48 protein-coding genes and 1 pseudogene (1 of these 49 running past the window's edge) are annotated in these 57,671 nt (G+C 61.2%); 21 read left to right on the top strand and 28 right to left on the bottom strand.

All coding sequences use genetic code 11. From position 1 onward, the window contains the following. A protein-coding gene (locus tag K4G67_RS07460; protein WP_239805759.1) for an electron transfer flavoprotein-ubiquinone oxidoreductase crosses the window boundary here: on the bottom strand, positions 1–262 show its 5' end (the start). The gene continues 1,385 nt to the left of window position 1, outside the view; only the first 262 of its 1,647 coding nucleotides appear in the window; it begins with the start codon at positions 260–262; its stop codon lies off the left edge, out of view. A gap of 199 nt (positions 263–461) precedes the next feature. On the opposite strand from K4G67_RS07460, the gene K4G67_RS07455 reads away from it, so the two are divergent. From K4G67_RS07455 to K4G67_RS07445, 3 genes are all read left to right on the top strand, one after another. Continuing rightward, a complete protein-coding gene (locus tag K4G67_RS07455; RefSeq protein WP_239805758.1) occupies positions 462–1,283 on the top strand; it encodes a uracil-DNA glycosylase family protein in 822 nt (273 codons plus the stop codon). Between the two features lie 114 nt (positions 1,284–1,397). Beyond that, a complete protein-coding gene (locus K4G67_RS07450; RefSeq protein WP_239805757.1) occupies positions 1,398–3,155 on the top strand; it encodes a lytic transglycosylase domain-containing protein in 1,758 nt (585 codons plus the stop codon). 28 nt (positions 3,156–3,183) lie between these two features. Continuing rightward, complete coding sequence (locus K4G67_RS07445) at positions 3,184–3,672, top strand: molybdenum cofactor synthesis domain-containing protein (RefSeq protein ID WP_420830014.1); 489 nt, start codon at positions 3,184–3,186, stop codon at positions 3,670–3,672. Between the two features lie 13 nt (positions 3,673–3,685). On the opposite strand, the gene K4G67_RS07440 is transcribed toward K4G67_RS07445, so the two are convergent. Further along, positions 3,686–4,033, bottom strand: coding sequence for a winged helix-turn-helix domain-containing protein (locus K4G67_RS07440; RefSeq protein WP_239805755.1), 348 nt, complete (start codon positions 4,031–4,033; stop codon positions 3,686–3,688). Positions 4,034–4,103: 70 nt separating this feature from the next. Between K4G67_RS07440 and modA the strand changes: the two genes are divergently transcribed. The 3 genes from modA to K4G67_RS07425 are packed head-to-tail and all read left to right on the top strand — an operon-like array spanning position 4,104 to position 6,197. Then, positions 4,104–4,868 (top strand): molybdate ABC transporter substrate-binding protein, encoded by a 765-nt coding sequence (gene modA, locus K4G67_RS07435; RefSeq protein ID WP_239805754.1) that lies wholly within the window; start codon positions 4,104–4,106, stop codon positions 4,866–4,868. Beyond that, complete coding sequence (modB, locus tag K4G67_RS07430) at positions 4,865–5,566, top strand: molybdate ABC transporter permease subunit (RefSeq protein WP_239805753.1); 702 nt, start codon at positions 4,865–4,867, stop codon at positions 5,564–5,566. Before modA ends, modB begins: the two co-directional genes overlap by 4 nt. After that, a complete protein-coding gene (locus K4G67_RS07425) occupies positions 5,556–6,197 on the top strand; it encodes an ATP-binding cassette domain-containing protein (RefSeq protein ID WP_239805752.1) in 642 nt (213 codons plus the stop codon). The genes modB and K4G67_RS07425 overlap by 11 nt, the downstream gene beginning before the upstream one ends. 78 nt (positions 6,198–6,275) lie before the next feature. On the opposite strand, the gene K4G67_RS07420 is transcribed toward K4G67_RS07425, so the two are convergent. Further along, positions 6,276–7,862: an amino acid permease gene (locus K4G67_RS07420; RefSeq protein WP_239805751.1), complete on the bottom strand. Its 1,587-nt coding sequence runs from the start codon at positions 7,860–7,862 to the stop codon at positions 6,276–6,278. Between the two features lie 636 nt (positions 7,863–8,498). Here K4G67_RS07420 and K4G67_RS07415 point away from each other — a divergent pair. Then, the gene (locus tag K4G67_RS07415) at positions 8,499–8,906 is read left to right on the top strand and encodes a helix-turn-helix domain-containing protein (RefSeq protein ID WP_239805750.1); all 408 of its coding nucleotides are present in this window, start codon (positions 8,499–8,501) and stop codon (positions 8,904–8,906) included. Beyond that, positions 8,903–9,370: an AraC family transcriptional regulator gene (locus K4G67_RS07410; protein WP_239805749.1), complete on the top strand. Its 468-nt coding sequence runs from the start codon at positions 8,903–8,905 to the stop codon at positions 9,368–9,370. The genes K4G67_RS07415 and K4G67_RS07410 overlap by 4 nt, the downstream gene beginning before the upstream one ends. A gap of 85 nt (positions 9,371–9,455) precedes the next feature. Here the strand turns inward: K4G67_RS07410 and K4G67_RS07405 are convergent, their stop codons facing one another. From K4G67_RS07405 to K4G67_RS07390, 3 genes are all read right to left on the bottom strand, one after another. Continuing rightward, positions 9,456–11,075, bottom strand: a complete 1,620-nt coding sequence (locus tag K4G67_RS07405) for a putative bifunctional diguanylate cyclase/phosphodiesterase (protein WP_420830013.1) — start codon at positions 11,073–11,075, stop codon at positions 9,456–9,458. A gap of 260 nt (positions 11,076–11,335) precedes the next feature. Next, the gene (locus K4G67_RS07395) at positions 11,336–12,469 is read right to left on the bottom strand and encodes an FIST signal transduction protein (RefSeq protein ID WP_239805747.1); all 1,134 of its coding nucleotides are present in this window, start codon (positions 12,467–12,469) and stop codon (positions 11,336–11,338) included. 268 nt (positions 12,470–12,737) lie between these two features. Next, positions 12,738–13,394, bottom strand: coding sequence for an OmpW/AlkL family protein (locus K4G67_RS07390; RefSeq protein ID WP_239805746.1), 657 nt, complete (start codon positions 13,392–13,394; stop codon positions 12,738–12,740). 121 nt (positions 13,395–13,515) lie between these two features. Between K4G67_RS07390 and K4G67_RS07385 the strand changes: the two genes are divergently transcribed. Together K4G67_RS07385 and K4G67_RS07380 are read left to right on the top strand one after the other, a co-directional pair. After that, positions 13,516–14,388, top strand: coding sequence for a metal-dependent hydrolase (locus K4G67_RS07385; protein ID WP_239805745.1), 873 nt, complete (start codon positions 13,516–13,518; stop codon positions 14,386–14,388). A 2-nt stretch (positions 14,389–14,390) separates the two neighbouring features. Then, complete coding sequence (locus K4G67_RS07380; protein WP_239805744.1) at positions 14,391–16,277, top strand: putative bifunctional diguanylate cyclase/phosphodiesterase; 1,887 nt, start codon at positions 14,391–14,393, stop codon at positions 16,275–16,277. 404 nt (positions 16,278–16,681) lie between these two features. Here the strand turns inward: K4G67_RS07380 and K4G67_RS07375 are convergent, their stop codons facing one another. The 5 genes from K4G67_RS07375 to K4G67_RS07355 all read right to left on the bottom strand — a co-directional run bounded on the left by K4G67_RS07375 (position 16,682) and on the right by K4G67_RS07355 (position 26,231). Next, positions 16,682–18,358, bottom strand: a complete 1,677-nt coding sequence (locus K4G67_RS07375; protein WP_239805743.1) for an alkaline phosphatase D family protein — start codon at positions 18,356–18,358, stop codon at positions 16,682–16,684. A gap of 11 nt (positions 18,359–18,369) precedes the next feature. Then, entirely contained in the window at positions 18,370–20,718 is a 2,349-nt protein-coding gene (locus tag K4G67_RS07370; RefSeq protein ID WP_420830007.1) for a TonB-dependent receptor, read from the bottom strand. A gap of 286 nt (positions 20,719–21,004) precedes the next feature. After that, positions 21,005–21,745 (bottom strand): ZIP family metal transporter, encoded by a 741-nt coding sequence (locus tag K4G67_RS07365; protein ID WP_239805742.1) that lies wholly within the window; start codon positions 21,743–21,745, stop codon positions 21,005–21,007. A gap of 4 nt (positions 21,746–21,749) precedes the next feature. Then, a complete protein-coding gene (locus tag K4G67_RS07360) occupies positions 21,750–24,230 on the bottom strand; it encodes an NAD-dependent epimerase/dehydratase family protein (protein WP_239805741.1) in 2,481 nt (826 codons plus the stop codon). A 21-nt stretch (positions 24,231–24,251) separates the two neighbouring features. Beyond that, the gene (locus tag K4G67_RS07355) at positions 24,252–26,231 is read right to left on the bottom strand and encodes a protein-L-isoaspartate(D-aspartate) O-methyltransferase (protein WP_239805740.1); all 1,980 of its coding nucleotides are present in this window, start codon (positions 26,229–26,231) and stop codon (positions 24,252–24,254) included. A gap of 753 nt (positions 26,232–26,984) precedes the next feature. Here K4G67_RS07355 and K4G67_RS07350 point away from each other — a divergent pair. Then, positions 26,985–27,731 carry an alpha/beta fold hydrolase gene (locus K4G67_RS07350; RefSeq protein ID WP_239805739.1) on the top strand — a complete coding sequence of 249 codons (747 nt, stop codon included), beginning with the start codon at positions 26,985–26,987 and terminating at the stop codon, positions 27,729–27,731. 111 nt (positions 27,732–27,842) lie between these two features. Here K4G67_RS07350 and K4G67_RS07345 read toward each other — a convergent pair whose 3' ends face one another. The 3 genes from K4G67_RS07345 to K4G67_RS07335 are packed head-to-tail and all read right to left on the bottom strand — an operon-like array spanning position 27,843 to position 28,805. Then, positions 27,843–28,268, bottom strand: coding sequence for an aldo/keto reductase (locus tag K4G67_RS07345; RefSeq protein ID WP_239805738.1), 426 nt, complete (start codon positions 28,266–28,268; stop codon positions 27,843–27,845). Next, a complete protein-coding gene (locus K4G67_RS07340; protein ID WP_239805737.1) occupies positions 28,268–28,417 on the bottom strand; it encodes a hypothetical protein in 150 nt (49 codons plus the stop codon). Before K4G67_RS07340 ends, K4G67_RS07345 begins: the two co-directional genes overlap by 1 nt. A gap of 34 nt (positions 28,418–28,451) precedes the next feature. Next, a complete protein-coding gene (locus K4G67_RS07335) occupies positions 28,452–28,805 on the bottom strand; it encodes an aldo/keto reductase (RefSeq protein WP_338026410.1) in 354 nt (117 codons plus the stop codon). 173 nt (positions 28,806–28,978) lie between these two features. On the opposite strand from K4G67_RS07335, the gene K4G67_RS07330 reads away from it, so the two are divergent. After that, positions 28,979–29,641, top strand: a complete 663-nt coding sequence (locus tag K4G67_RS07330) for a TetR/AcrR family transcriptional regulator (protein ID WP_239805735.1) — start codon at positions 28,979–28,981, stop codon at positions 29,639–29,641. 761 nt (positions 29,642–30,402) lie between these two features. On the opposite strand, the gene K4G67_RS07325 is transcribed toward K4G67_RS07330, so the two are convergent. From K4G67_RS07325 to K4G67_RS07270, 12 genes are all read right to left on the bottom strand, one after another. Beyond that, positions 30,403–32,820, bottom strand: coding sequence for a M10 family metallopeptidase C-terminal domain-containing protein (locus tag K4G67_RS07325; protein WP_239805734.1), 2,418 nt, complete (start codon positions 32,818–32,820; stop codon positions 30,403–30,405). After that, positions 32,817–33,305: a hypothetical protein gene (locus tag K4G67_RS07320; RefSeq protein WP_239805733.1), complete on the bottom strand. Its 489-nt coding sequence runs from the start codon at positions 33,303–33,305 to the stop codon at positions 32,817–32,819. The genes K4G67_RS07325 and K4G67_RS07320 overlap by 4 nt, the downstream gene beginning before the upstream one ends. Positions 33,306–33,787: 482 nt before the next feature. After that, positions 33,788–34,804, bottom strand: a complete 1,017-nt coding sequence (locus K4G67_RS07315) for a family 43 glycosylhydrolase (RefSeq protein ID WP_239805732.1) — start codon at positions 34,802–34,804, stop codon at positions 33,788–33,790. Positions 34,805–34,838: 34 nt separating this feature from the next. Next, positions 34,839–36,026, bottom strand: a complete 1,188-nt coding sequence (locus K4G67_RS07310; RefSeq protein WP_239805731.1) for a DUF2264 domain-containing protein — start codon at positions 36,024–36,026, stop codon at positions 34,839–34,841. A gap of 104 nt (positions 36,027–36,130) precedes the next feature. After that, positions 36,131–37,102: a DUF4861 family protein gene (locus K4G67_RS07305; protein ID WP_239805730.1), complete on the bottom strand. Its 972-nt coding sequence runs from the start codon at positions 37,100–37,102 to the stop codon at positions 36,131–36,133. Between the two features lie 113 nt (positions 37,103–37,215). Then, positions 37,216–38,511 carry an MFS transporter gene (locus K4G67_RS07300; protein WP_239805729.1) on the bottom strand — a complete coding sequence of 432 codons (1,296 nt, stop codon included), beginning with the start codon at positions 38,509–38,511 and terminating at the stop codon, positions 37,216–37,218. 35 nt (positions 38,512–38,546) lie between these two features. Further along, positions 38,547–39,383, bottom strand: a complete 837-nt coding sequence (gene kduI / locus K4G67_RS07295) for a 5-dehydro-4-deoxy-D-glucuronate isomerase (RefSeq protein WP_239805728.1) — start codon at positions 39,381–39,383, stop codon at positions 38,547–38,549. A gap of 17 nt (positions 39,384–39,400) precedes the next feature. Next, positions 39,401–40,507: a glycoside hydrolase family 88/105 protein gene (locus K4G67_RS07290; RefSeq protein WP_239805727.1), complete on the bottom strand. Its 1,107-nt coding sequence runs from the start codon at positions 40,505–40,507 to the stop codon at positions 39,401–39,403. Between the two features lie 164 nt (positions 40,508–40,671). Beyond that, entirely contained in the window at positions 40,672–42,621 is a 1,950-nt protein-coding gene (locus tag K4G67_RS07285; protein ID WP_239805726.1) for a TonB-dependent receptor domain-containing protein, read from the bottom strand. Between the two features lie 60 nt (positions 42,622–42,681). Further along, positions 42,682–43,632, bottom strand: coding sequence for a TonB-dependent receptor plug domain-containing protein (locus K4G67_RS07280; RefSeq protein WP_239805725.1), 951 nt, complete (start codon positions 43,630–43,632; stop codon positions 42,682–42,684). A gap of 92 nt (positions 43,633–43,724) precedes the next feature. Next, positions 43,725–44,435, bottom strand: coding sequence for a FadR/GntR family transcriptional regulator (locus tag K4G67_RS07275; protein WP_275588784.1), 711 nt, complete (start codon positions 44,433–44,435; stop codon positions 43,725–43,727). Between the two features lie 218 nt (positions 44,436–44,653). Next, positions 44,654–44,866, bottom strand: coding sequence for a hypothetical protein (locus K4G67_RS07270; protein ID WP_239805723.1), 213 nt, complete (start codon positions 44,864–44,866; stop codon positions 44,654–44,656). A 512-nt stretch (positions 44,867–45,378) separates the two neighbouring features. Between K4G67_RS07270 and K4G67_RS17750 the strand changes: the two are divergent. The 5 genes and pseudogenes from K4G67_RS17750 to K4G67_RS07245 all read left to right on the top strand — a co-directional run. Next, a pseudogene (locus K4G67_RS17750) lies at positions 45,379–45,537 on the top strand (transposase); the annotation flags it as partial. Between the two features lie 1,298 nt (positions 45,538–46,835). Further along, a complete protein-coding gene (locus K4G67_RS07260) occupies positions 46,836–47,138 on the top strand; it encodes a PadR family transcriptional regulator (protein ID WP_338026403.1) in 303 nt (100 codons plus the stop codon). A gap of 249 nt (positions 47,139–47,387) precedes the next feature. Then, entirely contained in the window at positions 47,388–47,792 is a 405-nt protein-coding gene (locus K4G67_RS07255; protein WP_239805722.1) for a hypothetical protein, read from the top strand. A 55-nt stretch (positions 47,793–47,847) separates the two neighbouring features. Further along, complete coding sequence (locus K4G67_RS07250) at positions 47,848–48,189, top strand: DUF418 domain-containing protein (RefSeq protein ID WP_239805721.1); 342 nt, start codon at positions 47,848–47,850, stop codon at positions 48,187–48,189. Positions 48,190–48,423: 234 nt separating this feature from the next. After that, positions 48,424–49,137: a DUF418 domain-containing protein gene (locus K4G67_RS07245; RefSeq protein ID WP_239805720.1), complete on the top strand. Its 714-nt coding sequence runs from the start codon at positions 48,424–48,426 to the stop codon at positions 49,135–49,137. Positions 49,138–49,557: 420 nt separating this feature from the next. Here K4G67_RS07245 and K4G67_RS07240 read toward each other — a convergent pair whose 3' ends face one another. Further along, the gene (locus tag K4G67_RS07240) at positions 49,558–52,296 is read right to left on the bottom strand and encodes a TonB-dependent receptor domain-containing protein (protein ID WP_239805719.1); all 2,739 of its coding nucleotides are present in this window, start codon (positions 52,294–52,296) and stop codon (positions 49,558–49,560) included. Between the two features lie 382 nt (positions 52,297–52,678). Further along, positions 52,679–53,338 (bottom strand): TetR/AcrR family transcriptional regulator, encoded by a 660-nt coding sequence (locus K4G67_RS07235; RefSeq protein WP_239805718.1) that lies wholly within the window; start codon positions 53,336–53,338, stop codon positions 52,679–52,681. Positions 53,339–53,416: 78 nt separating this feature from the next. Here K4G67_RS07235 and K4G67_RS07230 point away from each other — a divergent pair, with 78 nt between their 5' ends. The 4 genes from K4G67_RS07230 (at position 53,417) to K4G67_RS07215 (ending at position 57,590) form a co-directional block, all read left to right on the top strand. Next, positions 53,417–54,772, top strand: coding sequence for a hypothetical protein (locus K4G67_RS07230; protein ID WP_239805717.1), 1,356 nt, complete (start codon positions 53,417–53,419; stop codon positions 54,770–54,772). After that, positions 54,769–56,190 (top strand): acyl-CoA reductase, encoded by a 1,422-nt coding sequence (locus K4G67_RS07225; RefSeq protein ID WP_239805716.1) that lies wholly within the window; start codon positions 54,769–54,771, stop codon positions 56,188–56,190. Before K4G67_RS07230 ends, K4G67_RS07225 begins: the two co-directional genes overlap by 4 nt. 207 nt (positions 56,191–56,397) lie before the next feature. Continuing rightward, on the top strand, positions 56,398–56,745 hold the full coding sequence (locus K4G67_RS07220) for a hypothetical protein (protein WP_239805715.1): 348 nt from the start codon (positions 56,398–56,400) through the stop codon (positions 56,743–56,745). Next, positions 56,742–57,590, top strand: a complete 849-nt coding sequence (locus K4G67_RS07215) for an SDR family NAD(P)-dependent oxidoreductase (protein WP_239805714.1) — start codon at positions 56,742–56,744, stop codon at positions 57,588–57,590. The genes K4G67_RS07220 and K4G67_RS07215 overlap by 4 nt, the downstream gene beginning before the upstream one ends. Positions 57,591–57,671 lie beyond the last annotated feature (81 nt).

The following is a 57,671-nucleotide window of genomic DNA, read 5'->3' as shown; positions in this document are numbered from 1 at the left end:
AAAGCACCCAGTGCCAGTTATCCGTCACCGGCACCTCGGCCATGGGGCAGCCATCCTCGCGCCAGTCGGGCAGCAATTCATCGAGCGCGCGCGGATCGACAACCGCGCCCGACAGGATATGCGCGCCAATCTCCGATCCTTTCTCAAGGACGCAGACCTCAAGCGCGTCATTCACCTGTTTCAGCCGGATCGCCGCGGACAGGCCGGCAACGCCGCCGCCGACGATGACGACGTCATAGGGCATGGATTCGCGTTCGCTCATGGGGTCTCGTCCCTTTCAGATCTTTGTTTTCGCAACTGTTCTGCCCATGGCCTTGATTGCCATTGACGGTAAGGTCAAGAGCGGCAACGGGCTGCGTCTTGTAAATTCGTGTAAGGAAAGGCCGTTCCGGTCAAGGCGCTTGTCCCGCAGAGCGCCGCGGCGTTATGGGTTCGCGCACAACGATCGAAAGGCAGGCATCATGACCGACGGCACGGGGCGCCCGCACGCAACGGACGGCGACGGGGACTGGTCCGCCCTCGCCGCGAGCATCGATGCATGGTGGGCCGATGCGGGCGTCGACCACGCTTTTGTCGACGATGCGCGCGACTGGCTCGCCGAGGGTGCGGCGAGTGAAAAGCCCGGCGCCCCCGCGAAAGATGCGCGCCGCCCGGCCCGCCGGCCCGCCCATGCCGACGCGCCGCCGCCCCCGCGCGGCCCCGCGGCCAATGCCGCGCTTCCCGACCGGATCGGCGGCCCGCGCGCGGATTGGCCCGAAACCCTCGAAACTTTCGGCTCATGGTGGCTTACCGAACGCAGCCTCGATACAGGGCCGGTCGCGCGCCGGGTGCCGCCCGCCGGGCCGAAACGTGCCGCGGTCATGGTTCTTGTGTGCGAGCCGGAAGCCGCCGATCACGAAGTGCTGCTTTCGGGCAGTGACGGCGCGTTCCTCGACGCGATGCTGCGCGCAATGGGGACGACCCGCGCCGCGACCTACCGCGCGAGCGTGCTGCCCCGCCATACGCCTGCCGCCGATTGGGATGCGATGAAGGCCGCGGGGTTGGGCAATCTGCTGCGCCACCATGTCGCACTTGCAGCGCCGAAACGGATGCTGGTGTTCGGTCGCGAAGCGCTCGACCTGTTGCAGCCCAGCGCGTTTGCGGAAACCGGCGTGGGCACGGTGTCCATCGATGGGGCGGACATTCCGGTGATGGCGGGCTACCCTTTGTCCACGCTGGCGCAGCGGGCGCATTTCAAGCGCAATTGGTGGCACCGCTGGCTCGCCTTCTCGCACGAGGCTTGACGGGCGATGCGCGGCGATTCAAACCGGTGCCGTGGGCCGGGCCGCCAGGGATCGGCACCCGGCAGCGAGAGGGAAACGATGATCGAACGCAATTCAAGATGGCACAGGCGGGCGATGTCGGCGCTTTTACCGGCGATGGCCGCGCTCGCCCTGCCCGCCCCGGCGGCGGCGAACAGCGCGGCGATTACCATGCCGAGCGCAGAGGTGCCGACACAGCTCAACGCCAGCGACCGGCAATATTACGCCAGCGTGTTCCGCGCGATCGACGCGCAGGATTGGACGCAGGTGCAAAGCCTGCTCGCCCGCGGCGATACGAGTGCGCTGCACCAACTCGCGCTCGCCGAATATTACCTGCATCCCAACAGCCCGACAATCGACCTCGATTCCCTCAACAACTGGCTCGCGATGGGGCGCACGCTTCCACAGGCGGAGCAGATCGGGCGGCTTGCGGTGAAACGCGGGCTCGGCGCGGAACCGGCGCTTCCGGGGGCGCAGCGGCTGGTGTCGATCCGCGCGCCGGAAAAACGCACCCGCCCGCGCGGCATTTCCGATGGCTCCATGCCCGAAAGCGTGAGCAGTGCGATCCTCGACCGCATCGTCAATGACGATCCGGGCGGTGCGCGGCAATTGCTGTCGGGCGTGGAGGCGACGCTGACCCCCGCCGCCCGCGCCGAATGGCGGCAGCGCGTCGCGTGGAGCTATTATATCGAGAATGACGACCGCACCGCGCTTGCCATGGCGCGGCAGGTGGCCGATGGCGGAAGCGGGCCGTGGGTCGCCGAAGGCTGGTGGGTCGCGGGGCTTTCGGCCTGGCGGCTGGGCGATTGCGCATTGGCCGCGGACGGTTTCGCCCGCGCGGCGCAGGCATCGCAGAATGACGAGCTGACGTCGGCCTCGCATTACTGGGCCGCGCGCGCCTATACCCGCTGTCGCCAACCCGAAAACGCCGCGCCCGCGCTGCAGAACGCCGCCAACCTGCACGAAACGCTCTACGGGATGCTGGCCTCCGAACAGCTTAATCGCGCACTTCCCGCGCAGGCCGCCGGCGAACCGTTTTCGCAGGACGACTGGCGCCGCCTGTCGGACGAGACCAACGTGCGCGCCGCCGTCGCCCTCGTCGAGATCGGTCGCGAGGGGCTGGCGGATGAGGTGCTGCGCCATCAGGCCCGCATCGGCGCGCCGGCCGATTATCCGGCGCTGTCCCGGCTGGCCCGCGCGCTGGGCCTGCCCGCGACGCAGCTTTACATGGCCTATAACGCGCCGAGCGGTACGCGCGCCGACCCCGCGACCCGGTACCCCGCCGCGAAGTGGCAGCCGGTCGAAGGGTGGCGCGTCGATCCCGCGCTCGCCTACGCACACACCTTGCAGGAATCGAATTTTCGCGCCGACGCGGTTAGCCCTGCACAGGCGGTCGGCCTGATGCAGATCACCCCGATCACGGTTCGGCAGCACGCCCCGTCGCTCGGCATGGATGCGGGTCGCGCCGATCTGACCGACCCGTCCACGAACATGAGTTTCGGGCAGCGCAATCTCGAAATGCTGCGCGATTCCAGCGGGACGCAAGGGCTGCTCCCGAAGATCATGGCGGCGTATAATGCGGGCCTGTCGCCGATCACGCGCTGGAACACCGAGATCAACGATTACGGCGATCCGCTGCTCTGGATGGAATCGATCCCCTATTGGGAAACGCGCGCCTATGTCGCCATCGTGACGCGCAATTACTGGATGTATCAGCGTCAGCAGAACCGCGATTCCGACGCGCGAGAGGCGCTTGCCCAAAACCTGTGGCCGCGTTTTCCGGGCGTGTCGGGTGCCGATGCGGTATCGATGCAGGGCAAGCCCGTCCTGTCGGGAGCGGTCCGTGGCAATTGACGAAACGCGCGCGTTCAAACCTGTCCGCATTGCGCTGCTGACCGTATCGGATACACGCGGGCCGGACGAGGATAGCTCCGGCGACATACTGGCACAGCGGATCGAGGCGGCCGGCCATATTCTTGCCGACCGAACGATCATGAAGGACGATGCCGCGCTCATCACCGCAGGCTTGCAGATCTGGATCGGGCGGGCGGATGTGGACGCGGTTATCATTACGGGCGGCACCGGCCTCACCGGCCGGGACGTCACGCCAGAAGCGCTCGACCGGGTAAAGACGAAGGACATCCCCGGTTTCGGCGAACTGTTCCGCTGGCTCAGCTTCAAGACCATCGGGACCAGCACGGTGCAATCGCGCGCCTGCGCGGTGGTGGCGCAATCGACCTATATCTTCGCGCTGCCCGGATCGAACGGCGCGGTGAAGGACGGGTGGGACGGCATCCTCGCCGAACAGCTCGACGCGCGCAACCGCCCCTGCAATTTCGTGCAGCTCATGCCGCGGCTGATGGAACGGTGAACCCTCGGCACGGTTATCCGGCCGGTGCGAGTGGCGCGTCGCGCAACCGCCGCGCGATGGGGCCAGGCGGCGCCGCCGCGCCTTCCACCTGCGCAACCATAGCGCGATAGGCGCCGAGCACCGCCGCCCCGTCCGCCGTCAGATCCGCGCCCCCGCCGGGCCGCGTCGCGACAAGCGGCTGCGCGAAACAGCGGTTCATCGTATCGACCAGCATCCACGCGCGCCGGTAACTCATCCCCATGGCGCGGGCGGCGGCCGAAATGGACCCATCACGCCCGATCGCGTCGAGGAGCGCGGCCTTGCCCGGCCCCATGGCGATGGCATCGCCGCAATAGATCTGAACCTTGACCTTGACGCGCATGACCTCTCCTGCCGCAAGAGTGCAAATGCACGCTCGACGATCTGTATATGCGCGGATATAGCTTTGCGCCATGCTTCGCGCCGTTTTCGCCCTTTTCGCCTGCGCGCTCATCGCGGCCTGCAACGCCGCCCCCGCCACGGGGCCAGTCGTCCTTGCCGCATCGAGCATGACCGAGGCGATGTCCGCGGCGGCGGATGGCTGGGCCGCGCGCGGACATGCGCGGCCCGTCCTGTCATTTGCGGCAAGTTCCGCGCTCGCCCGGCAGGTGCAGCAGGGCGCGCCCGCCGATCTGTTCGTGTCGGCGGATGGGGAATGGATGGATGTGCTGCAACAAGGCGGCCATATCCGGGTAGAGAGCAGGCGCATCATCGCCGGGAATACGCTGGTGCTGATTGCGCGTGCTGATGATGCAGAGGCCGTCGATCTGCGTGATCCGGGCGCGCTTTCGGATGCGCTGGGCACGACCGGCCGGATCGCGATGGCCGATCCGGTTACGGTTCCGGCGGGCCGGTATGGGCGTGCCGCGGTCGCGGCGATGGGCCTTTGGGATGGCATGGCGCATCGGATCGCACCTTCGCAAAACGTGCGCGCCGCGCTGGCGCTCGTCGAACGCGGGGCCGCGCCTCTTGGCATCACATACACCACCGATGCGGCGGCATCGGACAGAGTGCGGATCGTGGCCCGGTTTCCGACATCGAGCCACCCGCCGATCCGCTATCCTGCCGCGCTTACCACGCAATCGCGCAATGGCGACGCGGCGGCGTTCCTCGATTTCCTGACCGGCGCGGAGGGGCAGGCAATCCTTCGCGCGCATGGCTTCTCGCCGCCGCGATGACGGCCTGGCTTTCCCCCGCCGAATGGGAGGTGATCGCGCTTTCGCTAAGGGTCAGTGCGGTGGCGATGATCGCCACGCTGCCCGTTGCCTATGCGCTGGCGTGGCTGCTGGCGCGGGGGCGGTTTGCGGGCCGGGTCGTGCTCGATGCCGCGGTGCATTTGCCGCTGGTGGTTCCGCCGGTGGTGACGGGGTGGATCCTGCTAATCGTGCTCGGCCCGACGGGGCCGGTCGGGGCGTGGCTGCAAGCGCAGTTCGGTATCGGTTTCGTCTTTCGCTGGACCGGGGCGGCTTTGGCGGCGGCGGTGATGGCGCTTCCGTTGATGGTGCGCGCGATGCGCCTTTCGATCGAGGCGGTCGACCGGCGTGTCGTCGATGCGGCGCGCACGCTCGGTGCGACGCGGTGGCGCGCGTTCGCAACGGTCACGCTTCCGCTTTCGATGCCGGGCATTCTGGCGGGGACGGTGCTCGGCTTTGCACGGTCCTTGGGCGAATTCGGGGCGACGATCACCTTCGCCTCCAATATTCCGGGCGAGACGCAAACGCTCCCGCTCGCGATCTATAGCGGGTTGCAGGTGCCGGGGGCAGAGGCGGCGGTGACGCGGCTTGCAATCGCGTCGGTGGTGCTTTCGGTTGGCGCCTTGATGCTGTCCGAATGGCTGATCCGCCGGACGGGGGCGGGCAACACGCATGTCCTTTGACGTCGATATCGCCTTTGCCAACGGCGGCGCGGCACCCACCACCCTACGCATCGCCAGCGGCGCGGCGCTGATTGCGCTCACCGGCTTCTCTGGCGTGGGCAAGACCAGCGCGCTCAATTGTATCGCGGGATTGCGCCGACCGATACAGGGGCGCATCGCGGTGGGCGAGACCGTATTGTTCGACGCCGCCGCCGGCATCGACCTCCCGCCGGAGCGACGCCGGGCCGGCTACGTCTTTCAGGAAAATCGACTCTTCCCTCATTATCGCGTGTCCGCCAATCTCACCTATGGCGAAGCGCTGCGAAATGAAGGCGAGCGATGGATGACGCGCGGCGAGGTGACCGATTTTCTTGGGATCGGCCATTTGCTCGACCGCTGGCCCGCGACGCTTTCAGGTGGGGAGGCAAAGCGCGTGGCCATCGGGCGGGCGCTGCTTTCGGCGCCGCGGTTCCTGCTGCTGGACGAACCGCTGGCCGCGATCGATCCGGCCCGGCGCGACGACATCCTCACCGTGATCGAACGCATTCGCGATACGCTTCCCGTGCCCATCCTCTACGTAAGCCACCACCCGGACGAGATTGCACGGCTGACCGGGGTGACTGTCACGATGGGGCGAACGGCGCGGGAATAGGCGGCGTTGCGCGGGCGGGAAATGGACGGCAGCGGCTGCGCTTCGTCCATTTAGGCCGTGCGCCCGACGCCGCGCCGCCTATGGTTCGCGGCCCTCGTCCACGCCGGGAAGATGCGGGGACATATCGGCATATCCGGTTTCATGCGCCTCCATCACGCCGCGGCCGACCGCACTGCGCCGGCGGCTGTAGCCGAAATACAGGACCAGCCCGATAACCGACCACACCGGCAGGACCAGCATCGCCTCTGCCGGGAGGTTGAGAAACAGAAACGCACACCCCAGGATCGTCGCCGGACCGATGAGCCAGAGCGCCGGCACGCGGAAATGCCGTTGCCGTTCGGGATCGCGCCGGCGCAGCATCATGACCGCCACCGCCACCATCAAAAAGGCGTAAAGCGTGCCCGCATTGGCAATATCGGCAAGCGCGCCCACCGGAAAAAATGCGGAGCCAACCGCGACGATGATGCCGGTGATCGCCGTGACCACATGGGGCGTGTTCCACCGGGGATGCACCCTCGACAAAATCTCGGGCAGCAATCCGTCACGGCTCATCACGAAAAAGATGCGGGTCTGCGCAAACAGCAGCACGAGGATCACCGACGGCAGCGCGAGGAACGCCGCGATACCCAGCATGTTGCCCACACCCGAAAACCCGATCTGGCGTAGGACATGGGCGAGTGCCTCGTCCGAACAGACGAGCGCGGCGGCGTGTTGCGGCAGCGCGCATTGGCGGGCAAGCTCCTCGGACCCCGCGGGGAACGGAATGCCGCCCGGCCCCATGATCGGCTGCCCGCCGATGGTGCCGATCGCGCCTGCGGCCACAAGGACGTAGAATATGGTGCAGAACAGGAGCGAACCGACCAGACCGATCGGAACGTTACGCTGCGGATTGCGGGTTTCCTCGGCCGCGGTGGATACCGCGTCGAAGCCCACATAGGCGAAGAAGATCGTCGCCGCCGCGCCCACCGCGCCGACGCCGGAACCGCCCGGCCCCATCAACCCCGCGGGCAGGAACGGGTTGAAGCGACCGACATCGAATTCGGGGCTCGTGAAGGTAAGCGCGATGAAGATCGTGAGCGCGGCCACCTTGATCGCGACGAGCACGGCATTGACCCGCGCGCTCTCGCTCGTGCCGAGCATGAGCAGACCGGTGATCAGAAGCGCGATGAACATGGCGGGCAGGTTGACGAACCCCCCCGGCTCCCCGCCCAGTGCCAATGGCCCCGCCGCCAGCCATCGGGGCAATTGTATCCCGAAAAACTCGTTCAGTATCGTCCCGCTGAAATAGCCGGACCAACCCACCGACACCGCCGATGCGGCAATCGCATATTCGAGGATCAGCGCCCATCCCACTGTCCAGGCCAGCAATTCGCCCACCGTCGCATAGGAATAGGTATAGGCCGACCCCGCGACCGGGATCATCGCCGCGATTTCGGCATAGCAGAGCGCGGCGACCACGCACACGAGCCCGGCGATCACGAAGGCCAGCATCAGCCCCGGCCCTGCCTTCTGTGCGCCGGCAGCGGTGAGCACGAAGATACCCGTGCCAATGATACAGCCGATCCCGAACAGCATGAGCTGTATCGGGCCAAGCGTGCGTTTTAACGATTTCTTCTCAGCCGTGACGAGAATCGCGTCGAGCGGCTTTACCCTGTCGAATAGCATCGGGCCTTGAACTCCCAGGCTCCAGCGGCACATCTCCGCCCGGCCAGCCTGCATCGCGCCTGTTTAGCCGGTTTTCAAACCGCGACAATCGCAAAAAACGCGCGGCGCATGGCCTCGTTCGAAATGACGATATGCGGGCGGCGCAAGCATCCTTTCGGCGCCGCCGCCCGCCCTGCACGAAATCTGCACGATATGGGCACGGGCTGCACATCGCTATCGCACCCCGGCCCACATCCGATGCGGGCAGGAAAGGGGCGAACAGATGGAGACAGACCATGCCCATTTCCCGCGCCGTGCCGAAATCCGCGCGATTTCGCTTTGTTACGAAACTGGCGATGGCGGCCATTCTGCTCGCATTGTCGGATGCCGTGTTTTTCGGGTATCGCGGCGGATCCGTCATCGGCAAGCCGCCGAAATGGCGCCCTGCCTTCCAATCGCCCCGATCGACGGCATTCGCGATGAGCCTCTCGCGTGGGGAGGTTTCTGAGGCGACCATCCTCGCAAAGGCGGATTTTCGCCAATGGGTGACTTGCGAGGAAAGCGGGGGCTGTTCTGCGGTTCAGGAGCGACATCAGCAAGATCGGGAACGACGGGCCATAATCACTACCGTAGAAAGGCATCGAAGGGAGTGACGACATGCAGGTAAGTAGCACTGTGGGTTATGCGGAACGGATCGAGCGCGCCATCGCGTTGCTGGAACAGAAGACAGCGGCCGGTCTGCCGCCCTCTTTGTCCGAACTGGCCTCGGCCGCCGCTCTTTCGCCTTTTCATTTCCATCGCATCTTTCGCGTGATGACCGGCGAATCCGTGGGAAGCGCGGTTGCGCGCGTCCGTCTTGGCGGTGCCCTGCCCCTTCTCGACCGGTCGATCCTCGATGCGGTGAGCCAAAGCGGCTACGCCACGAGCCAGGCCTTCGCCCGCGCGCGATCAAAGGCCGAACCGATGCGACGCCATCGCAGCTTCGTGATGATCCCATCCGTCGCAAACAGGCCGAAGAGAGGCTCTCTGTTCCCGAACAAACGGACAGCGTTTCGCCGCCCTTGACGATCCGGATTACCTCTGTCGCTCCGCTACGCCTGATGGCGGTCCGCAATGTGGGCGATTATGCGGAGTTGAATGCCGGCTTTGAACGGTTGGTAACCCATGTCATCGAACGCGCGGGTCCGGAAGCCATAACCGGGCTTTACGGAATACCCCACGACGATCCGCGAGAAATTGCGCCGCCGCATTGCCGGTTCGATTGCGCTGTTTCCACGAGCGTTTCCATCGATCCCGATGAACAGATCTCGGTTATCAGCCATGAGGGCGGTCCGGCCCTGCAGATGATCCACTATGGCGACTACGACAGGATCCATGTCTCGGCCGATGCGCTCTACAGGACCGCGGTCGAGGAAAACCTGCAAGTTTCCGAGCAACCGCTTCTCATCCACTATCTGCAAGACCCCGAAGAGGTTGCGGCGGACTTACTCGTAGCGCATGTGTATCTCGGCCTCTACGAACCCGAATGAGGGGCGCCAAGGCCGCCCCCGCCCGCACGCAGTCCTTAGGCAGGCAGCGTTGCGCATCCGGCCGGCAACTTCGCCGGTCGGCCATTCACGCGGCACGAACCTGCACGCCGATGCCGGAGGAAATGAGCGTCATAACCTCATCGGCAGGCACCGCGGGGCTGAAGAGAAAACCTTGAACGCTGTTGAAACTTTCCGAGTTCAGGATCCTCAGTTGCTCCTCATTTTCGACCCCCTCGGCGGTACACTGAATGCCCAAACCACCGCACATGCCTGCAACGGCCCGCACGATCGCCAGGCATTCCTTCTGCGATTCGAGGTCTTTGATGAACGAACGATCGATCTTGACGCGATCGAAGGGGAGGTTGCGCACGTAGCTTAGCGAGGAATATCCATTCCCGAAATCATCCAGCGAGATCTTGACGCCGAGTTTCTTGATCGCACGAAGTTGCCGAAGCACATTGCGCGGCTTTTCGACGACAACGCCTTCGGTGATTTCAAGCTCGAGCCGAGAACCAGCCAAATTCGCGGAGGAAAGCGCAGCGGAGATGATCTGTGGCAGATTGCCAAATCTGAATTGGACCGCAGAAACATTGACGGCCAATGTAATATCGTCCGGCCAACTCGCCGCATCGGTACAGGCTTTACGCAACAGAACTTCGCCAAGCCTATTGATCAAACCGGTTTCTTCACAGACAGGGATAAATTCGTCGGGAGCGACCAGCCCGCGATGCGGATGGTTCCATCGGACCAGCGCCTCGAACCCGTAGATACGCTGCGTACGAGTGTCGATCTGCGGTTGATAGTGCATGACGAACTGATCACGATCGATCGCCGTACGAAGATCCTGCTCGAGCTCGCGACGCCGGCTGAGGTCGCGCCCCATCTGCGCGTTAAACGCTTTCCAGGTTCCCCGCCCGGCAGCCTTCGCCGCGTAAAGCGCCGCATCGGCCTCGTTCAGCGTCACGTCGGGATCGAGATCCCTCGCGCTGACGAAACGAACGCCGATACTCGACCCGATCCGGATGACCTGATCGTCGATGTGGAAAGGTTCGGACAAGGCTGCGATCAATCGATCGCACAGAATGCCGACGTCGCGCTTCGATCCGGCAGAATGCTGAATAACCGCGAACTCGTCGCCACCAAGGCGGACGACCAGATCACTTTCGCGTACGTTCTTGGCAAGCCGTCCGGCAACGTCGATGAGGAGCTTATCGCCCACACCGTGACCGAGCACGTCATTGACGTCCTTGAACCTATCGAGATCGAGACACAGAACCGCGCAACGGGTGTCACCTCTTCGGTCGCGCGCCAGATCCTCCATCCGTTCTCGCATGAAAATACGATTGGGAAGGTCCGTCAGCGGATCGTGACGGGCGAGGTGAAGGATGTAACGTTCGGCCTTGTAGCTGTCCGTACGATCGACGACGGTTTCCAGAAACCCGCCGCCCTGAATGGGGTTTCGCGACACGCGAATGCGCCGCCCCTCGTTCCATTCCTGTTCGAAAACCGTGGCAGTGGACCAGGGGCCGCGCAGATGTTCCCGCCTCAGATCGTCGCGCGATCGTTTCGGTCGACGTCGGAGTTCGGCGCTGAGATCGAGCAGGTCGGCAATGGGCGTCCCCGTCCGACAGTCCTCGATCGCGATTTCATAGATTTCGGCGAAGCGGCGGTTGGCGACCACAAGCCGCCCGTCGCCATCATACATCGCGAGGCCGTCCTGCATATTGTCCAGGGCCAGCTTGAACCGAAGCGATTGCAGGGCGCTCTCGGCCATGGCGGCTTCCAGTTCGCTCGCCATGAGTCGATTCGCCCGCTCGCTGCGCCGACGCTCGAGGTCCAGCTCGCCATAGGCCTGATCGACCATCTCGAGGAGCCTGCCCACGTCGAGCCCGTCACCTTTGGAGGACTTGCGAAGCTGGCGAGCCAGCAAACCGCTTTTAACCGGCGTCGATACGTCCGATGGCGTCAAGCCGCTTCGCCCAGAAGCGTGAGCGTCATCGTCTGGTTATGCAGACATGGCTGATTGGTCGTTTTATGCGGGGCGATCTCGCCATAGGAGAAAAACCCGCTCAGGACCGTTCCCTTGGGAAGCTGTGCGAAAACTTCCTCTACCTCATCCTCGGCGCGCTGCCCCATCATCAGACGGCGTCCGACACAACTCACCATGAGGCACAGGACATCCCCCGTAACGGCACCGAAATGAGCTACGGCCTTGGTGGCGGCGCGATTGGCACCGGAAACCAGCCCTTCGACTGAACCATGCATGAGGCGGGCCTGCCATCCTTCTGGCATGTCGCCGGCAAAAATCATGGCCCCCGTTTCGCGATCGATGCCGGTCAACGTACGCACCAGTTTGGTGCCCGGATTGTCTGCGTCCCATATTTCGAGCGGAAACAACAGACCCGATGCCGGCAGGTTAGCGGCTTCTTCACCCAGATAACGCTCATACAATGCGAGTGCCGCCGCCCCGTCCACTTCGAAGAGCGACGTTCCTGACGACCGGCTGATCGTCCGGGTCGGGCCGAAAGTGTCCCAACCACCTTCCGAGCCATGCGAAAGGCGCAGCGAACTGCCGTAGAAGCCGATGGCAACGACGGTATCGGACAGCGCCTCACCACCAACCAGAACGACGGTATCCCGAAAGCGATCGCCGTCCCCGGCCAATCCGCCGCTGATCGCAACCCCTTCGCCAACCGTGTCGCGTAGCCCGTTGACGAGCGCGCTGGCATTGCCCGACAAACCGTCCAACAAGAGGAATACCGCCACCAGATCGGGCGCGCTGAGCGATTGACCGAGCATGGCACCGCTATCCCTGTCATCCCCGCCGGGCCGTATCGACTGCGTGACGACTTTCAGGCGCGTATCTCGAAAACCGATGGCCACGCCCACCGGATCCACGTCATCGATGACGTCCCCGGCCACCATCGTGCCCGAGCTGCAACCGACGACATGCGTATCGGGAAATTCATAGCGGATACGGCCCGTCCATGCGGAATTGCGTAGATCCGCGGTGGTGGCGAAAATTAGAACAAGGTCCGGATTCGATGGGAAACCGCGTTTTACGTCATCGTCACCTGGATCGAATTGACGAACCCACATATAACGTCCTCCTCGCAATTTTATATGCGAGGGGGTCTGAAAATTGCGTTAAAGTTGTAGATTCTTGGCGGCTGACAGATCGCTTTGACGCGTTGCAGACTTCGGCGATGACGCGGCCCGGTCAAGGCTGACCCGTTGCCGGCGAATGTCCGGTGCGCCCATCTGACCGAGATTGTTCCACCAATGCCTGACCATTATGCGGCTGAGGTCGGTGCCGCGGAAGGGTGACTGGCGAAACGGTTTGCAGCTTTCGCTACAGAATGCGTCATTACATCCGAAGCTTAAGCCCGCGTTGAAGAACCAAAGGATCAAGGCTCAGACGCCCTTCAACCGGCACAGGTCCGAGTGATCCTTTCAATTCCGTATTCAGAAAGGCTTTTTTGGCATCCACGAACATGGCAGCAGATGGTCCGATATTCACTGCCATACCGATTTGAAAAGCAGGGCCGATATCATCGCTCGCATTCAGGTTCGTCAGCGTTCCGTCCTGCGCGTCGCACACATGCGAATACGCGGCCCCTGCCCCGACATACGGGTCGAGACGTCCAAACCGAAACGGATGCCATTGAACCATCGCCGCGGCCGGGCCGTAGGTCACGGAGGTCAGCTTTCCATAGGGCGCCAACGTTTCCGCACCGTTTATCGCCTGCTTGACAGGCACACCCACCGCCAGCGTGAGCGCAATCGCAGGCTTGATGCGACAGCCTAGCTCCGCCACGGCGGTATAGCACGCATTCATATCGATACCGGCATTTGGCAATTCGGTGCCTGCTATGGTCACCTCCGCCTCTTCCGCGAGTTCGACGCGCGCCGCGCCGATTTGAATGAACCACTCATCCTCGTTTGCGGCGTTCTGTGCCTGCGCACTGACGGTCGATCCTGCCACAGCGACAGGAACAAGAAGAAAAGCCCGGCTCAGTCTCATAATCGGTATGCCCCCTGATCGGTCCCGAATATCGCCTAAGCTCTTAATTTTCGGTGAAATATTCCATGTGTGAGCCGGTCATTTACGTCTGTTTAAGACGCCGCGCTTACGAGTCGGCGTCATGAGCGGCATGGCATCAGACCTGAAAGAACCGATCGGTCTCGTGCCGCGGGATCATCGCTTTCGTCACGATGGAAACGCGGCACGCTGGTACATAGGAGGGGATCCGGTCCCGAGCGTTCTGTTCAGCGCATTGTCCGGCACATTTCCGCTCGGCGAAAAATTCTTCATCGATAGTGTGCGCCGTTACCGCCATTGCGTCGACAGCAGCATGGCCGAAAATATCGACCGCTTCATCGTTCAGGAAGCGCTGCACACGCGCGAGCATCTCAAGCTTAACCGGCTTATCAGGCAAAGCGGGTATACGATTGCGAACATGACCGAACGCACGCGTCGCACGCTGGCACCTTTTCGGAAACGAACGCCGTTACGCCAAGTCGGCCTGACTATGGCCTTGGAACATTTCACCGCCTTGCTCGCGCATGAGGTGCTTACGAATGAAGACCGTTTCATGCGCGCGCCTGCATCCGTTCGCGCGTTGTGGCGATGGCATGCTCTGGAAGAAATCGAGCATAAGGCGGTTGCGTTCGACACGTTCCAAGCAGCGACGAAATCCTGGTCCCGCCCCCGCCGCTATCTCTTTCGTATCGCCGCCATGATGGAGGGCAGCGTCGTCCTTTTTCCGGTCGTCGGACGCAACATGAACGACCTTTTCAGGCAGGATAAGCTTCCGCCGTGGATGATCTGGCGGCGTGTTGCGAAATGTCTTCTGGGGCGGCGGGGCCTTCTCTGGAGCATTTTGCCCGGATATTGGCGATGGTTCAAACCGGGGTTTCATCCCTGGCAGATCGACGATCGCATGTTGATGCACAAAGCCGCGGACGAACTGACGCAAGGTGACCCGCTGCGCAGCGCAAGAACAGCAAGACCATAGCGATGGGGCGCATTCTGGTCGCGGCCGATATAACGGCAATTGCACGTCTTCAGCATATTGCCGGTCGGTTTCGTATTCCGGTTGCGATCATACTGGCCATGCTCAGCGTGTCTGCGATCGGCTTTGCCCATGCGATGCTATGGCTTGTCGCACTTCTGCTTTGCGAAGCATGGACCTGGATCAGTACCCGTCCAGCCATGCATCGCGAGCTTACCCGCGGCGAGATGATAGGTTACATTTTTTCGGGTGCGGCCACCATGCCGGCATGGGCGGCGTTGGGTGTATTCTTCTGGTATACGCCGGACACGAATTCGAATTCGGAACATCCGCTCGTCGCGATGGCGCTATGGGTTGGACAGCTTCTTTATACGCAGCGTTTCATATTTCAGTCCTATCTCGCGGTGGTGATGGGCAACATCGTCATGGTCGGGACAATGGTGGTCGTGCCGCTTGTTCATCCGGTTCTGACGGGCAGCGAACTCATATTGTTCGAAATCGGTCTTTTGTTCTGTGTCGGCTTTACCATCAGCACATCGCTTGCATCCTATTCCCGCGTTCGATCGATGGCGGAACAAAACGCGGTGATCGAGCGTGCCGCCGTAACCGACAGCCTGACGGGCTTGCCAAATCGCAGAGGCGCGACCAAGGCGCTGCACGCGCTGGCGATCGCGCAAACGCCCGTATGTATCCTTTATATGGATCTGGACCGGTTCAAGCAGGTTAACGACACGCTTGGGCATCAGGCGGGAGATGCTTTGCTGCGGCAATTCGCCGCACGCCTGCTGAAGGTAAGTCAGCCCGGCACGCTCGTGGCCAGGCTTGGCGGCGACGAATTCGCGGTCATGCTCGAGGGAGAGTCTGCCTCGATCGAGAATGCGGACGCGCTTTGCACCCGTATCCTCGAAACCGTGCAGGAACCTTTTCGAATAGCGAACGGTGTGGCGCATGTCGGCGTCAGTATCGGTGTGGCGAACGCGGAGGAAGGCCAGGGCGATGGCGAAGATCTCGTGCGCCGGGCCGACATTGCCCTTTATACGGTGAAAGCGGCGGGGCGTAATGGCTTCAAGGTCTTTAACTACGATTTCGAGATGCAGGTGCGCGATCGCGCCAACATCGAACAGGCGCTTCGCGACACGCTGGATGCAGGGACCGGCTTCGAGCTAATCTATCAACCCAAGGTCGATCATCTTGGGGCCCTTACCGGTGTCGAAGCATTGCTCCGCTGGAAGATGGAAAACCGCCCCATTTCGCCGGACATCTTCGTTCCGATTGCGGAGGAAACCGGTCTTATGAGGCCGATCGGGACCTGGGTTTTGCGCGAGGCTTTTGCCTTCGCGCGCCGCTGGCCGGAACTTTCAGTTGCGGTGAACCTGTCGCCCGCTCAATTGCACGACGCCAGCTTCGTCGAGAGGGTTATCGCCATGACCGAAGAGTTTGCGGTGCTTCCAGCGCGGATCGAGCTCGAGGTCACAGAGACGACCCTGTTCGACATCGAGGGGCAAGGTACAAGCCGCCTGAAGGAATTGCGTGCTGCGGGATTGCAGGTTTCCTTAGACGATTTTGGTACAGGTTATTCATCATTGCGGCACCTTCACCGCGTTTCGGTTGACCGCGTCAAGATCGACCGCGCGTTCGTGGCGGGATTGGAAACCGATACAGAGTCCGGGGCCATTATCGAAGCGGTCATACAGCTCGCGCATTCGATGGGCATTCAGGTGACCGCGGAGGGTGTCGAAACCGCGTTTCAGCGCGACTATCTGATCCGGGTTGGAGCCGATGAATTACAGGGCTTCTATTTTTCGCACCCCATGTCCGAACAGGCGTTGATGAATTTTCAGGGTGGATCATCCCGGTACCCTATGCTTTCCAGTGGCGCGGGCGGTCTGTAACGCCATGCTCGAACGCAGCGCCATTTTTCAGCGCATCCGTCGTCGAACGTAGCGCCGCGGTCTCGATCCTCTTTTTATCGACGTAGCGTTCGCGCCCCTCACCTTCGTGATCGACGGCCGGTGTTCGGTGCGAACACCGGACCAAACCTGTTCCGTCACGACCGCAATGTCATGTGGCTCGGATCGATCCCGCGTTCGCTCCGAAGACTTTCAAAGTTCTGTAAGACAACGAAAAATAAACATTTATCCTGGTCAGAAGGCGGACGACCTCGCGCGACGAACGAAAATGGCGGAACGGGTCTGCTGATGCCTCGGTTCGGGCCATGTGCCGCCCCTGTCCCGCTCCACCATTTTCCTCTCGTCCGTCTATCTGCGGAAATCGACGGACATATGGTCGTTCAGCCTTAAACGCTTCGCCACGGTCCGAAGGATGCGCCCGGCGCGGCTGTGAAGGAGCGGTCGATGCGGGCATCGGCCCGCCGTTCGAAAATCGTATCGACAGTGACGAAATCGGTGCGCGCCTGATCCGGTTTGAGCGTCATCAGCGTATAGCCCTTGGCGTCCTGATTGCAGTAGGCGACATGCTCGTTTGCCTGTTCGATGAAACGTCCGAAACCGGGCAATAGCGAACCGTAAGACGGGCTGCTGATCGCCGTGCAACCGTTTTCCAGCGCCACCAGCCGGCCTGAATCGTCGCGAAGGTTGTTCGCCCATCCGGCATGGCTGTCACCCGCCAGGACGAGAGGGGTCGAGCCGCTCTTGCGGAAGGTTTCGTAAAGGCGCCGACGGGCGGCGGGGTAACCGTCCCACCCGTCCAGATTGAACGGCACACCGGCGCGATATGCGACCTGCGCATCTGCGACCGGCTTGCTCCATTGCGGGGGCAGCTTGCCAAGGAACGTCTGATATCCCGTCGGGCCCATCGCACGTTCGAGGTCCGGCCCCTTGACCGGAGCCATGACGACCTGATTGCCGATAAGCTGCCAGGGTTTGCCGCTTGTGACCGATGCGGAAAGCACGCCTTGCAACCAGGCCAGCTGGTCCTTGCCCAGCAATTCGCGATCCTCGCGGCGGATCTCGTTCAGCAATGCGGCATATGCCTCCGCATCGCCCGGTTCCCCTTCGTACTCCACCTGTTTTGTACGTGCGATCAGCCGCGTTTCCAGCATTGCCAGCGATGCAAGATCGCCGAACTCGAAGCTGCGGAAGATTGCCTCGCGCGTATGCCCCTTTGCGGGATCGCGGATGGGCATCCACTCGAAATAGGCCTGCATCGCCGCAGCCTTGCGCGCGGTCCAGTCACCCTCGTTTTCGGGTTGATGATTTTCCGCGCCCCCGATCCAGCTGTCATTGGCGACCTCGTGATCGTCCCACACGCAAATGAAGGCCGCGCGCGCATGGGCCGCCTGCATATCGGGGTCCGCCTTGACCTGCGCATGGCGGCGGCGATAATCATCGAGCGACACGATCTCGTGCCTGGGATCGGGCACGCGGCCGATCCGCTGGCCGATCTCCCCGCCATAACCGTCCTCGCCATATTCGTAGATATAATCGCCCAGCATCAGCACGGCATCGAGCCGATCGAGCCCCGCCATATGGGCATAGGCGTTATAGAAACCGCCGGGATAAAGCTGACACGAGGCAAGCGCGAGCACGACCTCGTCGACGGCGCCGACGGGAAGCGTGCGAAAGCGCCCCTCCGGCGAAAGCGTGCCATCCGGCCCCTCGAACCGGTACCAATATTCGCGCCCCGGCTCCAGGCCGGTCAGTTCGACTTTTACCGTACGATCCGCCGATACCGCCGCAGTTGCCGATCCGCTTTGCACCTCCGGACCGCCCGCTTGCAACGCGACCTGCCAGCGCAGGGGAACATCGCCCCGTGCATCGGCGCCGGTCGTTGCGCGGGTCCAGATCACGGCGCCGTCGGTTGCCGGATCGCCGCTCGCCACGCCATGGGCGAATTGCACGGGGCCGGTGTGCGCGCCCTTTTGTGCGATCGTGGTGCAGCCGGGCAAGGCAACCGCGCCCGAAGCGCCGAACAGCCCAAGCGCGCCGCGCCGGTTCAGCTTGATCTTGTCCATCGTTACGCCTTTCAATTGCCGATCCGTGCGGTCAGTTGCACGCCGTAGAAGCGCGGCTCCGCCGGAATGAATGTCGGGATGCCGAACGAACCGCCGGTATTGCCCGCATCGACGAGATAGTTTTCGTTCGTGGCATTGCGCACGAAACCGGCAAGCTCGAACCGGTCATCGGCGAAGCTGACCCCGGCCCTCGCATGCAGCAGGGTCACCGCCTCCTGCGAAATGGCGGGATCGTTCGGGACCTCGAAAAAGATGCGGCTGCGATAGGTGACCGACGGCGTCGCGAACAGGCGCATCCCGTTGCCCAGCGGCGCATCGACGGTGAAGCCGGCGGCAGACTGCCATTCGGGTTGCAGGCGGAAGCGAGCGCCGGAAAACTGGGGTGCGAAATCATTGCCTTCGTCGATACCGCCGTCGATATAGCCCACATTGGCAAAGACGCGCAGCCAGTCTGTCGGACGCAGATTGATTTCCGCCTCCACGCCCAGATTGCTCGCCGTGCCCGCGCTTTCGGTGCGAGAGGTGCCATCGGTCTGAAGGACGCTGACCTGGAAACCGTCGTATTTCTGATAATAGACGCCCAGCGAACCGGACACCATCGGCGTGCCAAGCTTCACCCCGGCTTCATAGTTCCACACGGTTTCTTCGGGCACGAGATTGAGGTTCGGTGCGCTCGACCCGTCGGCCAGGCGGCGGGCGCCCAGTTGCACGACCGGCGAACGACGCCCCTTCGACACGGTGGCATACACATTGACGTCGGGGTTGACCCGGTAAAGGGCATTGAACCGCGGCAGGAACGCGGCATAGCTTTGCGTTGCTTCGTAGGTTTCGCCGAACGTGCTGACCTGCCCCGGGACAAGCGAAGGCGATCCGGAAAGCACCGATGCGGGAACATCCGAGATATAGCCCGATGTCCGATCCTCGATCAGCACGCGCGCGCCCGCCGTCAGTTCGAGAGCATAGGACGGTATCCATGTGGCATCGGCAAACAGGGAATAGGCATCATTGCGGCCCTGATTTTCGAAAACCGAAGTGTAGGGGATCGCGGTCAGTGCGCCGCCGGTCAGCAATTCGGTCACGCTGGCCGCGGGTACGCTCCCGTCCGCTGCGACGCAGGGAATGCCGGGGATCAGCGGGCTGGGCGTCGCGAGCGTGGTCAGGCATTGCAGGAACGTGCCTTCTTCCCCTGCGAAGGGCACGGTCTGACGGTTATCCTCGGTAAAGAAGTTCCACCCAAAGGACGCGCGCCACATCGGATCGACGTAGGAGAAGCGGCCCTCATGCGTGAATTGCCAGCCCTTGGCGATTTCCGCGAATTCGAGGAAGGGCGCGGCCGAACCGTCGGCGTCGAACACTTCGGCGCTGTCGAACTCGCGATAGCCATTGACCGTGGTGAAGGTCAGATCGTCGGTAAGCTCGTAAGAGGCGGTGATATTGGCGTCATACACATCGCGCACCAGCCCAAGCTGATCATTGCCGAGAAACTCTTCGGAATAGGGCGAGCCGCCGAGATTGGCCGGACCGAACGGATCGGCCGGACCAGCTTCGGTCGGGAGCGTGCCGGAGATGAACGGCGTGCCGCCATTGCGTTGACGGTCGTAAGTGCCGATGACGTCGATCAGGAGCCGGTCCGTCGGCGTGAACCGCAACGAGCCCCGCACGCCGAGCTGATCCTGCGCGTAGAGATCGTCTTCCTGCGATTCGGCGAGATTTTCGACGTAACCGTCACGCTTGCGCGATTCGAAGGCGATGCGCCCCGCGACGGTATCCGACCCCGCATTGACGTAGCCGGATAGGAGCCGCTGATCGTAATTGCCGTAACCGCCCGTGATCTGCGCGGAAAAGCCGGGCCGGGGACGTGCGGACACGAGGCTGATCGCGCCGACCGCCGATGCCGTGCCGAACAACGTCGCCTGCGGGCCCTTGATAACCTCGACCCGGTCGAGGTCGTAGATTGCCTGATACGATCCGCGCGACCGCGAGATATCGGCGCCATTGTAATACAGCGTGACGCGCGGGCCCTGCTGCGCCGAACCGGAATCGGACGTGATGCCGCGAATGACGATGCCGGGATTGTTGGCGCTCTGCTCCTGAATATTAAGGCCGGGGACGTAATTCGACAATTCGTCGAGATCGCTGACGCCGAGCCGCTCCATCTGTGCGCCTTCGATGGCGGAAATGGTGATCGGCACGTCCACCGCCCGCTGCTCGATCTTTTGCGAGGTGACGATAATTTCGTTTTCGGACACCATGCTGTCGAGCGCGGTATTGCCCGGCTGCGCAGCAGCCTGTGCCTGTGCATGCTGATACGGAATGGTGGAAACCGCGCCGAGAATGGCGAGTTTGAGAAGCGAATTCATGTTGATTTTGCCCGATCCTTGGAGACTGGGAGGCTATGTGATGGCCGTTTGTGAAACTCCGTTGACGGTTTCAAGGCAGTTCGGTGTCATCCGCAAATTTAATTGCAGTTGAGATCTGTTTGGCGCGGACATCGGGGCCTTTGAGTTTCCGCGAATGGCGCCGCGAACCGGGCGTTTTGCAACCGACGAAGCTTGTCGCGCGAAACGGCGCCCTTCCTTCCCCACACCGTGAAATGTCCAGAAGGTGCGTTCGCCTGACGGCCATCGTCGGCCGGAAGGCGCGAGGTTACGCCAGATAGGCCGATGAAAGGAGCAGCGCTCCGAAACCCATTGCGAAGGCGGTGCTGGAAATCCGGCGCCTGGCATGGGGTTGATCGGCCTCGGGCACGATGTCCTCGATCGTCGCGGTCAGCAAAAGCCCCGCGAATGCCGCCAGCACGAATCCGGTAAGGACCGGCCCCGCATCGGCGAGCACCATGTAACCGACAAACGCGCCGAGCACCGGAAGGAATGGATAGATGGCCAGAGCCTTCCAACGCCGCGCCCGGCCGATGTTGGCGGAGCGGAAATTGGCGGCAATGGCGAAACCGCCCGGCAAATTGCCGATGACTTGCGACAGCGCGAGGAGCAGACCGAGTTCCGCCGCCACCGCGCCGCCGCCGCCGGTCATCAATCCGTCGGTCACCAGATCCACCCCTACCGCGGCATAGGCTCCCCATGTCGTTGCGCGCCCGGCGGTATTGCTCATGCGCCGCCGAATGCTGCGCGTTCCCTTCGCGATGCAGGCCGAGCCCACCGCGCCCATAAGAATGGCGCCGGCCAGTATCCAGGTGTCGATCCGGTCCTGCGCGCGGGGGATAAGCTCGATCGCGGCGACGGCGGTGGCGATGCCCGCCGCTGCGTGAAGGGCCCCGCCGACGAGCCATTCCGGCGGCTTGCGCCATTCGGCCAGCCCGACGCCCAGAAGATTGCCGATCGACGGCAAGAGGGCGAGCGCAAGAACAGCAAGGAGACCGGACCCTTCCATCGCTTTATCGGATGATCTTCGAAAGCAAGCCGTAGTCCTGCGTGATCCGCCCGCGCGGGAAAGCCAGAGCCGCGACCGCCAGCCCGCCGATCACACTTACCGCGTTATGCAGCGTATCGCCGCCGAACAGGAACGGCGCGAGCGCAATTCCAAGGCCAAGCGGAACGAGAAAATAGCGCGTGATGCGCATGACCTCGGCCGCCGCCACCGCCAGTACGGTAAGAACCAGCGCGCCCATCAGATGATCGACATCGGCCAGGATCCCCTCTGCGCCCAGCGTGAGGCGCGTGAACATGAACGAGGCGCCGATCAACCCCGCCAGCCAGCAGGTCCACGGCAAATTGACCCCACCCGTCCACATATCCCTTAATATCGCGCCGGGACCGCGGGCGAATTCATCGCGCGGTTCGGTCATGCCGCGGCCCTCATCCGTATCGCCGAAGAACAGCACGCGCAGCACACTGCAACCGACCTTGCGTCGGCGCTTGAGAAACGACAGGCTGGCGGCCAGTTCGTCGACCGAATACGGTATCTGGATCAACATCGCCGCCCCGCCGATCAGGGCCAGCGTACTCCACGTGCCGATCATGATCGGCTGAATTATGATGAACCCGATCGAGACAATGCCCAAGGGTACGATCATCAACCCGAACAGCAGGACCAGCCATGGCATGGTCCGCCACCGGGCGCGGCTGCCGATGACGCCGGTGACGATCTCCAGCATGTAGGTGTAGGCACCCAATGCGGCATCGGGCACGGGAAACGCCTCACTGACCGAAGATGTGACGATTTCTTCGGTCCCGTTCTGCGGATCGGTGGCGGAACCGTTGAAAAACGGCTCCCACACACCGTCCACCTGCCCCATCTGATAAGCCGCGAGATAGCGCGAGAACAGCACGCCGACCAAGGCGAGCGCGATGATCGGCACACGCTGCGTCCATGCCGATGGATTGAACGACCAGCCGGGCGGCACCTCGGGCCGCGCAACCCGCGCGACGACCGTTGGGCCGATTTCGGGCGGCGCGGCGATGGCCAGCCCCATGATGAACGCACCCACCAGCGTATCGGAAAGATAGGCAGCGGCGTTCGGCGTCACGAAAACGATCGGAAGCCCCATGACCACAACGCCGATGCCCGCCGAAAGCCAGCGTGCCCACCCCAATCGCCAGCTGAGCGAGAGGCCCGCGGTGACGAACAATCCCGCACCCAGTACAATTTCGCTCCATGCATAGAGCGTATTGTCGATCCCGATAAGCGGCGGCTGTGTCATCAGCCAGACCGCCAGCAGCATGTTGACAAGGTGCGGCCACCGGAATTGGCGGTGCAGGTCGATACGCCGCGCTTCCACCTCCCGGCGCAGGGTTTCGGCGTTGCCGGAACAGGCGTCGCCGGCATCCTTCAACCAGTCGGTGGGAGTGATCCCGTTGCGTTCGTACCAGGCCAACGGATCGCGTTTGAGATTGGCGATCATCGCCGGCAATTCGTCCTGAAGCCGGTGCGCCGGCCGCCAGGCCAACCAGTCTTCGGCGCGTTTGATGTCGAGCGCGTAATGATCGTCGGCCATATCGATCATGAAAGGTTGGATGAACGGCTTTTCGCCATGGTCGATCGCGTCGGGCACGATCGGTTCGGCCTTGTCCTGCGCCCAGGCGCCCGCTTTCGCCAGCGGCGCGGGCACCTTGATCGTTGCCCAGTTCTTCTCGCCGTGGATCAACGTGCCGATCCGGTCCTGCAGATCGTCATAGCCAAGGGCATAAGGCTCCCCGATCAGGATCGCCGCATCCTGCGGGAGCGTCGCGCGTTCTTCGATCGTGCGGCGCATGGCAACCACCATGTCTTCGCGGTTGAGCATCGCCTGGCCTGCATTCAGCGGCCCGGAATAGAGATGCGATTGGAAGCTGCGCTCGTAGATGCGGGCGATCTGCTGTGACAGGGTGGGTACCGCGCGTTCGTCGTCATACACACCGGCAAGGCGCAGGATGGCATACGGCATCATCGCTTCCGCACGGATGATGTCCTCCACCTTTTTCTTCGATTCCGGATACGCCCAGCGTGGATCGAACGGACTGTCCTCATCGATCCGCCCGCCCGGATCGGTCGGTTCGTGGACCAGCATGGTGCTGGCATAGACGAAGCGTTCGACATCCGCCTGTGCCAGGGCGTTCAACAGGTTGCGCGTCCCCTGCTCGTTGACCTTCTCGTAAAGGGGATTGGGTTCGCCGCTGAAATCGAAGAAGGCGACGAGGTGGACTACCGCAGCGATATTGCGGCCGTGCTTCTCGACGATATGACGGATCGCCTTGTCGACGGACTTCGCATCGCTGATGTCGAAGGCGATAATGTCCCGCTCGCCATCTTCGTCATGGTGGTCGAGCCCGACGATGCGATAATCGTTTTCGAGCGCATCGCAGAGCGAACTGCCGATGTTACCGGTGGCGCCGGTTACGACGACAAGCGGTTTCGGATCGGTTTGGCTATCTGGCAATGGATGCTTTCCCCGTATTGATCAAACGCCGAACGGAAAGGTCTCCGCCGTCGTGCGGTACGGCTCGTGTTCTTTAAGCGGCTGAAGCGCGCGGGTTTCGTCGAACCAGCACCACGCATCGAACTGGCGCGGCAGTATCGCTTCGCTATAATGGCTCCAGCGTTCGGTTTCCGGCCGGTAAATGACCCCGATGAACCGTTCCAGCCGCGGCTCCGACAAACGGTCGCGCAGTCGCGCATCCCCCGACAGGTCGAGCAGGAACCGCAGGGCGCCACTATCGTGGCACACCCGTTCGTAGCTGTCTCGGCGCGAGGGGTTGATGCGCTTGACCTTGCGATCGCCGCCCCATTCGTCGGCCGCGCTGACCGTGCCGCCATGCGTACCAAAGCCGATGAGAGCCACCGCATCCTCGCCCCAACGCTCGCGCGCGAGCTGGCCGAGATTATGTTCGCCGCGAACCGCGCCCATATCCGTAGCGCGGGCATCGCCGATATGGCTGTTATGCGCCCAGACAACCGCCTTCGCATCCGGTCCGCCCCTGTCGAGAAGATGCGCGAGCGTATCGGTCATATGGCCGTCGCGCAGGTTCCAGCTTTCGGCGCCGCCGTGGTACATGACCCTGTAATAACGCTCTGCCGACGCGACGAGCCGCGCGTTCATCGCAGCAGAAAACGAGCCGCGGTCATGCTCGATCGCGGTTTTCAGCAATGCGCGGCATTGGGCGACCACCGCATCCTCGCATTCGGCGAACCCCTCCTGCATGGCGACGTGCCCGTATGCCGCCGGGTCGGACTGCCACGGGGTCAGGCAACCATACCGTTCGCGCGCCATCGCGGCGGCTTTGGAATCGTGTTCGTCGAGATAGGCAAGGATCGCATCGATCGATCCGGACATATTATAGATATCGAGCCCGTAGAAACCGGCCTGTTCATGCTCGCTGCGCACCGCGTTATATTCGCGAAGATCGGTCAGGAAGCCGGGCAGGACAGTGTTGCGCCACATCCATGTCGGAAAGCGTCGAAACGGCGGCGCGGCATCCCTGTCCGCTTCCTTTCCGCGGATATAGCGGTCGTAGACGGCCGCATCGGGCCAGTCACCTTCGACCGCGACGATTGTGAAGCCGTGGTGTTCGACCAGCCGCTTCGTGATCGCCGCCCGCGCCGCGTAGAATTCATGCGTGCCGTGACTGCTTTCGCCCAGCATGACGATCCGCTTGTCGGCAAAGCGATCGAAGGCGCGCGCAAATGTCTCGTCCTCTATAGGAGGCAGGCGTATCGCAGCCTCGGCAACCATCTCCGACAGGGTCCGTTTCGATGTGGCGCGATGCTCGGTCGCCGCGGGCGAGCCGTCCTGCGCCATGACGCCGGGAAGGAGGGGAACGAAGCGCACCGGGGTAATATCGTGGCTTTTCCAATCCTCGGGCCCGGTCCTCTCGATACAGCGCAATTGCTGCATATCTTCGTCGCCGATAGGGATGACAAGCTTCCCGCCAATCGCGAGCTGTCGTTTGAGCGCCGGGGGAACATCCCCGGTTCGCGCAGACACGATTATCGCATCGAACGGCGCATGCTCGGGAAGCCCGTCCTGCCCGTCGCCGAGCACTATCGTGCAATTCCCGTAGCCCAGCGTATCGATCCGGTCCTTCGCATCGTTGGCGAGAGGCTCGTGCCGCTCGATACCATAGACCTGTCGGGCAATCCGTGACATCACAGCGACGGCGTATCCGCTGCCGGCACCGACTTCGAGCACTGTCGCACCCGGCGACAACCCGGCCGCTTCGATCACGCATGCCACGATATAGGGCTGACTGATCGTCTGGTCCTCCCCAATCGGCAGAGGCTCGTCGTTATAGGCAGATTGCTTGAGGTCATCACTAACGAAGCGTTCGCGGGGAACCGCGCGAAACGCCTTGAGAATAGCGGGATCGTCGATCCCCCTCGCCTCGATCTGCCGCGTGACCATCGCGGCACGATCGGCGCTGTAATGCGCGTCGTCCGTCATATCGTCTTAATGGGCGACCAGGCCGAACGATCCGAAAAACTGCTGCTGCACCAGCTTTCGGGCGTCAACTTGCGCACATACGAGAGCTTCGTTCGTGTATCGGTCGATCGAAATCGCTGGGGTAAACGCGCGATTACATCCCATCGTTTGCCTATGTGTTTTGGGAGCTTTCGCCGGTGAAAGCAGGGCAAATGTTCGAACTCCGCCCCCTAAAAGTCTGCCGATGCTTCGGCGCTATTCTGGGAGCCGAAGTGATTTTGTCGGTTGCACGCCCCGATAACGAACGCGCGCGCCAGGCTTTAATCATAGCATTTCATAGCATGCATTTTGCGATTGGCCCGACCACTTTGCATCAGCGTCATCGTGCGCCGTAAAGAGATTATTTCAGCATTGCCGCAGTATCGGAAGCCTGCAGGGGTCACTGCGTTTGGACGACATTCCTGGAATTTGGCGGGTTCGTCTTTCAGGGCAAAAATGACCTGCTATGTCGTCGGCATCCTTACAGTGAAGGTAATGAAGTACGCTCGCGATCCCGCCTTCTGCTGTGATCAAGCGACGAACGACTTTGTGGAACGTCTCGAACGGCCATGACCACGACACACGGCTTGCCCCGTTTGCAATGCTCAATAAAATGACGGGCAACCCATGCCCGTCTCGTGAACCATTCAATTTCATTCAATATATGGCGGCGGCTGTCTTCGCATCGAACCGACGAGGATGCGGTTGCCATTTTTGCATAAAGGGCGCAAAAAAATGAGCAATATCAGGCCCATCGAAATAGTGTATGGCAACTGCACATTGCGTGGCGCCCGTTTCATTGGCGGCGACAGGGGATCGGTCCTGCTGGTACACGGATTTTCGGATACGCGCACCGGCTCCGGTCGAATGTTCGTGGACCTTGCGCGCCGGCTGGTGCGCGCGGGCTTTTCCGTCATCAGTTTCGACCGGGCGGGGCATGGCGAAAGCGATGGTCGCTTCCTCGATGTGAACGTGCCGGACGAGATCGAACAGCTCGCCGTCATGCTCGACCATCTCGACAGGCCCGCGCACTGCATAGGCCATTCGCTCGGTGCGATGGAACTGGCGCAGCTTGCGAGCCGTGAGCCTGCTCGGTTTCTGAGCCTTTCCCTGCTCGCCCCCGCCGCCTCGAGCGTGGATGAAATCGCAAACGGCATGATAATGGGCGAGCCGTTCGATCGTATCACCACCGACGAGCCTTTCGATCTGGGAGGTCAGGCGCTCGGTCCTGCATTCGTGGAGGGAATGCGAGATTTCGATCCTTATGCAGGGATCGAGCGCTATCGCGGTCCGGCTTTTCTGCACCATGGGGAGCAGGATGAGATCGTGGCGCTGGCCTGTTCCCGGCGTTACCGCGACATCTGGCCACAGGCGCGTCTGACGACCTATCGCAATACCGACCATGGTTGGCACAATCTGCAAGCGCGCCAACGCCTGTTCGACGTCATCGAGGCGGATTTGATGGCGTGCGAAAAGGGATGAGCTTCAAGTTTCGCGGCGATTCTGGAATACCGCGATCGGGCCGCCTGCCGACTGTCCGATTTACGGAGAACCGAACATCTGCCGCCCTTCGGTCAGGCGATCATTGCGCAGTCACTGCTGCTCGTCCCACCCGCTCACCGCATGGCCGCCATGGACCATCTTGCGGATATCGCGCGACGTCAACATGTCGCTGAAGCCCGGCGTGGGCGCGCTGGCCTCGTCGAGCCGGGCCATGTGTTCGGCGCTCAAGACGATGTCGGTCGCGGTCAGGTTGCTCTTGAGCTGGCTGATCTTGCTGGCGCCGATAAGTGTCGAGGCGACGCCCGGCCTCGCCAATGTCCATGCAAGGGCAATCTGCGCCACGGTATGACCGAGTTCCTGCGCTACACTCTCCGCCGCCTGTAATATGGTCCAGTTGCGGTCGGTAAACTTGCTGTCGCCGAACGGGTTGGGGCCGCTGAGCCGGCCGGTGTCGGACGTATCGTCGCGCCTGTATTTGCCGGTCAGGAACCCGCCTGCCAGCGGGCTCCACGGCATCACGCCCATGCCGCCGTCGCGGGCTGCGGGGAAATGTTGGCCTCGACGCCGCGAGCGACCAGCGCATCTTCGAGTTGCATAGCGATGGGGCCGGGAACGCCGCGTTCCGCAGCGATGGTGGCCGCCTTGGCGCCGCCCCAGGCCGGCATGTCGGAAAAGCCATAGTAACGGATTTTTGCCCGCTCACACGAGATCGCCAAGGGTTTGCACGATTTCGCCGACCAGGGTCACCCCGTCCCAGATGTGCATCCAGTAAAGGTCGATGTAATCGGTGCCGAGCCGCCTGAGCGATCCGTCGGACGCACAATTAATGTTTTTCGCGCCCGCGCCGCCAGCGTTGGGGTTGCCGCCGCTGCCTTGCGATGCGGCAAGCGGACTCGCCGAGGGGTTGAAACCGAACTTGGTCGCCAGCACGATTTCGTCGCGCGATCCGGTGTCGGCCATGAATTTGCCGACCATTCGCTCGCTCTCGCCGCCCGAATAAATGTCGGCGGTATCGATCAAATTGCCCCCGCCCTCGCGGTAGGCGTGAAAGATTGCGCGTGCGCGATCCTCGTCCGCACCCCAGTCGCCGAGCCAGAAGTCATGGTGCCCAGCGCAAGCGGGCTCACGACAAGGCCCGAACGGCCAAGGGTGCGAAAATCTGTAAGAGACATGGGAAGTCTTTCATAGCGAACGTTATGAAAAGCGTATTCGCAGGTTTTGGACGCGTGCCAAAGAATTTCGTAACGAACACTATGGATTTCATCCCGCATTCTGACCGCAATGATCGCCGCAGGACCGGTCGCCCGCTGTCGTTCGACCGCAACGCGGCGCTCGAAAAGGCGATGCTCGCTTTCTGGGCGCATGGGTATGAGACAACGTCGGTCGGCGATCTCACCAGGGCCATGGGGATCACGGCGCCAAGCCTCTACACCGCGTTCGGCGACAAGCGGCGGCTCTTTCTAGAGGCGGTGCGGCTTTATGTCGGCGATATGGATGCGGTCGCTTCGGCCATCGATGCCGCGGCAAATTCTCGCGAAGCCGCGCGAACCGTACTGGAAAGGGCTGCTGTCGCTTTCACGGGGGACGATACGCCGCGCGGTTGTCTGCTTGCCAGTTCCACGGCGACCGGCTCCGACGCGGCCGCCGATGTGCGAGAGGCCGTGGCGGCCTATCGCCGCGACTTGCGCGACATTCTGGAGGCGCGGATCGAACGGGACAAGTCTGACGCACTTTTGCCGTCAGATGTCGGAGCGGCTGCGCTGGCCGACCTCGTCATCGCCGTCATGCAAGGGCTGTCCATCATGGCACGGGACGGAGCGGACCGTGATGCGCTTCGGGCGGTCGTGTGGGCCGCGCTCAACGCATGGCCTGCCATACGCAGCGAATGATCGTCGCGGACGAATGGCGAGTTTGTTGACCGGTTAAGGGATGCCGGCTCTGGTAGCATAGGGGTCACAAGCGGACCGGGAATAGGCGAGTTTCCCGCTTTTGTCGAAACAGGTCGGCGGTGACCGCTATTAAACCCTGGCCCAGACCAGAGGCGATAAACAGGGCGCCCTGCCCAACCCGCGATGGCGCGCGCGGCGGCGAGGATAACGGCTCGATCCTCGACATTGGGGTGGACCAGAGCCTTACGAACATCCCGGAGCAATACACACTTTTCCGAAGCCAGGAGCCAGCGCTGAGCGAGTTCGGTTCGATACCATCAGATGTGCATCGCGTACGACGATCAAGCATATCCGCACGGCGGACCTGTTAGTCGGATGTAAATCACTCTCTGATTTCACAAAGAGCGCCTTTCCACAAATACACCATCCCATTACCCGGGCGGGCGTACATTTCGCCGAGATGCCCGTTAAAGGCGAGAATCCCGCCTCCTGCTAACGCGTTTGCAGCGAATGCCCGCCGTAAAGACGCGCACAAACTGATTCCAACAGAGCCGCAACTAAACGCGCAGGTCGATCCCTCGGTCCGACATTCCGCGAAACATCGACAACGACCAGAGGAATGCTCTCCGCCGACAATTCGAATACCGGACCGGGGGGGGATTTCATGCCTCGGGCATTCCATCCCCACCCCGCGTTCCGCAATTGGCCAGAGGCACCGCCCTTCTGACAATGCCGCTCGACTTCCCGGCCCTGTCCTCGCCTCAGGCGAAAACGATGTCGGATTGGTGTATTTGCGTTGTCGATACGATCAAAAGGTCCGCCGACCCGTCGCCATCGACATCTCCGGCCAGGAAAAACTCCCCATCTTCGGCAAAGGAACGAAGCTCGCCTGCGGTGCCCGTGAACTCCTCCGATCCGATCCAGGTGAAACGGTCGAGCGCATCGGTGCCAGACACGGCGTCCAGCTTGCTGAGATCGATACGGTCCTGACGGGTTTCGAAGTCGGTTATCAGGTCGGTCGCGCCATCCGCCGTTTCGAACAGGAACGTATCGCGACCCTGACCGCCTGTCATGACGTCGGCCCCTTCGCCACCGATCAGCAAGTCATCGTGCTGCCCCCCTTCGAGCACGTCATTGCCGGCCCCGCCGATCAGCGTATCGCGACCATTGCCACCGATGAGGTGATCGTCACCCTCGCCGCCGTCCAGGAAATCGTCATGCTCGCCGCCATCGAGGTAGTCGTTACCCTCTCCGCCTGTCAGAACGTCACGTCCATTGCGGCCCATGATGATATCATCGCCCTCGCCGCCATCTACGACGTCGTCATGTTCGCCGGCATCGATGAAATCGTCGCCTGCCCCACCGGAGATAGTGTCCTTCCCGTTGCGGCCGAAAATCTGATCGTCGCCGCTGCCGCCAAAAAGCTGATCGTCGTGCTCTCCGCCGTCGATGTAATCGTTACCGGCGCCGCCATAGATCGTGTCCTTCCCGTTGGAGCCGAGCAGCGTATCGTTCCCCTCGCCGCCGTCCAGGAAATCGTCGTGCTCGCCGCCATCGATGTAATCATCGCCCGCGCCGCCGAGCAGCGTATCATTGCCGTTGCGACCCTCGATCCGATCGTCTCCGCCGAGACCGGACAGATAATCGTCCCTGTGGCCATTTCCGCCCGACAGGACGTCGGCGAACTGGCTCCCTTCGAACCGTTCGATCGAGATATATGTGTCGCCCGCCGCATCGCCGCCGCGGCCGGTCCGGTCCGACGTCGTGATCGCGATGCCCGCCGTTGCATAGCGATAGCTTGCCGTGTCGATGCCCGCGCCGCCATTCAGGATATTGGCGACGCCGTTGCCGATCAACAGATCGTCGCCGCTTCCGCCGATCGCGTTCTCTATCTGGGCGCCATAGGCGATGCCGACATTGTCGATCAGCCCGCCAAGCCGGGGGTTCGCCGCGAAAATCGCCATGTTCGAATCGTAGACCTGGCGTGGAACGGGCGGCAATCCGGCCGCGGCCCGGTTTGCATTCACCTCCTCGAACGAAAGCGCGGATGCGAGCGTTACGCCGCCGATGCTCGACAACGCGCCCTCGCGCAGATCGATGATCTGGTTCGTGTCATATCCGGATGCGTCGATCGTGTCGTTCCCGCCGGCATCCCATATCGTCATGACCGACGCCGGGTTCTTGTCGAAATCGTACCAGTCGCGACCCGCATTCGAATTGAAGCCATAGACCGTATCGCCGGTCCGCGTCGTCATATCCGCGCCGTACATCGCCTGAATTGCCGCGATGTCATGAATGGATGGCACCGCTGAATAGACGGTGGTCGACAGGTTGAAATCGAAATGCTGCGCCCCGGTCGCCCCGGCGGCGAAATAGGACATCACGGTGTAGGCGCGGCTGTCCTGAAAATATTCGGCATTGTTCCCGTATGTAAACGAAACGCCGGGCGCTGCATTATACGCACCGGGATGCGATAGTCCCAGTGAATGCCCGACCTCGTGCGTGAGCGTCTGAAGGCCATAGCCGCCGATGTCGAGTTGGTAATTGCTTGCCTGGCTGGCCGAAACCCATACGTCGCCGGCAATGCCCTGCACCTGAGCGTTGAGATCGGGGTCGGCGGTCAGTGTAGCAAACGGCAGCCTTGCATAGGCCTGCGTCTGTGGCGCATTCGCGAGATTGCCAAAATTGATGTCGGCGTTGTCGGCATCGGTTTCGATAAAGCGAATTGCGGCCACATCGTCCCAGCTTTGCATGGCATCGCGCGTGGCGGCGCGCTGCGCCTCTCCAAAAGAGGCGAAGTTGAAATATTCGTCGAGCGCGTAGACATCCTCGCCGACGTTATAGGCATAGCCGTTGGCGCCCACTTCATCCACGTTTTCAAAGAAGCCGAAGGTGATCGTATCCGGATCGTCGTCAAATCGTTGCGGCGCAGGGTCCGGTCCGTCGTTCCAGCTTGCCCCCGTGCGGTTGAGGTGCGCGGCGATCTGTTCAACCGACCAGATCGGCTTGCCATTCGGCGCCGTCGTGCCCGCAAGCGCGTCAGCCGAAGCATCGAGGACATCGACCGGCAAGGTAAGCGTATCGCCTACCCCCGATTCGATCCGGGGATCGAGACCGTTCTGGCACGCGCCACATTGACAGGTGAAATCAATCGCGCTGCGGATTGCATAATCGGTCATTCGTTTCCTCGTCGGGTTGGACTGTCAATTTTGCGGGGCGCCGTATTGCGCGCACGCCATGGAAGAATTTCATCGAGAGATGCAGCAATCGCCGTTTCGAGCGCCGCATCATCATCGAATTGTGCGACGCGCGGGCGGGATCCGAAAAGAACCTCAGATCCATCGAGCATGGGCCGGAACGGCCGCATGGTGAATGCCACCCCGCCATCCACCGCAAGGGAAGCATGAACGAGAAGCGTAAGGCGTCCCGCCGTCATGACCTGCGCATCGCCAAGGGAGATTACAGATACCGGAATCGCGTTATCATGCGTCGCGAGACGGGAAACCATCTCGCATATCCGGGCACGATCCGTTTCGGATGCGACGCCCTCTTCGGCCTGAAGCAGACAGAGTATCTGCATACGTTCGACGCCGCGAAACGCCAGCGGAACATCTGGGTTCACGCGCGATGCCACAGGGTCATGCGGTATCACCTGCGACGACACGGCACACGCTCCGCCTGCAGTTGCGGCAAGCACCAAAGCAGACGAGATCGCAAAGCGAATTCAAACCCCCATGAAATGATGCAGCGCCGCAATGGCCCGTTGATCAAACCAATACTTCATCTGTCCGCATATTCAATTCCAAAACGGGCCTGTGAAACATCAGTCGCATGTAAACCGCTTTTCCGGGTCGCAAGAGGTGCCTTCTCCGGTTGATTAGGTTCTGCCGATCAACCCGGGCGGCTGGCACCCGGGTCGCTTGCGTTGGACGGCCAATGCGAGGGCGTTCGAAATTCGATGAACGGGAAGAACCTCCCGCGCGCCTTATCCAGCGGCGGTCAATGTCGCCTGCGAACCTCTGGCCGGACCTGTCCCACCACGGTTTCCTGACGGATGTGGCCCCCAAAAACACCGCACGGGCCATCGGGCCGGCTGGCGATCGACAGGCCGTATGCACATCCGCGGCAGGGATGCCGGCTGTTCCGTTACGGACAGGGTCCAGTACCGGCGCCCTGCCGTGTCTGGACGATCGGTTGGATCGAGCCGTCATCGCCATAATGCAGCGGTTCGACCGCCACCGAACGCCGGAATTCGGACCCCTCCCGTCCCGCGATAGCCTGTGCACCATTGTGGTAGAAGAAGTACCAGTTGCCCTTGAATTCCTCGATTCCCGCGTGAATTGTAAAGCTGTTCTGCGCCGCACCGGTTAGCTCGCCGCGATAGGTCCACGGCCCCTCGACCGAAGGCGCGGTCGCGTAGGATATGCGCTCCGCCTTCTGCTCCGGTTCCTTGATCGAGGCATAGGTCAGATAATAAAAGTCGTCCCGCTTGTGCAGCCACGGCCCTTCCAGATAATTCGTCACCTTCAATTCGCGGGGCGCACAATCCAATTCGATCATGTTGGACTTCAACCTGGCAAGATACAGGTTCGAATTGCCCCACATCATCCACGGCGTACCATCGTCGTCGATCATAACGGTGGGATCGATATCGCTCCACGTGCGCCAGGTGTCCGTGTTGTCGAGGATCAGCGCCGACCCGCGCGCGTCCGTGAACGGGCCGGTCGGGCTATCGCCGACCGCGACGCCGATGGCCTTGCCGGGATGGGTGTCGTCATGTTCGACCGTGACGTAGAAGTAGAACTTGCCATCCTTCTCCACCATTTCGGCAGCCCATGCCTCCCCCTCCGCCCAGGCGAAATCGGTGGGCTTCATGAAGGCGCCGTGATCGGTCCAATGCTTCATGTCGGTGGTGGAGTAGGCAACCCACTCGTCAATGCGGAAACCCTCGTCTCCTTCGTCGTGGCCGGCATAGAGATAGAGCCGGTCGCCCACGGTCAATGGCGCGGGGTCGGCCGTGAAACGATTGCGGAACAAAGGATTGCACCCCGATGCGGCGACGCCTTGCGCGGCAGACATCGGTTCCGCGCGTTCGGGCAGCTCGCATCCCGTCAACGCGAATGCGCATGTGGCGAGCAATGTGATCGAAAACCGGTGAAACAAATATACTCTCCCTTACGCCACGAGGTGCCATCGTTCAGTAGCCGACCGGATAATCCTTGCGGAAATCCTGCCCGGCAAAGGCGCGCCGCATGGTCCAGTCCATCGGCGCATCGGTCCAGTAGGAATGGTTCGGGCCAAGGCCCAGCGCCATCAGGCTTTCGGAGGCGATATACATGCTGCCCGCATTGGAATAGACATCGCCGAGGGTAGGCTGATGCCGCGCGAAGCCGATGGTGAGGAACCCGTCCGCATTGAAATTGCTCTTGTCGGCGAACACGCGCCGCTGCGCCGCCATGGTCGCCGCGCGCACCTGCCCCTGGGGAAGCACGTCGGGCAGTTTTTCCATCCAGGCCAGCTGCCCCAAAGGTTGATGCACCGCCGTGCGATAGGTGAGCGAACGCCCGATCGCGGCATAGGCACCGTCGGGACCGATCAGCCGCTCCAGATGCTCGCCATAACGTTGTTCGCGGCGGACGGCACGGGCCAGCTCCTCCGGTACGTCGAGGTTCGTGATCGAGGCACCCGCATCGACCAGCGTGGCCAGAATCTGAACCAGCATGGGCTGTATCACGTAGCTGTTGTAATAGTCGAAGTGGAAACGTTCGCCATCGGCATACCAGCCATCGCCGACATACCATTCCAGCATCTTGCGTATCGATACATGCACCCGCATCGGATCCCACTGTTCCCCGATCGATAGCAGGAACACCTCGTTCATCGAGGCGAACAGCATCCAGTTCTGATACGGCGGATCGACCCGCCTCAGCCCCTTGATCTCCTTGATGAGCCGCTGCTTCGTCGTCTTGTCCAGCGGTGCCCACAGCGCATCCGGCGCGCGCAGCAAGGCGCTTGTCAGGAAGGCGGAATCGACAAGCGCCTGCCCATGCCCCGTCCATGTCAGATAGTCGGGGCTGTTGGGGTCGACGGCATGGGTCATGGCCTGCAACGCTTCGTCCCGGAACCGCGCGCGCATCCGCTCCTCGGCCGTTCCATCGTCCGGCAGCGCGAGCCAGGGCGCAATCCCGTCGAGCAGCCGCCCATACGCTTCGAGATAGGCGACGCCGGGATCGCGCCCGTCCCAACTCGGGCTCAATTCCGGGGTCCATTGGCGCCGCAACCTGCCCCTCGACATCAGGCCGAGAACAGGCTCGCTCATCTGCTGTAGCAAGGAAAGCGAGAATGCACGGTCGCTCGCCCCGTCGGGCAGGGGTCTGTCGGCCATGGGATAGACCGTGGCCCCCTGACGGGCGGCGGCCGAACCGGCACCCCCCCACGAGCGCCGCGCCGCCAGCCATCGTGCCGAGCATCATTCTGCGGTTCAACATATCAGTTCCCCTCCCCCGGCGGCGTGAAATCGAGCATTTCTCCCGCCGCATATGCGTTCCATTTCTCTTGCGTATCGAAACCGCCCGCGTCCATGCTCCAGGCCGAGCCTGCGTAATAGACGAAAGGCTCACCCGGCCGCACGCGCAGGATGACGAGGTGATTGTCGAAATCCTGCCGCACCTCGGCGATCATCGCGGGGTCTACGCGAAGCGCCACCGCCATCCGCCCGTGTTCGCCATCCTGCGGCCCCCACCAGGACAGCACGCCGCGCTTCTCATCGACCCTAAGCTCGCCCGCCTGCGGCCCCGTGGCGCGTTTGCCGATGCCGATTCCGACCAGCAAGGGCGCGTCCGTGTTCGACGTTATGGTGGAGACCATCCGCGTGAAATGCGTGCCGAGCGGCAGGGTAAAGCGCCGGGTTTCGCGCACCGAACGGTCGAGATCGACCGGCCATGGTGCGTAATCGACCGAAAAATCGGCAATGTCCCCGCCGGAGGACACGATCCGATAGCGTTCGTAATTGCGCGACGTCCAAAGCTTGTTGTCATGCCAGATGCCGAGCCCGCCTGCGCCGCGCCCGGTTCCGACATTGTAGAAATCGATGCCCTCGCCATGAAAGCTGTGCTGATCGCCGGTCCGCAATTGTCTGTCGGCAAACGCCCAGCGCACCTTCTTGCCCCATGCATCGATGCCGGAGCCGGACGGCGGCTCTGCCGCTTCGAGGGGGCGGCCGTATATGCGGTATGCGGCCCGGTCATTCTCCCAAAGGAGATCGTCGTAACGGTAATCGGCAAGCGTGACCACGGCCGCGGCATTCCGGTCGGCTGGCGGCGGCAATGTGCCTGCCTGCGGCGGACGTGCATCGTCACCGTCTTTTGCGAGCAGCACTTGCGGCGCCGCGCCGAGCAACAGGGCGCCGGTCATCGCCGCCAATGGCAAACGCCCCGCAGGCCGGTCGATCAGGTTCTTCATCCCCACCCTCTTTTCATCCCGGAGTAATTACTCCGACTATACGATAGGACAAATGGTGCCAAGGCCCATCAAGCCCCCGCCCATCCTGGCCTGTCCCCGCCTCACCGGGCGGATCAGCCGGGCACTATCTCCACAGGCTTCAACCTGGAGGAAAGAAGGTGGATCGCGCCCACCGCCAGGAAATAGACCACGGTGCAGCACGCGAATATGATGGTGTAATTCCCCCCCGTCGCGTCGAGGACCAGCCCGGTCGACTTCGCCATGATCATGCCGCCGATCCCGCCGGCAAAGCCGCCCAGCCCGATGACCGAGCCGACCGCGCGCCGGGGAAACATATCGGGCGGGATGGACAACAGGTTCGAGGAAAACGCCTGATGTCCGGCCAGCGCCAGTCCGATGAGACCGACGGCGAGCCACATATTGTCAAGCCCGTTGACGAAAAGCAGCGGCAGGACGCAGCAGCCTGCGCAAAACATGGTGAGCTTGCGCGCCACGTTCGGGGAAAATCCCGCCTGCATCAGCCGCGACGATGTCCAGCCGCCTGCGATGCTTCCGACGTCCGAGAGGAGGTACATGATGACCATCGGCAACAGAACCACCGACAGATCGACATCGTATGTCGACGCAAAATATTTGGGCAGCCAGAACAGCATCAGGAACCAGACCGGATCGGTCAGGAACTTTGCCGCGGCGAAGGCCCAGCTTTCGCGGGTTCGCACGATGGTCGACCAGCCGAGCTTTTCGACCTGTTCGGTTCGATCATGCTCGATCCACGCCAGCTCTTCGTCGCTTACCTTCCCGTTCGCATGCGGATTGCTATAGAGCCAGAGCCACAGCAGCAGGAGCGCCGCACCGAACGCGCCCGAATATATGAAGGTTTCGCGCCACGTCAGGTCCAGCCACGTCATGAAGAACCACAGGGTCGGCCCGGTGACGATGACCCCGATCGTCGTGGCCGAGTTCATCCACCCGATCGCATAGGCGCGTTCCTTTTGTGGAAACCACTCGCTCGACGCGCGCACGACCGCCGGAAAATGCCCGGCTTCGCCAACGCCGAGGACGATGCGCGCGATCATGAACGACAACACAGATGTGGCAAAGCCGTGCATGACGTGCCCCACGGTCCATATGGCGATCGCGATGCTGTACCCGATCTTCGGACCGAAGCGGTCGATCATCCAGCCCATCAGCAGGAATCCCCCCGCATAGGCCGCTTGGAACGCGGTTACGATATTGCCGTAATCGTTCTCGCTCCAACCCAATTCGTCGCCGAGCATCGGGGAAAGCAGGCCCAGCATCGTGCGGTCGATATAATTGACCATGGTTGCCGCGAACAGCAGCGCGACGATCAACCAGCGATAGCGACCGGCCTTTCGTATCGCGGGTTCGGATGAGGTAGTGACTGTCACGCTATCAACCCTCCCAAGCGCCGTTCACGGGCGTCTTATTGCAGTTGGCACACATCCAGGACGTTCATGTCGTTATAATCCTGGTTTTCGCCCGCCATTGCCCAGATGAAGACATAGTTGCTCGTGCCCGCCCCCATGTGGACGGACCAGGGCGGGCTGATCACCGCCTCTTCGTTTTCCATGACGATGTGTCGCAAATCATCGGGCCGACCCATGAAATGAAACACGCGGTCATGGTCGTCGAGGTCGCAATACAGATAGATTTCGCTGCGCCGTTCGTGGACATGGGGCGGCATCGTGTTCCACACCGAACCGGGATGGAGACGCGTCAGACCAAGGCACAGCGAGGCGCTGTCGCAGGTGTGCGGCAGGATAAGCTGATGGATGGTGCGGTCGTTCGATTCCTCGGGGCTGCCGCGCTGCATCGGTTCGTTGTCCGACAAGGTGATCTTGCGCAGCGGAAAGGCGGCATGCGCCAGCACGCTCAGAAGATAGATGCGCGACCCCGCGCCCGCAAAGGTGACGTCGCGCGATCCCATCGGAATGTAAAGCGCTTCGAACCGCGCAAGTTCGAACGATTGCCCGTCGACCGTGACCGTTGCCGGACCCTCGCCGATATTGACCGCACTCATCTCACGCCGCTCCAGCAGGGGGTGACCTGCCGCGCTTTCCGGTTCCGATTGTACGGGTAGCGCGATCGATTTGGCATCGGGCACGACCCCGCCGATGATGAACCGCTCCCCATGGGAATAGGTGAGCACGATCTCGCCCGTCTGAAAAAGCCCGGATACGAGATGACGCTCACGCAAATCCCCGTTCGAGGCGCCTTCCATCATGTCGGGATGCACGGCGTAAAAAGTCTTGGCGAACATGCGCTTTTTCCCCTCGGTCACCGGGCCGTCCGGTCGAGTTCGGCCATCTCGCTCGCGGCGAGCAGGAAGGCGCCCACGCCGTAATATTGCGTGTCCTGCGCCGCGACCAGTTCCGGCCGGTCGCTGACCTGCTGTACGTAGCCGAGCCGCCCGTCGGGCTGAATCGCGCGGGTCAGCGCCATCCAACCGCGACGCGCGACCTCTTCGTACTGTTCACGGGGGAGCAGACCATTGTTGATGCCCCATGCGATGCCATAGGTGAAGAAACCGGTTCCGCTGGTTTCGGGCGGAGAGCCTTCGGGCGCGAGGAGCGAGGGTGCCCAATAGCCATCCGGCTTCTGTATCGTCTTCAGCTTCGCGGCCATCTCCTGAAACAGGGCGACCATGCGTTCGCGGTCGGCACTGCCCTCGGGCAGATTGGGCACGATATGGGGAATGCCCGCAAACACCCAGCCATTGCCGCGCGACCAGAACAGCTTGCGCTGCTGTTCGTCGCGCCGTTCGAAAAAACGGCTGTCGCGGTAGTAAAGATGCTCCGCCGGATCGAACAGGAAATCGGTGGTGGCCCAATATTCCTTCATCGCGAATTCGCGATATTTCGGGTTACCCGTCTGCGCGCTCAACTCGACAAGCGCAGCCGGCGCCATGAAGAGCGCATCGCTCCAGCACCAGCGTTTCAGACATTCGATGTCCCCCCCGATTTCGCGTGGGGGCGCATAGAAGGCAAGCGTCGTCACGGCGGGTTCGTCGATGATGCTGTCGAAGGCCTTTTGCGTGGGCTCCCGTGCGGCTGCGCCCGCCCCATGTTCCGCGGCCCAGAGATAGGCCTGCGTGATCGCATGGTCGTCGGCGTGATACGGCCGTTCACCCGGCTCCCATTCGTTCGCGCGGCCCATCTTCATGATCGCCTGCCGGATGCGCGGAGGCGCGCCCGCGTCGGCGAGCCGCGTCATGCCGATCCAGAACGCCGCCTGTTCCCACGCGCGCGGATTGGCGGTTTCGAAGGTCACGCGGCTCACGACATCGGGGTCGTTCATGCGGGCAAGCTGCCATTCGGCAAGCTTCGTCGCGGTTTCGATCGCCTGATCCGACTGCTCCGCCATGGCGGGTGCGGCGACGTTCATCGCGTAAAGGGCGACCGGGGCCAAAATGCCAAATCTCATCGGTTTCTCTCAATCATTGCGGGGAGCCGAACCAGCGACCTTTTCGGATCTCGATGCCGGTGTGTGCCAACTCCCTGAGGGGTTAAAGAAAGCGGCGTTCGGCCGGAACCGAACGCCGCTCAGGATCAGAACCTGCCGCGAATGCCGACCGCGATCGTGGTTCCATTATAGAACGAGTTATCGCGATGCGTGCGATTGTTCGGATCTTGCGGATTCTCGAAAAAATTGAACACGTTCTCGTTCGTGATGTTACGCGCGTCGACACGAAACTCAACGAAATCGTTCAGCGCATAGGACACCGTTGCATCGAGGTAACCCTGCGGCGCGAAGAAGTTGATTTCGTCGTTCCCGGTGTTGATCTGCGCGCCCCCGGTCTTCGCCCGGTAGTTATAGGACCCGCGCAGGGCGAACGGCCCCTTTTCGTAAAAGCCGGTGATGCTGTACGTGTATTCAGGCACCGACTGCAGCGCGATGACATCCCCGTTCGTCAGCACGAAATTGTAATTGTCGTTCCCTTCCTGATTTTGATCGATCAGGGTAAAGCTGCTGGTGATGCCGAAACCGTCGAACGGTGCGGGCAGAAACGTGAAGTTCTGCTGATAGGCGAGTTCCAGGCCGGTCAGCGACAGCTTGGCCGAGTTCACGACGATCGTGCGGCGAATGGTCGGATTGCCATTGGTCAATGCGTTGATCTGTTCGAGGGTGCAGGTATTGGTCGAACCACCGAACGCTGCGCAGCTGAAGTAACTTGCATCCAGACCGGCCTGCGCAAAGGGGATTTCCGATGTGATGGCCGTCGGGCGGTCGACGATATCCTTTTTAAACACGCCGACACTGACGAGCGCGCCCGGCGCGAAATACCATTCGAGCGCGGCATCGTAGCTGGTTGCGATCTGGGGGCGGAGGTCGGGATTGCCGACGGTCACCGAGTTTCCGAAGATGTTCGGCACCACGATACTGCCCGCAATATCGTTCAGCGCGCCGCGCGTCACCGTCTTGCCAACCGCGCCGCGAAAGAGAAGGTCCGGCGTAAGATCGAACGCGAGGCTGAGTGATGGGAGGAAGTTTTCGTACCCGCCTTCGGTATGGTTGGGGGTGAACGTTCCGCCGACATTGGTGAAATTGTCGATGATCGTCTTCGTATCGGAATAGCGGATACCGGCATTGCCGCGCAGTTCCCGGTCCCCAAGCAGCACCATGAAATTGGTTTCCAGGAACAGGGATTTCACCAGTTCCTCGGCTTCGTAAGTCGCGTTCAGCTGCCGTTCGGCGGCGCGGTTGGATTCGTTCGCCTGGAGCGGGTCCATCACGAACGAGCGCGAAAAGGTCGCGAAGTTCGACGGATAGCCGGCATTCCCCCCGTTGGCGAGTTCGCCAAACTGCACGAACGGATCCATATAGGCGAACACATTGGCCGGATTGGCGCCCGCGGTTCCGCCATTGGGCAAGGTGATCCCGCGCGCGATCGAAGAACCGTCCTGCGCTATGCGGTTCTTCACGCTGGACACCCAGCTTCCGCCCAGCTTGATGGCAAAGCTGCTTTGCGTCGTATCGACAAGATTATAGTCCAGGACCGCCCGGTAGCTTTCGACCCGATCGCGTTCCTGCTGAAGGAAGAAACCGAGCGAGGGATCGCGAAAGAGAGTGGGATCGGTAAAACTCGTCGGCGAGCTTATGGTGGGATAGACGATATCGACCGTGGGGTCGTATGTCGTTTCAATGCCGTAGATGTTCGAGACGATCCGATTGCCCGATTGCCATGCGTCGCTATCGCTGATGGACGCCTGTGCCGATAGCTTCAGCGCGTCGCTGACATCGTAAACGGCGCGGGCGATCGCATATTTGTACTCGGTTTCGAAATCGCGGAAAAAGCTTTCGGTGATGATGCTGGTATTGCCGAACGTGCCGTACAGGTTGTTGTATTCGTCGATCCGCACATCGAGGGGAATGATACCCGAATTGGTCCCACGGCCCGGAATGTCGGTCGTGCCCGGCGCTGTTCGCGTGCTGCGGACCGGCACGCCGAAGGTGAACTCGTCCATCTGGTCTGTCAGGCGCGAATGAATGCCGTCCACGCTGACTTCGAGCCGGTCGCCCTGATATTGAAGCGAACCGACGAAGCCCAGCCGTTCCCGTTAGGTTGCCGAGCTGTAGACCCGGTAGAACCGGGGCAATTGGGCATTCGCGACCTGTTCGCGGGTCAGGCTTCCGAAATTCGCCAATGGATTGTCGAGGTCGAGCTCGAACTGAAACGGGCCGCTGGTGTTGGGCGGCACCGGGTCGGCGGCGGTCGAATAATACGGCCGGCGGCCCAGCACGCTGGAGTTCCAGCCACCGGTCGACTGAAACCCCGAACGCTCGTTCACGGTCTGCGCATAGGCCACGCCCAGCAACGCACCGAAATTGCCCCAAGTATCGCTGAGCAGGAGCGAACCGCGCGGACGCCATTCCTTCGACTGCGTATTGTAATTGTACTGCGCGCTATAGCGGATCAACCGGTCGTTGCTGTCGAAGGGGCGCGGGGTCTGAAGATCGACATTGCCGCCGATGCCGCCTTCCTCAAGATGGGCAAGCGGCGTCTTGTAGACGTCGACCCTGCCGAAAAGATCGGACGGGAACACATCGTAGTTGAACGCCCGGCTGGACGTACCCACGCTGCCCGCAGATGTCGTACGAACCGGCGCCCCGTTCAACGTCGTCACGACGAAGTCCGGGCCAAGACCGCGAATTTCGACGCGCTGACCTTCGTTCGTTCCCGCGCTGCCGTCGCGGGACAGGATCACGCCCGGAATACGCTGGAGGGAATCCGCGATGTTCGCTTCGGGAAACTTGCCAATATCTTCGGCGACGATGGAATCGCGAAACGCGACCGCATCGCGTTTCAATTCAACGGCCTGCGCCAGCGAGTTGCGAAATCCGGTGACGACGATCGCGCTGTCTGCGGGATCGAATGCTTCGTCATCCCGGGTCGGTGCGGCGTCGACCTCTTGCTGATCGGCGGATTGCGCCATGGCCGGGGACGCCCCCGACATCGCCGCGACAGCGGTCAGCGAGACAGCACCAAACATCGCAAATTTCTTGACCATAACCCCTCCCATTCTCGCCGGATTTTTCGGCGTTGTTGGTCAGGTTGTCGTATAACTTTAAAAAGTCGTCAAGCTTAATTTGTCAGACAATATCAATCGTCCGATCGCTCGCTCAATTCGGTATGGCGGCTGAGGCTTTCCTTCATGTGTCGCCGGGCCGCATCGCGGGCGGCTTCTGGATTCATGCGTACGATTGCGTCGACGATCGCCTCATGCTCGCTATGCACCCTTTCGACATAGGCTTCATGCTCGTCTGGCGACCGATCGCCGAGGTAGAGATTGCGGGGCGGCACCAACCTTACGCCCAGAAACTCGATCAGTCTGACAAATGTGTCGTTATGAGTCGCACGCGCAATCGCCATGTGCAAACGCGTGTCCGCCTTTGCCGATGCGACGGGATCATGGGCGAGTGCAATCATGTCGCGCAAGGCGCCGCGCATGGCCGCAATGTCGTCCAGAGTACGGCGGGAAGCGGCAAAAGCAGCCATTTCGGACTCCACCGCCAGCCGAACCTCGAGCAATCGAATGACCTCGGCCAGCTCGCTCATGTCCTGCCGCGTGATCTGGAACGCCTGGTACCGGCCCTCTTCGGTCACGAAGACGCCGGAGCCCTGACGCGCCACGACAAGCCCCTGCGCCTCGAGACGCGCGACCGCTTCGCGCACGACGGTCCGACTGACATCCTCGTCCTGAGCAATGGCCTTCTGCGTTGGCAGCCGACTGCCGGCCGGCATCCTGCCCGATCGGATCTCCCGCTCAAGCTTTTGAAACAGAGCATCCGCTCTCGACACTGTTTTCGTCATTTCAACGTCCTAGCACAGGCGCCCATCATGTCGATAAGCAACACGTCGAACTCCATTAACGCCAGGCCTGTCGTGTGGTCATGGGTAGCGTCGGGTCATGTTATCATACAAACTGCTGCTTGAGTCGTCTTGGGTTTGCAAGCCGCCTCTTCGTTCGCGTTGCGCATCGGGAGCGGTCGCTCGTTAAGACAGAGCTTCGGCGTGGCGCACGAAAAACGTCAGCCAAAGGTGGATGCTTGCGAGCCACGCTGGCGAAGGAAGGCGCTCTCGCAATGGCAATTTGCGATGCGATGGGAGGGCTTCGGCCTGTCGAACGTGCGTTCAATGCGGTTGCGCTCCTGATGGCAGCGATAGTCGAAATGTCCGGAAACCTTGTGGATCGAGCTCGGCGAAATGGTCGGCAGGATATGACGGATCTGCCAAAAGCCCATCTGGCTGCAAACTGCGCTCAGTTTTGCAAAGGGCGCCCTTCCCGGCTTGATCGTCGGCGGTGTAATCCCGTCCCGCCCGGATCACCAGCGCGGCGCATCATCCTTATTCACGACACGATAAGCCAATTATTTTCAAAAGCAGGCCCGAGATCCTATTGCGTAGGGGCGGAAGCGCGATGATTGCAGAACCGCGACATAGTTTCGATGCAATGGCCCCATTCCCGCCCCATTTGCCCGGCTTTTCTTAGGGGCGCAGCCGGGAAACACCGATCTGTACCGGATGGGCCAGAGGAGCGCGAACGAACCCGATGTCGGCACGTGTCCAATCACGCGGTACGTCTAAAGTGACGCAGAACACGCCTGCCCAGTGCCCGCTGCCAAACACTGGCAAATTGGTCATGGCCCACGCTCTGAACTTGTAACGGTTTTGCGCCGGTCATTAGAGAACATATTGCTCATTCAAGGAGACCGAAGAGATAATCAAACATTCAAAAGAATTTTAGCGTGAGGCGGTGCGGATTGCATTGACCAGTGGTTTACCGCGCAAACGCGTGGCAGCCGATCTGGGCATCGGTTTGTCGACATTGACGCGCTGGGCGAGTTTGCATCGACAGGATGATTTGCCTGCCAGCCCCGATACAAATCTAGCGCGGGTGAATGAACGACTTCGTCTGTGGCGGAGAGGTACGACTTTCCCAAAAGGATCGCAACATCAGGCAATTCGACAAGTCAAAGAATTGTCTGGGAACGACAACTCGCAACCGGGATTGTTCAGCATGTTCGAATTGAATCTCTGGCGGTGGCTTTCCGATAACAGTGCGGTCATCGGCGTTTTGCTGAGCCTGCTCATGCTGATCGTGTGGGCGGCCTATCTGCAGCTCATCCTGTTCCAGTTTCGCGCTACGAGGCGATCGTCCATCCTGATCACGCGTGCCGCCGGACGAGGTATGCGGAGCCGGTGTCTCATCACGAATATGAGCACCCTGCCGATCTATGTGACAAGCCTGATCGGAAAGTTGCACATTGCAGGGCGCGAAATCGAATTACCGTTGACAGACCTTCAGGAACTGCCGGAAGACCTTGGCAAAGATCCCCGGTCGAGCATGGCGCAAGGGAGCCTCAACACCGGCGAATACATGAACATCGGCCATTTCGACGACATCATCCGGCGCATGCTCGAGGCGAACGATGAAACCGAGATTCAGGCTACCGAGGTTGACCGGATCGAGCTTACTGTTGCCGCCTTCCACGGGTGGGAGGATCTGCCGGTTGGAGCGGTCCGCCGCTTCAGGATCCAGGTGCGCTCTGACGAAGTGGCAAAAGTTCAGCCGATAGGGCTCGCAACCGAGCAGATCAGTCGCCGTCATCATCGGCGTCAACTTTGGAAAATGCTGGAAAATCATCTTTAGCTGCCAACCGCATTCCGCGTGACTGCCGAAGACTGCCGTGCTTTGGCTCGCATCCCAGGTCGAACATCGCGGGTTTGCGGGAAAAGAGACCGTGCGTTGTGGCGACATTCGGCAATCTGTGCCTCTTCGGTGCTTTCGTCCTGAACGTCTGGCACATACCCCCTACCCGGCGTTCCTGAATTTTTGCAAACAAGTCATCCTTCCGGAAGCTGCCTCGCAACGATACGATGCAATAGGGAAACCGCCATTCAGGCGACGGGACTGGCAGCAAAAAAAGGGATATGAGGAGACAATCCGTTCCTGTAACGACACGATTGAAAGCGGACGACCGACGTCAGAATTTACATCCTGCGATCAGTGCATTTCGTTCAAAAATCCCCGCCCGCCCCGGATGATGGGCGCAACGAGGCGAGTTCTCTTCGTTTAAGAGCTAGCCATAGTGTCATCACCACGAACGCACTCGTGCGATAACTCCCATTGGCGTGCATTCTCGACAGGGTTCGAGCATTCTGAGCGGAACAGGCTTTCACCGAAAACTCTACATATATACGGTTAGCCATATGGTTCGATTCCGGCGCCCGTCCCCGCAAATGCTTTTGGTGCTTGGCGTTCTTTACGACCAGGCTCCAAAACGTATTCACGGATATGATCTCATGAAACGAACCGGGTTGAAGTCGTGCTCGCTCTACCCCCTTTTGATGCGGATGAGCGACCGGGGGCTGGTTTCTTCGCAATGGTGTGAACCCAGTGCACCCAGACGCCCCCCGCGTCACGCGTATCGTTTGACGGCAAGCGGTTTGGCGCTCGCACGGGAAGTCAGAGCCGGTCCCGGCTCATCCGCACTCGAGAGCGCCAAGACATGAGCGGCCGGATCGCCCGGGCCGCCATGAAACTGGCCATGGCCGGACTGGGTTCGCATCGGCGCGAATGGGCGGCGGCAATGCGTGCCAAGTTCGACATCAGGGCGGAGACCGGCGATGACCTGCCCTTCGCGCTCGGTTGCCTGGTGACAGCGGCAAAAGAGTTGCCAAGGCACCACGAAGGCAGACTTGCGCTGTCGCGTTATACATTCTCGCTCGGCTTGCTTCTGCCCGCTTCTGCCTGCTGCGGCCATGCTGCTGGCGGGCCTGTGGGCCGGATATCCCTGGGTCGAGCCGCCTTATGCCGATAGCATCGCGCGTTTCGCACGGATACCGACAGGCGCGCCGACGATCATTCACCTCGCCAACGCCACCGCCGTCCCGCATCTGGCGACCCTGTTGTCGCTTCGGGTGATGGGCCTCTTGGCGATCGCCTGGTTCGCGCTGGAAGCCGAATGGGAAAGGGCCGCCGCTGTCCTGCGCCTGAACGCGGCCACGACGACGACGCTTGCGCTGTTTTCCGCAACTATCGTCGCAGATTTCACCTGCGTGGTTCTGCCCTTGCTCGCCCTTGCCGTCGAAATGGTTTCGCTGGGCATGTTGCGACGCTGGCACGAAAGCGGCGAAATCGCGGGGGCATCGGCCGACATATATTGAACCCATCCGGTGGTCCGCGAAGGAGCCACCGACAATCCGACAGGAGGACGTCGCGATGATCGAGGACCGGATAGAACGCGGCGTCGAGCCAATGATGGCGACCGGGCAACAGCGGCTGGCGAGCCTCGATTTCATTCGCGGGATTGCGGTCATGGGCATTCTGCTCGCCAATATCGTCGCCTTCGGGCAACCATCGGTCGCCTATATCTGGCCCGGCGGTTTCCTGACCGAACATGGCTCTGTGTCCGATTGGCTCTGGGTGGTGCAATTCACGCTGATCAACGGCAAGATGCGCGGCCTCTTCGCCTTGCTTTTCGGTGCCGGTATGATCCTGTTCATCGACCGAGGGCGGGTGAATGGCACGGGTCGTTGGCTGCGGGCGCGTCGCCTCGGTTGATTGTTGCTGTTCGGCTACGCGCATTTCCTGTTCATTTCAAAGACGGACATCCTGACGCTTTACGCGACCTGCGGACTCGTCGCCTTGCCGTTCGTGAATTGGCGACCGCGGACACAGCTATGGGTTGCCGTTCTGGTGTACCTGTTGGGCGCGCTGAAGGATTCTGTATTTCATGGTATGGTTTATGCGGCGCAAACCGCCCAAACCGTCTCTTCGTCCGATGGAATGGCAAGCATGGCGGGGCGGATGGGCGAGGCCAGGATCGCCGACGACCGGATCGAGGCTGTGCTGATCCGGGCGGGGGACTATGGCGCGTGGGTTTCCCATAATATCATCGAGCACTCCATGCAGCCGCTTCTGTCATGGTTCCCAGGCGCACGGGAGATCATTCCGCTGATGCTGATCGGTATGGCGCTCTATCGCCTCGGCCTGTTCGACGGGCGGCTCGATGCGCGTCGACAGGTACGGTGGGGATGGATTGGTTTGCTCGGCGGTTTTGCCGGAACGCTGGCGATCGGACTTTGGAATCTGGCCGAAGGATTGAGCTACACCGCGGCAATCTGGTCGTTCGAAGGCCTTTCGGCATTCCCCCGCCTGCCGATGACACTCGGCCTTGTCGCGTTGCTGGCGTCATGGGCGCCGCACGCGACGGGCTGGCTCGGCTCGCGAATCTCGGCGGCGGGAAGAATGGCTTTCTCGAACTATCTCGGCACCTCGATCCTCATGCTGTTCATGTTCCACGGATGGGCTCGTGGCCTGTTCGGCGAACTGACCCGGCCCGGCCTGTATGGAGTGACGTTTGCGACCTGGGCGATCATGCTGGCCTCGTCGCGGGCCTGGCTGGCCTGCTACCAGTTCGGTCCGCTCGAATGGTTCTGGCGCTGCCTTACCTACATGCGCTTTTTCCCAATGCGCCGTGCAATGAAGGCTCAGCCCTCCATGCGGTAGCCGGAAGGTCGATGCAGATGGTGGGCATGAAAATTTAGGCACGGGTCTGTCGGGCGGATGCAAACCGCTCTCCCCTTTGGAGTGCGCCATTCCTCGATCAGTTCTTGAGCGATGAGGATTTTCTCCTTGCCCTTGGGCGAAAGAGCGGCGCGCTTTAAATGTGAGTGAACGGGATTTTATCGGGAAACGATGTGGTTGCGAAAAGACGCTTCCGCCCACGCCCGAAACGCTATCGTGAAGTGAACAGCCCACCGCTCTTCGAAAGCGTCCGTCTTTGATTTCAAATCGCAAAAACGGACGTGATTTCGATAGCTCTATTTTCATTATTCAGCGGCGCATAACCATCAAGCATACTCATGGCCACGACAAAAAAGGGCCCTGGTTTACACCAAGGCCCTTTGGAAGGATGAGTTTATTATATCAGAAGAAGCGCTTGGTCAGTCCAAGCCTGAAAACCCGGCCAAGCGTCGAGTTGGAGTAGCTCACCGCGTTGCGATTACCGCGGCGAATGATCTCCGGCTTCTCGTCGAGAATATTATCGACGATCAGGCGGACGGACGTGCCGTTCAGATAACCGTCGTCTTCGCCAAACTCGTAACCGAGAAAGAGGTTGGCTTGTACAAATGAGCCGTTGCTGGCGGTCATGCCCGTAAAATCCGTTCCGACATCATCGATAGGGCCAGTGATATTGACGGTCAGGCGCGTGCTGAAGCCACCGGAATTCAACGCTGCGAATGTCGCGGCTGTATAGTCCGGAGCCTGATCGATGATATCGCTGACGGTTCCGGCATTCTCGAGATCGATTCTGAAAGGTATGTTGCCGTTCACGCCGAACGAAAGCACTCCGAAATCCTTGGGAATATCCAGATAGGCGTGAAAATCCATGCCCTGCAATTGCGCACTCGACAGGTTTGTCACGCGCCGATCGACGATGAGACCGATAGTACTTGCATCGGGCGTCTGCTGAAGAAGGAGGGCGCCATTCCCAACTTCGGAAAGCAGACTTTCGTAAAGCTCCTGCGAAGGGCTGTAATAGTAAAGATCGGGGTTGGTTCGGAACGTATTGAGATCCGCCGAGTTCACGGCGCCCAGAACATTCGTGAAATCGATATTGTAATACAGAGCGCCGACACGGAACGTGCTGGTCGGTTCCAGCTCGACGCCGATCGAGAACGATTCGGCTTCTTGCGGCTGCAACCCTGAGTCGGCTCCTTCGAGCAGGAATGCACGTTCCCCGCCCATATATTCGTTGAATGGATCCTCGGGCGTCCGGCCATTGATGTAGATCGGCGGCGTGATCCTCCCCGTCGAACTTGCGAGAAGGTCGAGCGCAGTCGGTGCGTTGAACGACGTGTTGTACTGTCCGTAAATCCGGAAGCCGTCGACAGGGGTGAAACTCGCTCCGAAGTTCGGATTCGTGGTCGTCCCGAAGTCGCTATATTCGTCATGACGAACAGAAGCGGCCACATCAAGAAAGTCCGATACCGGCAGATTGAGTTGCGCAAACACCGCCTTGGTATTCTGTGTGGCTTCGCGGAAAGCTTCATTGTCGATCGCGCCAACCGCGCCGCTCAATGTCCGGTTCTTCGCGGTATTGTCGAGATATTCCGCGCCGATTGCGATGCGCGCATCACCGCCGGGCAACCGGAACAAGGGGCCATCGACCACCCCGCGAACGGCGAAGAATTGATGTTCGGTGTCGATCGCATCTTCGAAGTCGAGCACTTGCCCGACCAGATTTGGATCCGCCGCGGCGATGTTGAATGGATCGAAGTCACCCGAATTGACCAGGCTTTGCGCCAGGTTTCCGTTGACCTCGGGGCGGCGCTGATAATTATCCGAGCCGCCGAACGTGGATGTAACGCGCGCCTCGAAATCCCCGAAAAGGCCCAGAGAAACTTCGGGCGTAATCCCGTAGGTTTCGAAGCCGACTTCGAAATCCGGGTTTACGCTGGCAGAATTGGGGGAGAACGAGAAGCTGGTACCGGCATCGACGGTAACCCGTGTCACGAAGGGTATGGCGCCGGGCGGAACGTCGGGCTGCGGCTGCGCGGCCGTCGTGAAGCCCCTCGGGAAAACGCCGAAATTCTGATCACGCTTCGTGTAATACCCCGTTACGCGAAGGTCGACATCGCCGAACTGCTGCGAAACAGCGCCGTAAGCGCTGTAACGTTCGTTCTCCGGCATGAAGGTCTGCGCGCTGAATTCGTCGCAGGTTTCGCCCACGGCATTGAAACCGCCGCCGACCGCGGGGTTCGTTGTAAAGCCTTGGAACGTGCCGAACTGAACGAAGACATAGGTATTCGTGCCGCCCACCGGATCGGGGCATTGCGCGCCCGTGAAGGACGCCGTGCCGTCAGGATCGAAGATCTGCGGCAAGGCATAGTCGATCTCGCCATTCAGGATGCGATCGCGATGGGCATATCCCAGGGAAAGATAGGCATTGCCGGTCGCCCAGCTTTTGCCGGCGGTTATCGAACCTGCGTATTCATCGAAGCTCGATACGGTATCGCCCAATCCATAGGTGAGATCGACTTCCAGACCTTCGAACGAACGCTTCGTACGGAAATTGAGGACGCCGGCGACCGCGTCGGCCCCGTAAAGCGAGGTGCCGCCATCGGTCAGCGCATCCACCCCCGAAAGGATCGCGGTCGGGATGACATCGACATCGACCGAAGCCTGCCCGACGCCAACGGGGGCAATACGAAACCCGTCCACCAGAACCAGCGTGGTGGCGCCCGAAGTGGACTGAAAACCCGGCAACCGGCGCAGGTTCGGTCTGGTGATCGAAATACCGCCGGACACGGCACCGCGCGGATCGCCCTCGGCACGGGAATTGAAAGTGTTGGAAATTTGCGGGATCAGCGAAAGGATCTCATTCGTGGTCGTGGCGCCACGTTGATCGATCACGTCCTCTCCGACCGAAATCGTCTGAGAACCGACTGCTTCCGTGCCACGGATGAGCGTGCCGACCACGACAATCTCATTGCGCACGATATTGTCCTGATCGTTGGCGACGGGGACGCTGGCCTCGGGCGCATCCCCATCCGAATCCTCCGGCAATCCGACGTCTTGCGCATGCGCGATGGCCGGCAGAACAAATGCCAGCGAAAGCGCCAGAAGGCTCGTCTGACTACGGCATGGAACTGTAAACTGCATTGCCCACCTCCCAGTTCACCGAGCTTGATCGCCCGGAGTGTACATCCTGCACCGCGATTTTTCGCGGTCCCTTCGGTATGGCGTTATCGCTGCCACATCCGATTTATTGAAACGGCATCGTAGCAATTTTATTCAGCGGGCATAGCCGAACAGTCGAACGCCGCCGATCTATCGCTTGAGCGATGCGATGCGATGCGATGCGATGCGATGCGATGCGATGCGATGCGATGCGATGCGATGCGATGCGATGCGATGCGATGCGAAATGCCATGCGATGGCAAGGCCGGAGTTTCCGTTGCCTTGGAAAAAACACCCGCACGATCGGGACCGCATGATGCCGGGCCAGAGCGGTTGATAGGATCGACCGCTACCCGAAATCCGGTCACGCGGATCGGCGAACGAGGATGCCGTTCAGGAACAGATCGACGGCGAAGTTGATATGCCGTTCGACCTCTGCCGGCTTCAAAGGTGCGCCTGCGATGATTGTACGAGCCGGTCCTCCGACGACCAGGCTGAGAAAGGCGGTCGCCGTTCGTCGCAAATCTTTTATGGTTACGGTTCCTTCGGACATATTTTCCTCAAGATGTCGTTCGACGAATGCAATCGTGGGAGCAATGCTCTCCGCAAAGAAATCCTGAAAAGCGGAAGGAAAGCGATAGGACTGCGCCGTCAGGACGCGCTGTAGCTTGATGGCTTCGGGCTGCGATACGTTGAAAAGTCTGAGCCGAGCGACATTGAGCAGCGTATCGCGCAAGCTGTCGCCTTCTGCCTCTGCCAGTTTTTCCAGCGAAACCGTATATCTCTCCGCCGCCTTTGCGATGGTCGCCAGGAAAAGCGCATCCTTGTCCTTGTACCGGGCATAGATCGTGCGCTTCGACATTCCGACTTTGGCCGCGATACCCTCGACGGATGCTTCGTCGAACCCATGTTCGAGGAAATCATCGAGCGCCACGCGCAGCAATTGCCTTTGACGCTCGGCCTGCTGCTTCTTGGTCGGCCTGCCGGCGGGCGGACGCGAAATCTTCAACTGCTGATCTGTCATGTTGACTCCTGCACCGACAAGCCCATAATGCAACGGTATCGTAGCATTAATTCAATAATGCGCAAAGAGAGGCGGCACATGGGCAAATTCGCTGACGAGCTCACGAAGAAATTATCCGATTCCGATCGGTTCGATTATGCGTTTTCCGAGGTCAAAGACCTGCAGGTCGCCGCGACGAACGAGCGATTTCAGGAGCACAAGAGCCAGATACGCCTGTTGGACCATCGCGCCTCCGAAGCGGGTTTGAGCGAGGTCACGAGCCATGCCGACATGGCCAGGCTGCTGTTCCCCCACACCGCATACAAAAGCTATCCCGAAGCGTGGTTGATGGAAGATCGCTGGGACCGGATGGGAAAGTGGCTCGACACGGTTTCGACCTATCGGGTTCCGGTGGAGAAGGTGAAGGATGCCACGGACATCGACGATTGGGTCGACAAGCTTGCCGCAGAAGGTTTCTACGTCTCCTGCTCGAGCGGGACGACCGGGAAATCGGCCATGTTGGTCGCTTCGCAAAAGGACATGGAATGGGTCGAGCGTGAAACCGTTGCATCCTTTGCATGGGGATCGGGCCTCGAACCGGAGCAGGATCGCCGGCTTTTCGGCCTCGCGGCCGTAGCCCACGTCCCCAGGAACCAGGCATCGGCACGCGGCCATCGCGCCGGTTATCAGGACCCGTCGAAGGACCGGTTCGACTATCCCGTTCCGCCCATCACGGTCGGCGGACTTACCGAAATGGTCGTGATGCGCAAGAAAATCGCGGATGGCACTGCCTCGCCCGGTGAAATTCAGCGGTTCGAGAAGAAATCCGCCGAACGTGCGGATGCGGTCGAAGGTGCGGTCGAAAAAACGGCAAAGGCCCTTGTCGATGCGCGGCATGACCGGTTGCAGGTGTCCGGTTTGTGGTCGGGACTTTACAATGTGGCGAAAGCAGTGCGCGAATTGGGATACTCCGCCAAGGATTTCGACCCGGAAAATTCAATCTATGTGGGCGGCGGATTGAAGGGCGCGGTGCTCCCGGACGATTACCAGCAATTCGTGTACGAAACGTTCAACATCAAGCCGGAACGCAATTTTCAGAATTACTCGATGCAGGAATTGCATTCCGGAATGCCCAAATGCCGGGAGGGCGGCCGCTATCACATTCCGCCATGGGTCGTGCCCCTGATCCTCGACAAGGAGGGTGAAGAGCTACTCCCAATCGACGAGACCGAAGAATATGAGGGGCGCGCGGCGTTCTTCGATCTTTCGATCGACGGACGATGGGGCGGCGTAATTTCGGGCGACCGTGTCTTCATCGATTTCCGGCCATGCAGTTGCGGCAACAGGGGTCCCTCGATCCGCGACAACGTCGCGCGCTACGCCGACCTGCAAGGGGGCGATGACAAGATCGGCTGTGCCGGAACGGTCGATGCCTATGTACGAGGTGTGGCATGAACGGGCTTAAGGACATTTCAGGCGAAAAGCAGGTCGTATCCGCGCCCTTCTTCCTAAGGGGAACCCTGGTCGAAGGCGATGCGAACCGGCATTCATCGCGGGACCTGGGGGTCGACTTTGCCACCCCCGAACTCGATCTCGATCTGGCGGTGCATCCGCGCAGCGAAGTTCCGCCTCTCCTCAACGTGCCTTTGGAGGAGATCGTCGATTTCCTCGTGGAGACGGGCGAACGCATCCGCGACCCGAAGAACGCGTTGATGCAGGATTGCATCGACCGAATGTGCTCCACGCATATCCTCCCACGCGAGGTCGTGGCGCAACAGGCCTATTACGCCTCGATGCAACTCGACCGGGAGCGGCTGATGGCGGAGGTGGAGCAAAGCTTCTCCGATCCGGCCGCACTCGACGGATGGGTGCCGAAACAGGATCATACGGGACGCAAGAGCTTCGTGCGCGCCTATGCGCCGCGGCTCATCCATGTGCTGCCCGGAAATTCGCCCGGCGTTGCCGTCAAGTCGATTGCACACGGCGCGTTGGTGAAATCCGTCAACCTGTTCAAGATGGCGAGCAGCGATCCGTTCACCACTGTCGCGATCCTGCGAACCATGTCGGAAATCGATGCCGCGCATCCGATCGTTCAATCGATGTCGGCGGCATATTGGCGTGGCGGTGACGAAACGCTGGAACGCATCCTCTATCGGCCCCAATACTTCGACAAGATCGTGGCATGGGGCGGCGGCGACGCCATCAACAACGTGATCAAATATCTCGGGCCGGGATTTCAGCTCGTTTCCTTCGACCCCAAGACCTCGATCTCGATGGTCGGCAAGGAAGCTTTCGATTCCGCAGAGGCGACGGCGCAAGCGGCCGATCTCGCCGCAACGGACGTCATGACCCTCAACCAGGAGGCCTGCGTCGCGAGCCGTTATCAGTTCGTCGAGGGCAGCGAGGAGCAGGTCGATGCTTTTTGCCAATTGCTTCACGAAGGGATCGTTCAGCGCGCTGCGGCGTCGGGCGATGTGCGTCCGCTCGACGGGGGAATGAAGGAAGAAATCGAGATGATGCAGCTGATGGGGGACGATCAGCGCATCTGGGGGAAAACCGATGGAACCGGCATTGTCATCCGTTCCGACCGCCCCGTCGATTTTCATCCGATAAACAAGACGGCGAATGTGGTGCGCGTGGCATCGCTCGATAAGGCGGTGCAATATGTCAACGTGGCCACGCAGACGGTCGGCTTCTACCCGTTCGACCGGATGCCCGATTATCGCGACCAGATTGCGAGCGGCGGCGCCCAGCGCATCGTCCACCTGGGCGAAGCAGGCCCGTCGACGATCGGCAACCCGCACGACGGCATGTACCAGTTGCACCGCTTCGTGAACTGGGTCGTCCATGAGGATGGCACGGTTCAACCCTGACACCGCGAAACAGGGCGCTTTGCCAAGGGGCACGTTTTCAAAGCGTGTCCCGCGATTTTCGCGACGCGCTTCAGGGAGAGCGACCGATATGTACTTGCGCGAGTTCAGGATAGGCTGGGAAAAAATCCTGGCCGCGGCGCTGGGTCTCGGCTTCGGCCTGTCGATATCGTGGCCCTTGCAAGTCTCGGTCTGCCGGCGGTTGGCTACATGATGATGGCTTCGCAGGTCACGACCCTTCCCGCCATCGCGTTGAGCGTCGGACTGATCGGGCTGGCGCAGGGCGCCGAGGCGGACGTAGGCGCATACCTCATCTCCCGGCGCTTCCACATCGAGAATTTCAGCCTTGTGTTGAGCACCATGACGCTGGCGGTTCTGGTCGGCACGGCGGTCGGCGCCCTGATGCTCAGTGCCGCGCTTGAGGCGACCGGCAGCTACACCCTGTTTCTCACCATATCCGCGGTCAGTACGATAGCGGGCGCGTTGATGTTCGGCCTGACTGCGACAGGCTGGGCGCGGGGGGAAACTGCCGCTTCGGTTACAGGAGAGTCATCATGAAAACCGCTGTTATCACAGGTGCGAGTTCGGGCATCGGGCAGGCCACCGCCCTTGAGCTTGGCCGTACGGGTTGGCGCATCATTGGCGTAGGGCGCGACCCGCAACGCTGCGAAGACGCCGCGGCAAAACTCGCGGCCGAAGATATCGAAAACGATTTCCTGCGCGCCGATTTCGATTCCATGGCCGAAGTAAAACGGGTCGCAAGAGAGATTGCCGCCCTCGCCGACCGCATTGATGCGCTCGTCAACAATGCCGGAGGTGTGCGGGACAAGCGATACGAAACGGTCGACGGGTTCGAGGCGACACTTGCGGCCAACCATCTCGCGCCGTTCCTGCTGACGACCGAACTTCTGCCGATCCTGAAGCAAACGGCGGCAGCGCATGGCGAGGCCCGCGTTATCGCCGTGTCGTCGTCGGCGCATGAACATATGCCAGCCATGAATTTTGCTGACCTGAATTTCGAAAACAATTTTTCGACCGGCGCGGCATATTGCCAAGCCAAGCTGGCCAATCTGCTGTTTTCAAAGGAACTTTCGAGGCGATACGCGGAAAGCAATATCGTGGCCCAAACGATGCATCCCGGCGTAATATCGAGCAATTTTTATAGTTACGGCGACGAATCGATGAAGTCGCATCCCGGTGCCCAGAATGGCGCCCCGCCGGAACATGCCGCGCGCACCATTGCGTGGATGGCCACTTCGCCCGAAGGTGGCTCGCCAGGTGGCCGCTATTTCCACGACAAGACTGAAGTCGAAGCAAGATCACAAGCGAACGACGACGTTGCTGCGCAAAAACTATGGGAGATGAGCGAAGAAATGCTAAAGGACATTCGTTCGTCCGATTAGGCTCAGGACCTGTTAAATCGCTTGCTCTGGGCGCAATCGGTTGATTCAGTGGCAGCACCAAGGAGGTTTTGCCGATGTCCG

The organism is Croceicoccus hydrothermalis (assembly GCF_022378335.1).
Classification (GTDB): Bacteria; Pseudomonadota; Alphaproteobacteria; order Sphingomonadales; family Sphingomonadaceae; genus Croceicoccus; species Croceicoccus hydrothermalis.
Note: the sequence above shows the minus strand (reverse complement) of the source record. Positions and strands in the feature narration are given on the sequence as shown.

Excerpts from the sequence above, each read along its gene's own strand:
- K4G67_RS07225 (WP_239805716.1), top strand. The coding sequence starts at position 54,769 with ATGAACGGGCTTAAGGACATTTCAGGCGAAAAGCAGGTCGTATCCGCG.
- K4G67_RS07350 (WP_239805739.1), top strand. The coding sequence starts at position 26,985 with ATGAGCAATATCAGGCCCATCGAAATAGTGTATGGCAACTGCACATTG.
- K4G67_RS07420 (WP_239805751.1), bottom strand. The coding sequence starts at position 7,862 with ATGCTATTCGACAGGGTAAAGCCGCTCGACGCGATTCTCGTCACGGCT.
- K4G67_RS07405 (WP_420830013.1), bottom strand. The coding sequence starts at position 11,075 with ATGTATGATGGCGACGGGCGGCTTGTGGTCGCCAACCGCCGCTTCGCC.
- K4G67_RS07260 (WP_338026403.1), top strand. The coding sequence starts at position 46,836 with ATGGTTCGATTCCGGCGCCCGTCCCCGCAAATGCTTTTGGTGCTTGGC.
- K4G67_RS07395 (WP_239805747.1), bottom strand. The coding sequence starts at position 12,469 with ATGTGGGTTCGTCAATTCGATCCAGGTGACGATGACGTAAAACGCGGT.
- K4G67_RS07310 (WP_239805731.1), bottom strand. The coding sequence starts at position 36,026 with ATGGCCGACAGACCCCTGCCCGACGGGGCGAGCGACCGTGCATTCTCG.
- K4G67_RS07355 (WP_239805740.1), bottom strand. The coding sequence starts at position 26,231 with ATGACGGACGACGCGCATTACAGCGCCGATCGTGCCGCGATGGTCACG.
- K4G67_RS07385 (WP_239805745.1), top strand. The coding sequence starts at position 13,516 with ATGAGCGGCATGGCATCAGACCTGAAAGAACCGATCGGTCTCGTGCCG.
- K4G67_RS07230 (WP_239805717.1), top strand. The coding sequence starts at position 53,417 with ATGGGCAAATTCGCTGACGAGCTCACGAAGAAATTATCCGATTCCGAT.
- K4G67_RS07415 (WP_239805750.1), top strand. The coding sequence starts at position 8,499 with ATGCAGGTAAGTAGCACTGTGGGTTATGCGGAACGGATCGAGCGCGCC.
- K4G67_RS07305 (WP_239805730.1), bottom strand. The coding sequence starts at position 37,102 with ATGAAGAACCTGATCGACCGGCCTGCGGGGCGTTTGCCATTGGCGGCG.
- K4G67_RS07345 (WP_239805738.1), bottom strand. The coding sequence starts at position 28,268 with ATGCCGTGGAGCCCGCTGGCAGGCGGGTTCCTGACCGGCAAATACAGG.
- K4G67_RS07440 (WP_239805755.1), bottom strand. The coding sequence starts at position 4,033 with ATGCGCGTCAAGGTCAAGGTTCAGATCTATTGCGGCGATGCCATCGCC.
- modB (WP_239805753.1), top strand. The coding sequence starts at position 4,865 with ATGACGGCCTGGCTTTCCCCCGCCGAATGGGAGGTGATCGCGCTTTCG.
- K4G67_RS07425 (WP_239805752.1), top strand. The coding sequence starts at position 5,556 with ATGTCCTTTGACGTCGATATCGCCTTTGCCAACGGCGGCGCGGCACCC.
- modA (WP_239805754.1), top strand. The coding sequence starts at position 4,104 with ATGCTTCGCGCCGTTTTCGCCCTTTTCGCCTGCGCGCTCATCGCGGCC.
- K4G67_RS07235 (WP_239805718.1), bottom strand. The coding sequence starts at position 53,338 with ATGACAGATCAGCAGTTGAAGATTTCGCGTCCGCCCGCCGGCAGGCCG.
- K4G67_RS07255 (WP_239805722.1), top strand. The coding sequence starts at position 47,388 with ATGCTGCTGGCGGGCCTGTGGGCCGGATATCCCTGGGTCGAGCCGCCT.
- K4G67_RS07280 (WP_239805725.1), bottom strand. The coding sequence starts at position 43,632 with ATGGTCAAGAAATTTGCGATGTTTGGTGCTGTCTCGCTGACCGCTGTC.
- K4G67_RS07365 (WP_239805742.1), bottom strand. The coding sequence starts at position 21,745 with ATGGAAGGGTCCGGTCTCCTTGCTGTTCTTGCGCTCGCCCTCTTGCCG.
- K4G67_RS07340 (WP_239805737.1), bottom strand. The coding sequence starts at position 28,417 with ATGCCGGCCTGGGGCGGCGCCAAGGCGGCCACCATCGCTGCGGAACGC.
- K4G67_RS07380 (WP_239805744.1), top strand. The coding sequence starts at position 14,391 with ATGGGGCGCATTCTGGTCGCGGCCGATATAACGGCAATTGCACGTCTT.
- K4G67_RS07370 (WP_420830007.1), bottom strand. The coding sequence starts at position 20,718 with ATGAATTCGCTTCTCAAACTCGCCATTCTCGGCGCGGTTTCCACCATT.
- K4G67_RS07455 (WP_239805758.1), top strand. The coding sequence starts at position 462 with ATGACCGACGGCACGGGGCGCCCGCACGCAACGGACGGCGACGGGGAC.
- K4G67_RS07375 (WP_239805743.1), bottom strand. The coding sequence starts at position 18,358 with ATGGACAAGATCAAGCTGAACCGGCGCGGCGCGCTTGGGCTGTTCGGC.
- K4G67_RS07250 (WP_239805721.1), top strand. The coding sequence starts at position 47,848 with ATGATCGAGGACCGGATAGAACGCGGCGTCGAGCCAATGATGGCGACC.
- K4G67_RS07275 (WP_275588784.1), bottom strand. The coding sequence starts at position 44,435 with ATGACGAAAACAGTGTCGAGAGCGGATGCTCTGTTTCAAAAGCTTGAG.
- kduI (WP_239805728.1), bottom strand. The coding sequence starts at position 39,383 with ATGTTCGCCAAGACTTTTTACGCCGTGCATCCCGACATGATGGAAGGC.
- K4G67_RS07215 (WP_239805714.1), top strand. The coding sequence starts at position 56,742 with ATGAAAACCGCTGTTATCACAGGTGCGAGTTCGGGCATCGGGCAGGCC.
- K4G67_RS07270 (WP_239805723.1), bottom strand. The coding sequence starts at position 44,866 with ATGGGCTTTTGGCAGATCCGTCATATCCTGCCGACCATTTCGCCGAGC.
- K4G67_RS07240 (WP_239805719.1), bottom strand. The coding sequence starts at position 52,296 with ATGCAGTTTACAGTTCCATGCCGTAGTCAGACGAGCCTTCTGGCGCTT.
- K4G67_RS07390 (WP_239805746.1), bottom strand. The coding sequence starts at position 13,394 with ATGAGACTGAGCCGGGCTTTTCTTCTTGTTCCTGTCGCTGTGGCAGGA.
- K4G67_RS07220 (WP_239805715.1), top strand. The coding sequence starts at position 56,398 with ATGATGATGGCTTCGCAGGTCACGACCCTTCCCGCCATCGCGTTGAGC.
- K4G67_RS07245 (WP_239805720.1), top strand. The coding sequence starts at position 48,424 with ATGGCGGGGCGGATGGGCGAGGCCAGGATCGCCGACGACCGGATCGAG.
- K4G67_RS07290 (WP_239805727.1), bottom strand. The coding sequence starts at position 40,507 with ATGAACGTCGCCGCACCCGCCATGGCGGAGCAGTCGGATCAGGCGATC.
- K4G67_RS07450 (WP_239805757.1), top strand. The coding sequence starts at position 1,398 with ATGTCGGCGCTTTTACCGGCGATGGCCGCGCTCGCCCTGCCCGCCCCG.
- K4G67_RS07325 (WP_239805734.1), bottom strand. The coding sequence starts at position 32,820 with ATGACCGATTATGCAATCCGCAGCGCGATTGATTTCACCTGTCAATGT.